Here is a 56,005-nt window from a genome sequence, read left to right as displayed (position 1 = left end):
TTGCGGGTCACGCGGAAGATGTGGTGTTCCAGGACCTCCATGCCGGCGAACAGCTGGTCCAGGTGCACGGCGATCACTTCTTCGAGCGCGATGAACCGTGCCACCCGTCCCGGGACGGAGCCGGCGCGGGCGCCGTCGATGGAGATCAGGCGCGGGAGCTGGTCAGGGACCTTGACACGGGCGAAGAGCTCCTTGTCGCTGACCGGGTTGCGGACCACTACGGCGAGGTTCAGGGACAGCCCGGAGATGTAGGGGAACGGGTGCGCCGGGTCCACGGCCAGCGGCGTCAGGATCGGGAAAACTTTTTCCGCGAACATGGCGCTGAGCTGGTCCTTGGCCTGCGAGTCGAGTTCCTCCCAGTGCATCAGGTGGATGTGCTCATAGGCCAGCGCCGGACGGATCTGTTCGGCGTAGACCCGGGCGTGGCGCTGCTGCAGCCGGTGGGCCTCCTCGCCGATCTGCTCCAGGACCTGCATGGGGCTCAGCCCGGCAGGGGAGGGGACGGCGAGCCCCGTGGCGATCCGCCGCTTCAGCCCGGCCACCCGGACCATGAAGAACTCGTCCAGGTTGGAGGCGAAGATGGACAGGAAGCTGACCCGCTCCAGCAGGTACAAGTTGGGGTCCTCGGCCAATTCCAGGACCCGCGCGTTGAACGCAAGCCAGCTCAGTTCCCGGTCCAGGAACCGGTCGGGGCGGATGTCGCCTTCCGGTTCCGGGTTCGGCGCGAACTCCGGAATATCGATCCGGTCCTGCGTGGCGCGCGAGGCCGGCACTTCGGAGGAGCCAAAGCGGGCACGTACCGGACGCGCCCCCTTTTCCGGCGTTGCTGGTTCAGACGTGGATGTCCGGGCGGTATCCCGTGGCATGGTGTCTCCTCAATGCTGGCGCGATGTAGCTTCAACCTTACAAGCAATCGTGGCCGGATGACCCCAGGTTTCGGCCCGGGCCGGGACGGTTATCCGCCGACTTGACTAACGCCGTCCGGCGCGGCAGCGGCGGCCTGTGCTGGCTGCTGCGGCAGCGGCGCGTACATCACATCGACATCCCAGCGGGTGAATCCGAGCCGGCGGTAGAGGGCGACGGCGGGGGTGTTGTCGGCATCGACGTAGAGCATGACGGCGCGGAGCCCCAGGCCCTGGAGATGCCTGATGCCGGCGACCGTGAGGGCCTTGCCGAGCCCGGACCCCTGGGCGTCGGGGGTCACGCCCACCACGTAGACCTCGCCCATTGCGGGGTGGTCGCCGTGCCGGGGGTGCACCTTGGTCCAATGGAATCCCAGGATCCGGTCCGCCGGGTCGACGGCCAGCAGGAAGCCCGCGGGATCAAACCACGGTTCGGCCATCCGGGCGTCCAGATCGGCCCGCGTCATGTTGCCTTGCTCCGGGTGGTGGGCGAAAGCGGCCTTGTTTGCGGCCAGCCAGCCGTCCTCGTCCCGTCCGGGCACGAAGGTGCGGAGCTGTACGCCGTCCGGGAGGTGCGCCTCCGGCAGGGCCGCTGCCGCCGTCATCAACCGCATCTTCCACAGCTCACGCACGGCGCCGTAGCCGTAGCGGGCTGCGAGGTCGGCCGCGGCCTCGTGGTTTCCGTGGGACCAGGCTTTCAGGCCGGCGAAGCCGCGGACGGTCTTCAGTTCGCCCAGCAGGCGGTCGCCCACGCCCTGGTTGCGGTAGCTGGGATGGACGGCGACCTCGAGGATGCCGGTGCCGTCGGGCTCCTCGATGACGACGGCGACGCCGGCCAGGTCCTGCGCCGTCGCGGGATCCAACTTGTCGTCAGGGGCATAGAGGGCCAGGGCAAGCACCGAGTGCTCGCCCGTATCGCCGGCGCGCAGCGTGACAAGGGTCTGTTCGGACAGCGGCGGATTGCCGTCGGACTCTTCCGCCGCGGCGACAAGGGCGGCGACGTCCCGCAGCAGCGCGGCGTCCATGGTTCCTTTTTCAGTGTGTACGGGCCAGTTTTCCGGGTGCGCAGGGCTCATGGTGCAAGGCTATCGGGTGCATGGGGGTCAGCGGCCGATTTTGTCGAACTGCGGACGGCCCCGTATAGTCGTTATCTCGTCCGGCGTTGAGCCAGATGCGAGGGGGATCCACCACTGGGGTGGCCTCGATACGTTCGACCCGTATGTCCTCCACTGAGAAGTACTGCTAGATACTGAGAAGTTTGTGCCGATGGTTTGGTGCACCATGAAGGCCCCGGACTCTGGATTCCAGAGTCCGGGGCCTTCTGCGTTCAGTGCTTGTGTACAGTTCCTGCGTACCGGCGCCGCCGCGTCGTGGCGGCCGTGGCGCTCAGGCCTCGGTCAGTTCGTCCTCGGGCTGGCGGACCAGGGTCAGGCGGTAGCCGACGTTGCGGACGGTGCTGATCAGGTTCTCGTGGTCGGCGCCCAGCTTGGCCCGCAGCCGCCGGACGTGGACATCCACGGTGCGCGTGCCGCCGTAGTAGTCGTAGCCCCAGACTTCGGTCAGCAGCTGCTGGCGGGTGAACACCCGGCCGGGGTGCTGGGCCAGGTATTTCAGCAGCTCAAATTCCTTGAAGGTCAGGTTGAGCGCGGCGCCGTTGACCCGTGCGGTGTAGCTGGCCTCGTCAATCACGACGCCGGCGGCCCGGATTTCGGTCGGCACGTCCTCCTTCTCCGGAACGGCGCGCGCGACGCCGAGCCGGATCCTGGCCTCGACTTCTGCCGGGCCCGCGGATTCCAGGAGGATGTCGTCCACGGCCCACGCCGAGGAGACCGCGGCCATGCCGCCCTCGGTGAGGATCAGCATCAACGGGGCGCTGAGGCCGGTGGCCTTGAGCAGCTGGGTGAGGGAACGTGCGCCGACCAGGTCCTTGCGGGCATCGAGCAGGACGATGTCGCAGGGGTCGGTCTCGAGCAGGGCAGTGGGCTCGGCCGGAAGGATATGCACCCGGTGGTTCAGCAGTTCCAGAGCAGGCAGGACGTCCACGGATGTTCCCGTGCTGTTCGTCAATAGCAGGATGTGCGACATTGTTCCTCCAAGGGGTGTCCGCGCATCGTTGGGCGTCTTGTTGCTGATGTTGAGTATACCTAAGGGCCCCATTCCGGCCATGGTCCCGTCACCTCCGGCGCCTCCTTTTGCGACACATACCGTTCACATAGGGCAGGATTGAACCGTCAGGGCCCGCGGCCCGTCGAAATTGAGCCGAGTCGAATTGGGGTCCGCAGTGAGCGAAGGTCTGGCCATGCTGGGTCTGCCGATGGCGAGCAGACAGTGAAGCCGTGGAGCGTCGGGATCATCGGCCTGGCCGGTCTCGCGGCGATTGTCGCCGGAGCCTATGCCTCGCCTGAGGTCCTCCTGGCCGTCGCGGCGCTCGCCGCCGCCGGCATCGGTATCGGCTGGCCCTACTTTCTCGGCATCCCCGCCAAGAAGACGCTCGCGGTCTTGATTGGCCTGCCCGGCGTCGGGTCGGCAGTGGCTGCGACCTATCTCCCGGCTCCGGGCTTCCTGGACTGGACGCCGTCGTTCTTGGCCGTCGGGGTCATGGCAATCTTCGTCATGCAGCTGATCCGGGGCACCGGTCAGGCCCAGCGCCTCGAATCCACCCTGGGCTCGTGCGCGGGTGTCCTGCTCTCCTGCCTCGGCGCCGGCTGGATTGCGAGTTCGCGCTTCAACGGGGTCCGCGAAATGATCCTCGTGGCGGCCATCAGTTCGGCGATCGCGCTGCTGGCGGGGCTGATCCGCTGGCCGGACCGGATCGTGGCGCCGCTGGGCATCGTGAGCGCCGGCCTTGCCGGGCCGCTCGCCGGCCTGGTGTTCTCCGACATTGCCGTGCTGCCGGCGGCCCTCGTCGGCGTCGTCGTGGGGGCGGTGCTGGTGAGTTTCCGCCGCCTCGTCATCCTCAACGGTGAGGGCCTAAATGTTTTGGCGGCCGTGGGCATGGGGCTCGGGCCGGTTTCTGCTGTCGGTTCACTGGCCTACTTCATAGACAAACTACTCATCTACTAAGCGTTAGGATGGCATCATGTCCGTACTTGCATATGAGATCTTTTTCCTTGTCCTGCTTGGCGTGGCCAGCCTGTCCATGGCGTGGTTTGCCGGCTTTGTCGTGTACCGCCTCTTCAAAGGCCAGAAGTAAGACGTTCCAGACCCCGTAGCTTCCAGAGGTAGATGCTGTGCCGATTGAAATCCCTACTGATCTGACCCCCGAAATCGTTCCGCTGTCCTGGCTCATTGGTGAGTGGGAGGGCAGCGGCCGGCTGGGGGCTGGAGACGAGGACTCCGAGCACTTCCTGCAACACGTCTCGTTTACGCACAACGGCCTGCCGTACCTGCAGTACCGTGCCGAGAGTTGGCTGACCGACGACGAGGGCACCAAACTGCGTCCCCTCACCGTCGAGACCGGCTTCTGGGCGCTGGAGCGTAAGCAGCGCGAGGAGGACGGCGGCCCCGGCCTGATCCCGGCGGACATCGTCCCGGTGCTCAAGAGCGCCGACGAGGTGGAGGCCCTGCGCAACAGCGACGGCGGCTTCGACATCTCGGTCTCCATCGCCCACCCCGGCGGGATCTCGGAGCTGTACTACGGCCAGATCAAGGGCCCCCAGATCCAGCTCAGCACCGACATGGTGATGCGCGGCAGCCACTCCAAGGAGTACACGGCGGCCACCCGGATCTTCGGGCTGGTGGAAGGAAACCTGCTGTGGCGCTGGGACGTGGCCACCGGCAAGAATTCGACGGCGGGCGGCGGCCTGGAGGCCCACGCATCGGCCATCCTCGCCAAAGTAGGCTAATTACGCGGTCTCACTGATTTTTCCGTTGTCACCATCGACCCAGGAGAAATGCCGTGAACGACACAGTCACCAGCTCAGCCGGCAGCACAGCACCCGGCAGCGCCAGCTACGCCGACCTCAAGGCCGTGTTCTTCAACGGCACGCTCAAGAAGTCCCCGGACGTGTCCAACACCCAGGGCCTGATCGAGGTCAGCCGCCGGATCATGGAGAAGCAGGGCGTCACCACCCGCGTGATCCGCACGGTGGACCACGACATCGCCAGCGGGGTCTACCCGGACATGCGCGAACACGGCTGGGCCACCGATGAGTGGCCGGAACTCTACCCGGCCGTCCAGGAAGCGGACATCGTCGTCGTCGCGGGGCCCATCTGGCTGGGGGACAACTCCTCGCAGACCAAGAAGCTCATCGAGCGCCTCTACGCCCACTCCGGGCAGCTGAACGCGAAGGGCCAGTGGGCCTACTATCCGAAGGTGGGCGGCTGCCTCATCACCGGCAATGAGGACGGCATCAAGCATTGCGCCATGAACGTCCTGTACAGCCTCCAGCACATCGGCTTCACCATCCCGCCGCAGGCCGACGCCGGCTGGATCGGTCCCGTCGGGCCGGGACCGAGCTACCTTGACCAGGGGTCCGGGGGGCCGGAGAGCGATTTCACCAACCGCAACACCACCTTCATGACCTGGAACATGCTGCACCTGGCGCGCATGCTCAAGGATGCGGGCGGCATTCCCGCCTACGGAAACCTGCCAGATGCCTGGAAAGCGGGCACCCGTTTCGACTTTGAAAATCCGGAATACCGCTAGGACCGGCCTGCCCCACAGTCCGGCGGAGCCAGATTGTCCCTGCCGGGGCCGGAACCTGCCGGGCCCGGAATACGCACAGAGCTAAGGACGTTCCTTTCAATATGACTATCAAAAGCCCCCTGTTGTCGCGCCCGGCCGCGGTTGAGGCCGGCGGCGCCGATGCCGGCGTCGCCGCCCACTACGGCGAGCCTCTCCGGGAGCAGCGGGCGCTGGCCGTCGGCACCGCCGTCGTCGATCTCTCACACCGCGGTGTGGTGACGGTCAGCGGGCCGGACCGCCTGAGCTGGCTCAACACGCTGTCCTCCCAGCAGCTCACTTCGCTGGCCCCTGGCCAGTCCACCGAACTGCTGTTGCTGAGCGTGCAGGGCCGGATCGAATTCGACGCCAGGGTGGTGGACGACGGCGCCACGACCTGGCTGATCGTCGAGGCAGCCGAGGCGGCCCCGCTCGCCGAATGGCTCAACAAGATGAAGTTCATGCTCCGGGTCGAAATCGCGGACGTCTCCGCCGACTGGGCCGTACTCGGCTCCACACACCGCATCCCGGAATGGGAGGCGCTGCAGGCCTGGCAAGACCCGTGGCCGCACGTCGGCGCCGGCGGCTACTCCTACGCTGTGGTGGGCGAGGACGCCCATCCAGGACTGGAACGGCCCTGGTTTGAGTACCTGGTCCCCGCGGACGAGCTGGTCGCGACCGTGGGCGACCGTGCCCTCGCCGGCACCATGGCGTCCGAAGCGCTGCGGATTGCGGCGTGGCGGCCCCGCTGGGGCGCGGAAACGGACGACAAGACCATCCCGCATGAGCTCGACCTCCTCCGCACTGCCGTGCACCTGGCCAAGGGCTGCTACAAGGGCCAGGAGACGATCGCGCGAGTCCACAACCTGGGCCACCCGCCGCGCCGTCTCGTGTTCCTCCAGCTCGACGGTTCCCAGCACACCCTGCCCGCGGCCGGGAGCGAGGTGCGTGCGGGCGAACGGAAGGTGGGCACCGTGACCTCCGTGGCGCAGCACTACGAAATGGGCCCCGTCGCCCTGGCCGTCATCAAACGCTCCGTCGCCCCGGACGAGGTCCTGACCGTCGTGGACGGGGACGAGCCGTACTCCGCGGCCCAGGAAGTCATTGTGGCCCCCGACGCCGGCCAGGTGGTAGGCCGCCAGACCGGCTTCCTGCGGGGCACCCGATGAGCGGCGAGTCCAAAGTGAACGAGCCGGGCGCCGCGCCCGACGACGAGACACTCGCGCTGGCGCACGCGCTCTTCGACGCCGCCCGCGAGGGCAACTCCGCTCTGCTGGGCAGCTACCTGGCCGCCGGCGCCCCGGCCACGCTGACCACCTCCTCCGGCGACTCGCTGGTGATGCTGGCGGCGTACCACGGCCACGCCGGCACTGTCCGGCTGATCCTGGACCACGGCGGCGACGCCAACACGCCGAACGACCGCGGCCAGACCCCGCTGGCCGGTGCTGTCTTCAAGGGCTACACGGACGTGGCCCGGGAACTGCTGGACGCCGGGGCCGACCCGGACGCCGGCACCCCCAGCGCGCGGGCCGCCGCGCAGATGTTCGCCCGGACGGACATCCTGGCCCTCCTCGGCTGACCAATCGCGCCTCGGGCCGGGGCGCGGCCGGCCCGGGTTGGGGAGGATTCCCCCCAAATACTCCACGTGGAATAATCATTAGTGGAGTAACTGCCGTTTAGGCCGAAGAGAACACTGCTAAACCGAGAAGGACTGCACCATGGCCCGGGCAACAGCATTGACACCCCTAGGTGTCGCCGCACTTTCCCTGCTCGTGGAAGAGCCGATGCATCCCTACGAGATGTACCAGCTCCTGATCGCACGGCACGAGGACCGGCTGGTCAAGGTGCGGCCAGGAACGCTTTATCACGCCGTCGGGCGGCTCGAGGATCGGGGGCTGGTCACAGCCACGGGAACGGACCGGGGAGGCAACCGTCCGGAGCGCACCACCTACACGATCTCGGCTGCCGGCCGCGAAGCGTTCACGACGTGGCTGCAGGACATGCTCGCCGCCCCGGTCAACGAATACCCGGCCTTCCCGCTGGCCATCTCCGAGGCCTACAACCTGCCCGCCGCCGTCGTCGTGGAACTCCTCGACCGGCGTCTTCAGGCGTTGGAGGAACAGCTCGGCTTCCTGGTCTCCGGCGAGGAACTGCTCGCGAAGAAGGGCGTGGAGCGCAAGTACTGGATCGATGTCCAGTTCCAGCTGAGCACGCTGCGCGCCGAAATCGCCTGGATCCGCAGCCTTCAGGACCAGCTCCGCTCCGGCGAACTGCCGTGGTGAACTCCGCGCAGGACCGCGGCCGGGACCCGGCCGCCCCCACACACAGCCCATCCACCGTTTCACACCAGCCCCTAAGGAACCGCATGGAAAACGTAGCCCGGCCATGGCCGGCACTCTGGTCCCTGGTGATCGGCTTCTTCATGATCCTGATCGACACCACCATCGTCTCGGTGGCCAACCCCAGCATTATGGAGGGCCTCAACACTGACATTAACTCGGTGATCTGGGTCACCAGCGCCTACCTGCTCGCCTATGCCGTGCCGCTGCTGATCACGGGCCGGCTCGGGGACCGTTTCGGTCCGAAGAAGCTCTACCTCTCCGGACTCGTCGTCTTCACTGTGGCATCGCTGTGGTGCGGCCTCTCCGGCAGCGTCGAGATCCTCATCGCGGCCCGTGTGGTCCAGGGACTCGGCGCGGCCATGATGACGCCGCAGACCATGGCCGTCATTACCCGGATCTTCCCCCCGGACCGCCGCGGAGCGGCCATGGGCATCTGGGGTGCCACGGCCGGCGTCGCCACGCTGGTTGGCCCGATCCTCGGCGGCGTGCTGGTGGACGGCCTCGGCTGGGAATGGATCTTCTTCATCAACGTTCCCGTCGGGATTGTCGGCTTCATCCTCGCCCAGCGTTTCGTGCCCTCGCTGACAACCCACCCGCACAAGTTCGATATTCCCGGCGTGCTGCTCAGCGCCCTCGGCCTGTTCCTCCTGGTCTTCGGCATCCAAGAGGGCGCGACGTACGACTGGGGCACCATCGCCGGCCCCATCACCGTCTGGGGCCTGATCATCAGCGGCATCGCCGTGCTGGTGGTCTTCGTCCTGTGGCAGAAGTTCAACACGGGTGAACCGCTGCTGCCCCTGTCCCTTTTCAAGGACCGGAACTTCTCGCTCGCCAACATTGCGATCACCACGGTGGGCTTCACCGTCACCGCGTTCAGCCTGCCGCTGATCTTCTACTACCAGATCGTCCGCGGACTGACCCCGACCCAGTCGGCGCTCATGATGGTGCCGATGGCGCTGATCTCGGGCGGCCTCGCCCCCGTCGTCGGCCGGATCATCGACAAGGTCAACCCGAAATTCATCACCGCGACCGGCCTGGTCCTGATGTCCGTGGCGCTGTTCTGGAATGCCCTGCTCATGCACCCGGACACCCCCATCTGGCTGTTCCTCCTGCCGAGCGCAGTGCTGGGCTTCGCCAATGCAGGCATCTGGGCGCCGTTGAGTTCCACCGTCACACGCAACCTGCCGCCGCGGCAGGCGGGAGCCGGCTCAGGCGTCTACAACACGACCCGCCAGATCGGCGCCGTACTCGGCAGCGCCGCCATCGCCGTCCTGATCCAGTCGCGGCTTGTGGCCGAGCTCCCCGCCCGGCCCGGAGCAGGCGCAGACGCCAGCCCGATGGGCTTCGGCGGGGCCTTGCCGGCGGAACTTCATGAGGGGTTCTCGACGGCGATGGGCCAATCCATCCTGCTGCCGGCGGCGGTCATTCTGCTCGGTGCTGCCGTGGCGCTGTTCTTCGCCAAGCCCAAGCCGGTCCAGGGCTGGGGCGAACCAGATGCTGCCGCAGCCACAGCCGCAGCAGCCGCCGCGGACCAAGCGGACGCGGACGAAGCCGACGCGGACAGGGCCGCAGCGGAGCGCGGCTAGCCTGGCGGCATCCGGATCAGCCCAGCAGCACGCTGGTCTGGATGCCGCCCGCAGAAAATCCCAGGCTCCGGGCCAGCGCCAGCGACCCCTTGTTGCTAACTTCTGAACGCCACTGCAGCGTCAGCCCCGCGGCGAGGGCCTCGTGGGCGGCTACCGAGGCGGCCAGCTTGCCCAGGCCGTGGCGCCGCCATTCGGGCGAGACCAGCACGCCCATATGGGCCAGCAGCCCTTCCCATTCCGCATACGCCCCGCAGGCCACCGGCGTCCGCCGCCCGTCTTCCAGATGCAGGACGGTGAAGCGGTGTTCCAGGTCGGCGAGGCCCACCTCGTTGACGTCGTCGGGCGGGCAGAACGTCTCCAGTTCGATCGCTTCCGGGTTCCCGTGCGAGACCGTCAACTCCCCGGCAGGCTGCTGCAGGGGGAGGTCGTCGGCGAAGAAGAGTGCCGCGGCGCCGAGCCCGTGGCCGCCGTGCCCGCGGGTGATGGTCAGCAGCGTCACGTGCTGGGCCAGTTCCTCGTCCGAGAGACCCTCGGCGGCGTCCAGCGCCCACTGCGGGCCCACCAGGGCGGAATTGCCGAACAGGCGGACGAACTGCAGGGACCGGGCTGTCTCATCCGCCCGGGTGAGCCTCACGCCGGCGGCAGCCGCGAAGGCGCCGTCGTCGAACCCCAGGCGGCGCGCCCATGCGAGCTGGACAATTTCTGCGGAACCGGGCTCAAGAGTCATGAATCAACCCTACCCACCGCGGCCGGGCGTCCGGTTGCCCCCTGCCTGGCTGCGGCGCTGCCCGCCCGGCTCTTCCCAGCGGGCCGCGCCGAGCCGGACCCCGCCGGTGTTGTCCCGCTTAGCCGAAGAGGACTGCGGCCTCGTCGTAGCGGCTCTGCGGTACGGACTTGAGGTTGCCGAGTGCGGCGTCGAAACCGACATGCACAATATCCGTGCCGTGCAGCGACACCATGGTGCCCCAGCGCTTTTCCACTACCGAATCGATGGCGGCCATGCCCAGGCGGGTGGCCAGGACCCGGTCGAACGCCGTCGGGACGCCACCGCGCTGGATGTGGCCAAGGACCGTCGCACGGGTCTCGATGCCGGTGCGGGCCTCCAGTTCGGGGGCAAGCATTTCGGCGATGCCGCCGAGGCGGGGCCGGCCAAAGGTGTCGAGGCCGCGCTCCGAATGCGGGGACTCCTGGCCTTCGGGCACAAACCCCTCGGCGACGACGAGCAGCGGGGCGCGGCCACGGTCGTGGGCGGAGACGACCCACTCGGCGATCTGTTCCATGGAGGCCTTCTGTTCCGGGATCAGGATGGCGTGGGCGCCCGAGGCCATTCCGGCGTGCAAGGCGATCCAGCCCACATGCCGTCCCATGACTTCGGCAATCATGCAGCGGTGGTGGGACTCTCCGGTGGTGCGCAGCCGGTCGATTGCCTCGGTGGCGATTTCCACGGCCGTGTCGAAGCCGAAGGTGTAGTCCGTGGCGTCCAGGTCGTTGTCGACCGTCTTGGGCACGCCCACGATTTTGAGGCCGGCGTCGGTGAGCCGCTTTGCGGCGGCCAGGGTGCCTTCGCCGCCGATGGCGATGATGGCGTCGATCCCGAGCCGGTCCATGTTGGCTTTGATGACCTCGGGACCGCCGCCGTTCTCAAACGGGTTGGTTCGGGACGTGCCCAGGATGGTGCCGCCCTGCTTGGCGATGCCGCGGACCATGGTGCGGGGAATTTCCACGATGTCGCCCTCGACAACGCCGCGCCAGCCATCCTTGAATCCTACGAACTGCTGGCCGTGGACCGCGATTCCTTTGAGGACGGCGCCACGGATGACGGCGTTCAGGCCGGGGCAGTCTCCGCCGCTGGTGAGGATTCCAATTTTCATGTCTTGGCTCAAATCCTGGTTTGAAGGGGTACAGGCAGAGCGCCACGCTGAGCTCACCCTAGAGTCTAGTGGCGGGTGTGGGGCAGGACACAAACGGTTACAAAAGGTGCCCCCGCCATGATGGCGGGGGCACCTTTTCGTGGTGCGGGGCAGCTACCGGGGAAGGTTGCCGCCGGGCCGGCCCGGCCTGTGAGTGGCCGGCCTGTGATTGGACGGCCGGTGACGGATGTCAGGGCCGGGAGGAACGCTTCGAGAGGAAGCTTTGGAGGACGATTGCGTTGCGCTGGTCCGGGAGGAGGAGCCAGGCCGCGACGTAGACCACGAACGCCGGGCCAGGGAGCAGGCTCAGGAGCAGGTAGGCGATCCGGACATAGGCCACATCAACGTTCAGTTTGGCGGCAACCCCGCCGCAAACGCCGCCAACCCAGCGCTGCGGACCACGTTTCAGGCCGAGGCCCCGGATGGTGTCGAAGAATTTATCCATGGCTCAAGACTTCCCTGTAGTTGACTTATTGTCACGCCTGCGCGCCGAGACCAGGCCGCCCACGACCAGGGCGCCCCCTGCCCCGATCATCAGGCCGATCAGCACATAGGTGCCGTTGAGGGCCACGAGGCCGAGCCGGGAAATGATGATCAGTGCGGCCAATGCCACCACTGTCAGTCCCCAGACCACTGTGCCCACCCGGGCGGGCGAACCCGCTTCGGGGTCGTGCCCGGCGTCGGCCAGCGGCGAGTCGTCATAGCTGCTCATGTCAGTTGCCTTCCTTGATGGTCACGTTGCTGACGGTGCCGGAGATCTCCAGGACCAGCCGGGCGCCCGGTTTTGCGGTGTTGTAGTCGCTTTGCTGCGTCGTCATGCCGCCGCGGTCCTGGTTGCCGTCGTGGAGGTTGCCCATGGTCATGTCCGCCTGGACGTGCACCGGAACGGTGGCGGGGATGACGACTGTGAGGTTGCTGGCCGTCGCGTCGATCGGAACTACGACATCGGAGCCCAGGGGCGGATTCAGCGCCAGCTTGGTCAGGTCCACGGTTCCGGCGCCGCCGGTGATCTCGAAGCCGCCTTGGGCCTGCTGAATGCTCGCCGGAGCCCAGTCGGCGTTCTGGAAGCGGAACCGGTCCCCGTGGGGGACCACGCTGAAAATGGCGCCGATCAGCAGGGCCACGACTGAGAAGAAGCCCAGGATCCCGGAGGTCCGGCCCCGCAGCCCTGCAAACAGGATCCCGAGGCCCAGGATGGCCGCGCCGAAGGCCCAGACCAGCGCGTTGCCGGCATCGCCGAGATCGATCACGTTGGCTGCGTCGAGGGCCTTGATGCTCCCGCCCACCAGGAGGGCGGAGCCGACGGTGATGGCGACCGCCGGAGCGCCCGGGCCAAGGTTGCGCGCGGCCGGTGCGGGCGGTGTGGCGCCGGACCCCGGTCCGTAGCCGTCTGGGGGAACAGGGCCGGGCGGTACGGGGCCGGACGCAATGGGTCCCGACGGCGGGGGCGGACCCCAGTCCGGGCCGGTGCCGGTGACTCGAGAGCTGTCAGCCGGGTCGCCATATGTCCGGCCGCTGCCCTGCGGGAAGCTGCCTGCCGATGGCGGCCCGGCGGCGGTGCGGGGGCTAGCCGCAAAAGCCGCGGCGCCGGTCGGGCTGCCGGAGTCGTAATGCGACGGCATGGCAGTGGCCCCGTCCCGGATCTTGTTGCGTTGGGTCAGGTAGTAGACGAGGTAGATGGCCCCGCCCACCCAGAAGACGGTCCAGACGAAGGCGCCAAAGCCGAAGCGGTCCCAGCCCCAGACCCCGGTGCCCAGGCTGGGGAAACCGATGACCGAGGTGATGAGCGCGCCGGTCATGCCGGCCGTCCACCGCCCTGCGGCGGCCTCCTGGACGTGAATGCGGCCGTCGGGTTCGGGCAGCAAGGCCCAGGCCAGGCCGTAGGCGAGAACGCCAATTCCGGCGAAGACGGTCAGGACGATCAGGACGCCGCGGATAATCAGCGGGTCGACGCCGAGCCGGTGGGCTATGCCGCTGGCCACGCCGCCGATCCAGCGGTCGCGTCCGCGGTAAATGCCCTGGCTGCGGATCCAGTCGAAGAAATTCTGGGTTTGCCGGCCGGGCAACGGCCCATTCGGATCGCCGGGCGGGTAAAGCCGCGGCGGCTCCGGCGGCGCGCCGCCCGGCCCGGAGAAGGCCGGAGCGGGCTGGCCCGTGCCTGGAAGTTCGGGGACGGAACGTTCCGTGTGCGGAAGGTCTGCGGCGGGGCGTTCGGGTTCGGTACGTTCCGGTTCTGGAAGGTCCGATTCTGGAAGTTCGGGGCGGGATAGATCCGTGGCCGGCCGGTCTGCGGAGGCCGGGCCTTCATCGGGGTGCGGAGTGTGCGGGTTCATACTTCGATCCTTCCCGTTCCCGATGCCGGCCTCTACTGGGGAACACCCTGAACGGTCCCTGAGTGGCCCCCGGTTGGGCCCTCAAACGCGTCCGGGAAACCCCGATCCGTGCTTGGATTGAGGCATGACAACCGCGCCCGCCCGCCCGCCGCTGGTCCGCAGCAGCGACCGCGTGATTGCCGGCGTGTGCGCGGGCCTCGCCAACCACCTGGGCTGGCCGGTGCGCATGGTCAGGATCGGCATGGCAGTGGCCGCGCTCGCCGGCGGGGCCGGGGTGGCCTTCTACGCCTGGCTTTGGATCATGGTCCCCACGGCGGATGAAAACGCCCGGCGCACCGCCCGCCGCCCGGCGTCGCCCATCGCTCCGGCAGTGAGCTTCCCGGACACCCCGGGCGTCGCAGACCTGTCCGACGCCCCCGGCATGCCGGGAGCTCCCGGAACCAGTGGAACGCCAACGAAGGCGGCGCCGGGGTCCTGGCGGTCCAAAGTCTCCGGCATGCCCTTCGGCAAGGAGATCCTGCTGGGCGCGGGCCTGTTGCTGGCCGCCGGGATCCTGATCGCCCGGCTCGTTGGGGTTGACGTGCCGCTGGGAACCCTGATCCCGGTCGCTGCGATCCTGGGCGGTGCCGCGATCGCCTGGATGCAACTGGACGAGACCCGCCGGGCGGGGCTCGTGGACAAGACCAAAGCGGACCAGGCCGGCGGCTGGGCCCGCCTCGCGGCCGGGCTCGCCCTCGTCGTGGCCGGGGTGCTGGTCATGGTGTCCGGCTCGGGGTCCTGGGAACAGACCTGGCTCGCCCTCCTGGCCTCGGTGGCCGTGCTCGGCGGCGTGGCCCTGGTGCTCCTGCCATGGGGGCTGAAGTTCTGGCGCGACCTGGAAACCGAGCGCGCGGGGCGGGTCCGCGCCACCGAGCGTGCCGAGATCGCCGCCCACCTCCATGACTCCGTGCTGCAGACCCTCGCCCTGATCCAACGCCGGGCCGCCAACGAGCACGATGTCATCAGGCTGGCCCGCGCGCAGGAGCGCGAGCTGCGTGGCTGGCTGTACCGGGACTCCGACAAGGAATCCGGCCAGCTGTCCGACGGCATCAAGGCCGCCGCAGCCGAGGTCGAGGACGCCCTGGGAAACGCCGTCGAGGTGGTCAGCGTGGGGGACTGCGCCATGACCCAACGCCACGAGGCCCTCGTCCAGGCATCCCGAGAGGCCATGCTGAACGCCGCCCGGCACGGCGGCGGCGCCGTGTCCGTGTACCTGGAAGTCACCGACGCCGCCGCGGAAGTTTTCGTCAAGGACCGGGGCCCGGGCTTCGATCCGGATTCCGTTCCCCCGGACCGGCTCGGCGTCAGGGAATCGATCATCGGCCGGATGAACCGCCACGGCGGCACCGCCGCGATCACCAGCAGCCCGGACGGCACCGAAGTGCGGCTCCGGCTGCCCATCGCCGCCGCCTCTGCCGGAACTGCCGCGGCCGCCGCCAACAACGCCAACGGAGAGGCCAAACCGTGACCAGCCCAACGTCAGGAAACCCTGTGCAACGAAACCCTGTGCAAGGAAGCCCCGCCCCGATTCGAGTGGTGATCGTGGACGACCACGCCATCTTCCGCTCCGGGTTGAAGGCGGACCTGGACCCGGACATCGTCGTCGCGGGGGAGGCCGGAACGGTGGAGGAGGCAATCGCCGTCATCGCAGTCCAGCGCCCCGACGTCGTGCTCCTTGACGTCCATCTTCCCGGCGGCCGGGGTGGCGGCGGACGCGAGGTCCTGGCCGGCTCGGCGCCCCTGCTGGGCACCACGCGGTTCCTGGCGCTGAGCGTCTCCGACGCGGCAGAAGATGTGGTGTCCGTGATCCGGGCCGGCGCGCGCGGCTATGTCACCAAGACCATCTCCGGCGCGGAGATCAGCGGCGCCGTCCGCCGCGTGGCCGGCGGCGACGCCGTCTTCTCACCCCGGCTGGCGGGCTTCGTCCTGGACGCGTTCGGCACGGCCCCCGCGGACATCGCCGACGACGAGCTCGACAAGCTCTCGGCGCGGGAACTCGAAGTGATGCGCCTTATCGCCCGCGGCTACAGCTACAAGGAGGTGGCCAAAGGACTGTTCATCTCGATCAAGACCGTTGAAACCCACGTCTCGGCCGTGCTGCGCAAACTCCAGCTCTCCAGCCGCCACGAGCTGACCCGCTGGGCCGCCGAGCGCCGCCTCCTTTAACGACAAACGCTCCCGCAAGTCCGGCGCCTAAAACCCGGACGCTCCCGCACGTCCGGCGCCTAAAACCAGGGCGCTCCCGCACTTCAGGCGCTTTTAGGCCCGACGCTTCCGCAGGTGGTGCGGTAATGCGGCGGGCGCTCGTCCGTTCTGCGGGAGCGTCGGGAATGTATGCTGCAGGACCTGCGGGAGCGTCAGTAGGAATGGTGCAGGACCTGCGGGAGCGTTTGGTAGGTTACTACTTCGCCTTGCCGAGGAAGTCCTGCAGGCGGGCGACGCCCGTGGCCAGGTCGTCGTCGCCGAGTGCGTAGGACAGGCGCAGGTAGCCGGACGGGCCGAACGCCTCGCCGGGAACCACAGCCACCTCGACCTCGTCCAGGATCAGCGCCGCGAGTTCGGCGGAGGTGGCCGGCCGCACCGGGCCGTTCGCAGACGGGAACTCCTTGCCCAGCAGCGCGCGGACGTCCGCGTACACGTAGAACGCGCCCTTCGGCGTCGGGCAGTCAACGCCGTCAATCGCGTTCAGACCTGCGACGATCGCCTTGCGGCGGCGGTCGAATGCCACCTTCATCTCATCGACGGCGGTCAGCGGCCCGGACACAGCAGCGAGGGCGGCGACCTGGGGGATGTTGGAGACGTTCGACGTCGCGTGCGACTGCAGGTTGGTGGCGGCCTTGATGACGTCCGCGGGCCCGATCATCCAGCCCACGCGCCAGCCGGTCATGGCATAGGTCTTGGCGACGCCGTTGAGGATGACCACCTTGTCGCCGAGCTCGGGCACCGCGGTGGCGATTGAGGTGAACGGCACGCCGTCGTAGGTCAGGTGTTCGTAGATCTCGTCGGTGACAACCCACAGGCCCTTGGACGCTGCCCACTGGCCGATCTCCTTGACCTGCTCCGGCGAGTACACGGCGCCGGTGGGGTTGGAAGGGGAGACGAAGAGCAGGATCTTGGTGCGCTCGGTAAGGGACGCTTCCAGCTGGTCCACGGTGACCAGGTAGCCCTGCTCCGGGCCAGCGAAGACCTCCACCGGCACGCCGCCGGCCAGCCGGATGGCCTCCGGGTACGTGGTCCAAAACGGGGTCGGAACAATGACCTCGTCGCCCGGATCCAGCAGGGTGGCGAAGGTGTTGTAGACGGCCTGCTTGCCGCCGTTGGTCACCAGCACCTGGGACGCCGCCGCCTGGTAGCCCGAATCCCGGAAGGTCTTGTCCGCGATGGCCTGCTTCAGTTCGGGGAGCCCGCCGGCGGGGGAGTAGCGGTGGTATTTCGGTTGGCTGGCGGCCTCGATGGCGGCCTGCACAATGTAGCCGGGGGTCGGGAAGTCGGGTTCCCCGGCACCGAAGCCAATGACCGGACGGCCGGCTGCCTTCAGCGCCTTCGCCTTGGCATCGACGGCCAGAGTGGCGGATTCGGCTATGGCGGAAATGCGCTGGGAAATGCGGGCAGCAGACATGGGCGGGTCCGTTCTTCGCTTGCAGCTGGAAGGCTGGATATGGGATTCGACGAAATCTACTCTATGCTGTTCAGCGGATCCCCCGGGGTGCCTGAACCCGAATGTGACTGACGGCTGTCAGTTGGTTTTCGCAGGCACGCAGGGGTCCGGAAGAGGGCCGGTTCGACGTAGGCGCAGTTGTTGCGTAGACTGGTTCTCCGGTGTTGAAAACACGATGATGGCCTGCGCCTCAGGGAAGCCTGTGGGACGCATCGGCCGGAGCGGTTTTTCTCCCCGAAGGGTAGTGGCGCAATTGGTAGCGCAGCGGTCTCCAAAACCGCAGGTTGCAGGTTCGAGTCCTGTCTGCCCTGCGCATGCTGTTCCGGATTATCCGGAACCAGCGCAGCAACCATGGTTCAGTTCAGAGCCGGGTATCCGATCATTGCGAGGATGAGTGAGGACCAGGTGACCGAAACAGCTGCCAGCAGCTCCAAAGGCCGCCCCGCCAAGAATGCCGCCAAGCCCGGCTTCTTCGCTCGTATCGCGATCTTCATCCGCCAGGTCATTGGCGAACTGAAGAAGGTCGTCGCACCGACCCGTAAAGAACTGATCAACTACACGCTCGTGGTACTGGTGTTCGTGACCATCATGATGGTGATCGTCACCTTGCTGGACCTGGCCTTTGGGACCGCGGTCAGCTGGGTCTTCGGCGGCAGCGCCCCCACGGACAGCTAAGGCGACCGGTCCGCAGACTGCGTGGATGCCCCGGGAAACCGGAGATTCCGCGGGGTGTGCGGAATTGAGTCATTTAAATAGGCATGTTAGGCAATGAGGAAGCAGGAGACCAAGTGTCTGAGCAGGAGCTCGAGGTAACTGAGACTGAGCTGGATAAGAGCCAGGACGCCGCGGTGGAAGCCGCGGAAGAGTCCGAGGCTGTGTCTGCTGCGCCCGAATCCGACGTCACTGACGAGGCCGTAGCCACGGAAGAAGAAGCGGCAGACGACGCCGACGCTGATGCAGCCGACGCTGATGAGGCTGACACCGACACTGATGAGGCTGACGCCGACGCGCTGGCAGCGGCGGCCGCCAAGGCCGACGTCGACCCCGCGGACGAGTTCAAAGCCAAGCTGCGCCGCCAGGAGGGTGACTGGTACGTCATTCACTCCTACGCAGGCTACGAGAACCGCGTCAAGGCCAACCTTGAGACCCGCATCCAGACCCTGGACATGGAAGATTACATCTTCGAAATCCAGGTTCCGATGGAGGAAGTCGTTGAGATCAAGAACGCCCAGCGCAAGGTCATCAACCGTGTCCGCATCCCCGGTTATGTCCTGGTCCGCATGGACCTGACCGACGCTTCCTGGGGCGCCGTCCGCCACACCCCCGGTGTCACCGGCTTCGTGGGCAACGCCCACAACCCGGTCCCGCTCCGCCTCGATGAGGTCTTCTCCATGCTCGCGCCGGTCTTCGAAGAAGAGCAGGCCGAGAAGGGAAAGCCGGTCAAGCACGCCGCCGCACAGGTCGACGTCGACTTCGAGGTTGGCGAGTCGGTCATCGTCAAGGAAGGCCCGTTCGAGACCCTCCCCGCCACGATCTCCGAGATCAAGATCGATTCCCAGACCCTCGTGGTGCTGGTGTCCATCTTCGAGCGCGAGACTCCGGTCACCCTGGCGTTCAACCAGGTCAGCAAGATCTAGCTGTTCCCTAAGAATTCGCCCCGGGCTGCCCGCTTAGCAGCCACGGAGCGGCCGGCCGCCTTGCCATGGCGGCCACCAACCTGAGGCACGCTCCTGTGCCCCAGGACGTATTTGAGAGAAGGACCTACATTGGCTCCCAAGAAGAAGGTCACCGGCCTCATCAAGCTGCAGATCCAGGCAGGTGCCGCTAACCCGGCCCCGCCGATCGGTCCTGCGCTCGGCCAGCACGGTGTCAACATCATGGAATTCTGCAAGGCGTACAACGCTGCGACGGAAGCCCAGCGCGGCAACGTTATCCCCGTGGAAATCACGGTCTACGAGGACCGTTCCTTCACGTTCATCACCAAGACCCCGCCGGCTGCAGAGCTCATCAAAAAGGCTGCAGGCGTCGCCAAGGGTTCGGCTACCCCGCACACCGTCAAGGTTGCCAAGCTGACCCAGGCCCAGGTCAACGAGATCGCCACCACCAAGATGGAAGACCTCAACGCCACCAGCCTCGAAGGCGCAGCGAAGATCATCGCCGGCACCGCCCGCTCCATGGGTATCACCGTCGAGGGTTAATTCCCCACCGCTGATGCGCCGGGATCGGGAAACCGGTCACGACGCCGTCAGCACCGCCGGCCAGCCGGCACCACCTAAACAATGAACAGCGGAATTCCGGAACGGATACACCAGCCGGAATGCCGCCTGTGGCAGGGCCCAGCGCGGTCCGCAGACCACAACTGCACAAGGAGAAATAAGCAGCATGGCAAAGCGCAGCAAAGCATATGAGGCAGCCGCGGCCAAGATCGACGCGGAGAAGTTCTACGCGCCGTTCGAGGCAGTGACGCTCGCCAAGGACACCAACCCGTCCAAGTTCGACGCCACCGTTGAGGTCGCTTTCCGCCTCGGCGTTGACCCGCGTAAGGCCGACCAGATGGTCCGCGGCACCGTCAACCTGCCGCACGGCACCGGTAAGGTCGCCCGCGTCCTCGTCTTCGCAACGGGCGACAAGGCTGAGGCTGCAATCGCGGCCGGCGCCGACTTCGTTGGTTCCGATGACCTGATCGAAAAGATCGCCGCCGGCTGGACCGACTTCGATGCCGCCGTCGCCACCCCTGACCTCATGGGCAAGGTTGGCCGCCTCGGTAAGGTCCTGGGTCCGCGTAACCTGATGCCGAACCCGAAGACCGGCACCGTGACCGCTGACGTCGCCAAGGCCGTCAACGACATCAAGGGCGGCAAGATCGACTTCCGCGTCGACAAGCACTCAAACCTGCACTTCATCATCGGCAAGGTTTCGTTCGACGCCATCAAGCTGGCCGAGAACTACGCAGCCGCACTGGAAGAGGTCCTCCGCCTCAAGCCGTCCGCTTCCAAGGGCCGCTACATCCAGAAGGCCACCGTGGCGACCACGTTCGGCCCGGGCATCTCGGTTGACCCCAACGTCACCAAGGTCCTGACCGAGGTCTAGTCCTCACCGGATCCACGGAACTGCGGCGTCGCTGACGTCGCCGGTTCCAGCCAAAGGCCGTCCCGCAACTGCGGGGCGGCCTTTTGCCGTCCTGCGCCGGGACCCGTGGCGTGCGCAAAGCTTGGCATCCGGGACCCTTGGTGCCGCCGGACTTGCCGGTTAGGCTGTCCCGGTGACTACGCCGTCGTACCTCATCGAGGAACTCTCCCTGCCCGCCAGCCTTGATGCCGCTGACACCGATGCCGCTGACACGGCGGAGTTCCTCGAATTCATGGAACTCTGCGATGAGCTCATCCTGCAGACCTGGGGCAACCTGGACCGGGCATCGTCCGCGGCGGCCCGCCTGCAGTACTGGCGGGACACGGCGTACACCCGGCTGCGGCTCTTCTTCGTCCGCGTCGACGGGCGCATGGCGGCCAACTCCTGGGTCCGCTGTGAACTGCAGGAGAATCTGGGCAGTGCACTGCTGCACGTGGGCGTCCTGGATGCCTTCGCCGGGCGGGGGATCGGCCGGGCACTGCTGGTGCACGCCGAGGCGCTGGCCGCCGCCGACGGGCGGCCCATCCTGCAGACCTTCACGGAGCACCCGGCCGATTTCGACGTCGATGGCACCAACCTCATCAAGCCCGCCACGGGGACCGGAGCGCTGCCCGCCGGCGCGCCGGGTGTCCGTTTCGCCGGAAAAGCCGGCTACCGCCTGGAGCAGGTCGAACGGTTCAGTTCGCTCGACGTCCCGACCGCCGCGGACCTCGACGCCCTGGAACGGGACGCCCTGGCCCGCGCGGGGGACTATGAACTGCTGCACTGGACCGACTCCTGCCCGGAGGAACATGCCGCCCAGCTCGCGGTGCTCATGTCCCGCATGAGCACCGACGCCCCCTCCGGAGCGCTGAGCTACGAGGCGGAAATCTGGGACGTCGCCCGCGTCCGCCACGTCGAGGACACCTGGCGGCGCGCCGGCCAGTCCGCCCTCGTGGTGGCGGCACAGCACCGGGCCAGCGGCGAACTGGCCGCCTATACCGTCCTGCAGACAACAGCCGACAAGCCATGGCTGGCCAACCAGGACGACACCCTCGTCGCGGTGGGCCACCGCGGCCACCGGCTTGGCATGCTCATCAAGATCCGCAACCTGCGCCTGCTGCGGGAGTCGTACCCCGCGGTCCGGCGCGTCCTGACATACAACGCCGCCGAAAACGACCACATGCTCGGCATCAACATCGCGCTGGGCTTCAAGCCGGCGGGCTACGACGGCGAGTGGCAGCGGACCGCTGCCGCCGCGGGCGCAGCCACCGGCAGTGAGATCCGGAACTGACCGGGCGCCGGCTGGGGCAGAAGCTGCAGGGCGCCGGCTGGAGCGGAAACTGCCCGGCGTCACCAATGGAACAGCGGCCCAAACCAGCATATGCTGGCGGTTGAAAGCCCGGTTTGAGCCGGGCCGTACCGATGGTGGGTGGCACAACGGCTGGGAAGATGCCCTCTATGGCAAACGATGTACGGATTGAGCAGCTGTGGATCCCCGATTCCCTTGACGCGCCCGATGCCGCCGACTTTCTCGCCGCGATCGAGGTGGGGCGCAGGGTCCGGATGCAGACCTGGGGCACCGACGACCTCGCCTACGCGCCGCAGGAAAAGCTGCTTGAGATGGCGGACCCCTACGAACGTCAGGTGATCCTCGTCGCCAAGATCGACGGCGTGATTGTCGGGACGGCGGACATCGCCCTGCCGCTCGTGGACAACCTCGATCTCGCCGAATTCACGCTCGACATCCTGCCGGAATTCCGGCGCCAGGGCGTGGGGAGGCAGCTGCTGGCGGCCGCCGAACATTTCGCCCGGGACGAGGGCCGACACACGATCCTGATCGACACCAACCACCCGGGATCAACCCTGACGGACCCGGAGGCCGAACAGCTCGTGCCCGGCAGCGGCGTCGGGTTCGTCCCGTTGGGCAGCCGTGACGTGGAATTTGCCCGCCATACCGGCTACACCCTGCAGCACATAGAGCAGTTCAGCTCCTGTGCGTTGCCGCTGGACACCAAGCTCGTCGCCGACCTCGAGGCCGAGGCCGAGGAAGCCAATGCCGGCCGCTACCGTCTGCACCACTGGACGGACCGGTGTCCTGACCAGTGGCTCGAGGCCGTCGCCGCGCTGGAAAACCAGGCAGGCGAGGACGAAGTGCCGGGGCCGGATGCCCAGGAAATGGTGTTCGACGGCGGCATCCTCCGGGAAGCGGAGGAAGTCACCATAGCCCAGGGCCGCCGGACGGTGGTCACCGCCGTCGAGCACATCGCCAGCGGAACGCTCGTGGGCCTGACCACCATCAGTGTCCTGGCCCTGCGCCCGGACGTCGTCTTCCAGGACGACACGGTGGTGCTGCAGGAACACCGCGGCAACAAGCTCGGGCTGCTGATCAAGGTCGCCAATATGGAACGGCTCAGCGAACAGTTCCCGGACGCCCGGGTCCTGTACACGTGGAACGCTCCGGAGAACCGCTACCTGCTGAAGGTCAACCAGCAGCTCGGCTTCACGACGGCGGGAGTGACGGGTCTCTGGCAAAAAGAACTCCCCAACTTCGGACCGGCTGTCAGCTGAGGTCCCGGGCCGACGTCGGGCGCTAAAGTCTTTCGCTGAAGTCCTGCGCTGCCCCTGCCCGCCGGGCCCGATTTGGAACACGCGCGCCGTGTCCCGTAAGCTTGGAGGACCAAAGACCGTCGGTTGTTGGAAATCCACTCTCCCAAGCAAGGCTCACTTCTGCAGTCGCGCCGGGAGAGCGCAGTGGATTTCCGGACGAAGGACCCTGAACATAGGGCGGCCGGCGCAGGTGAACGAAGCAAAGCTCCGCGGTCATGGACCGCGTCGAGACAAGCCCCGTGCATCTGCGCGGGGCGTTTTTTAGTTTTAGCTCTTTTGAGCGGGGACCCGGACATACCGGCACTATCCCCGGAAGGAGGGTTATGGCAACGCCTAGCAAGGTTTCAGCAGTAGCTGAGATCACTAACGATTTCAAGGAATCGAACGCCGCTGTCCTGACCGAATACCGCGGGCTCACCGTTGCACAGCTCAAGCAGCTGCGTGTCTCTCTCGGCCAGGAAACCAAGTTCTCGGTCGTCAAGAACACCCTGACCGCCATTGCAGCCAAGGAAGCTGGTGTCGAAGCATTCGACGGTCAGCTCGCCGGCCCCACTGCAATCGCGTTCATCAAGGGTGACGCAGTTGCAGCTGCCAAGAGCCTGACGGATTTTGCCAAGGCCAACAAGCAGCTGGTCATCAAGACCGGTTACTTCGAGGGCAAGGCACTGAACGCCAGCGAAGTTGCTGCCCTGGCAGCACTCGAGTCCCGTGAGCTGCAGCTCGCCAAGGTTGCAGGGATCCTCAAGGCTCCTGCTGCCGCTGCTGTACGCATCATCGACGCACTGCGCCTCAAGCTTGAAGAAGAGAACGGTGCCCCGGCAGCAGCCGAAGCACCCGCCGCTGAAGAAGCTCCCGCAGCAGATGCAGCAGCCGAGGCCGAAGCACCGGCCGAAGCCGCAGCCCCCGAAGAGAACTAGTCCTCTTCTCCATAAGACTCCGGTGTCACAGCGAGCCTCAGGGCCGCCGCGCACCATTATAGGAAGGACGCCACACCATGGCGAAGCTCACCAACGAAGAGCTCATTGAAGCTTTCAAGGAACTGACCATCATCGAGCTCTCCGAGTTCGTCAAGCTCTTCGAAGAGACCTTCGAAGTTACTGCTGCTGCTGTTGCCGTTGCAGGCCCCGCCGCTGCTGCAGAAGAAGCTGAAGAGAAGACTGACTTCGACGTCATCCTCGAAGCTGCTGGCGACAAGAAGATCGCAGTGATCAAGGAAGTTCGCGCCATCACCTCCCTGGGCCTCAAGGAAGCCAAGGACCTGGTTGACAGCGCTCCCAAGGCTGTTCTCGAAGGCGCCACCAAGGAAGCTGCCGAGAAGGCAAAGGCTCAGCTCGAAGAAGCTGGCGCCCGCGTTACCCTCAAGTAATACCCGCCGTCCGGATCAATCGCGGTCCGCACTGCTCAAAGGAAACCCCGTCCACTCAGTGGGCGGGGTTTCCTGTGTTCCCGGACCGGAAACCCGAAACGCCCGGGCCGGAAGCCGGCGCCGGTGAACGATACCGAAGGATTCGGCAAAGTTTTTCTGATACCCCTGTCGCACTTGATGGCGCGACCCTAGACTTTGGATTTGTGCCCACCGGCCCCCAACGCTCAGGAGTTCACCCACAATGACGGACCCGAACACTTCCCCCTCCCGCCGCGCCATGCTCGCGGCAGCCCTCGTGGGCGGCGGCGCGGCCGCCGCCGCGCTGGCCGGAGCCCCGGCGGCGCGGGCCGTCCCCGGCGAAGCCAGTGGCAGGGCAACTGCCAAGAATCAGTTCACCCTGACGGTGCTCGGCACCACGGATCTGCACAACAACGTCTTCAACTGGGACTACTTCAAGAACGTCCCCTATGCCGACGCCGCCGGGAACAAGATCGGGATTGCCCAGGCCGCGACCCTGATCAACGCCATGCGTGCCGAGCGCGGTGCGGCCAGCACCCTGACCATCGACGCCGGCGACACCATCCAGGGCACGCCCCTGGCCTACTACTTCGCCAAGATCAACCCCATCTCGGCAGCCGTGAAACACCCCATGGCGCTGGCCATGAACGCGATCGGCTACGACGCCGTGGGGCTGGGCAACCACGAGTTCAACTACGGCATTGGACTTCTGCGCACCTGGGAGCGGCAGCTGGACTTCCCGCTGTTGGGCGCCAATGTGCACGACGCCGTGTCGGGCGGGCGAGCCTTCACCCCCTACGTCCTGAAGCGGATCAAGACGGACAGCGGCTGGCTGACGGTCGGCCTCGTCGGCCTGGTGACGCCGGGCTGCGCACTCTGGGACCGGGACAACGTCCAGGGCAAGCTCGATTTCAACGGCATCGTAGAAGAGGCCAGAACCGTCGTCCCGCAGGTGAAAGCGGCCGGGGCCGACGTCGTGATCGTCACGAGCCATTCGGGGGCGACTCCAGGGTCCTCCTACGGTGACGCCCTGCCCTTTCCCGAGAACGCGTCCACCCAGCTGGCAGAGGAAGTCCCGGGCATCGACGCCATCCTCGTCGGGCACGCCCACCTGGAGATCCCCGAGCGCTTCGTCACGAACAAGGCCACGGGCAAGCAGGTGCTGCTGACCGAGCCGCTCAAGTGGGGCATGCGCGTCTCCGTCATGGACCTCGAACTCGTCAAGGAAAAAGGGCAGTGGACCGTCACCGCGGCGCATTCGCTCCTTTTGGACGCCAGGACCGTCGACCCCGATCCCGCCGTCGTCCGGGCCGTTCAGGCCGGGCACGAGGCCACGGTGAACTACGTCAACGAGGTCATCGGAACTTCCACGGCGCCGCTCAGCACGGCCAACGCCTGCTGGGAGGACTCCGCCGCGATCGACGCCATTAATTACGTCCAGGCCAGCACAGTCAAGGCCGAGCTGGCCAACACTCCCGCGGCAGGGCTGCCCGTATTGTCCATTGCGGCGGCGTTCTCCCGTGCTGTGGACGTCAAGGCCGGGCCGCTGACCATCCGCGATGTCGCAGGACTGTACATCTTCGACAACACGCTGCTCGCCATCAAGGTCACCGGCGCGCAGGTCAAGGCATACCTGGAGTGGTCCGCCCAGTACTTCAAACCGGTGACCGCCACCACGGCCAGGGCCCAGGACGTCACCAACGCTGTGACGGCTACGGCCCCGAACGGCACGCCCGACTACAACTACGACGTCGTCTACGGACTGGACGCGCCGCTGAACTATGAGATCGACCTCGCCCGGCCGGCGGGGGACCGGATCGCCAAGCTCAGCTACGGCGGCCAGCCGCTGGCGCCCGAGCAGGAATTTGCTTTGGCCATCAACAACTACCGGCAGAGCGGCGGAGGCAACTTCCCGGCCGTGAAGAACGCGCCGGTGCTCTCGAACAGCCAGCAGGAGATCCGGCAGCGCATCATCGACTATGTCGTGGACCGCGGCACCCTGGACGTCGCCGTGTTCAGCCAGGCCAACTGGCGGCTCACCGTCAACGGGACGCCACTGACGGTCACCGCCTAACCCCAACTCCAACAACAACGCGGGGTCACTTTGCGCCCATCCCGGCGGTCGGGATGGACGGAAGTGACCCCGCGTTGCTGTTAACCCGGGCGGGCTAGTTGGGCTCAGTGATGTCGGCGACGACGGCGCCCAGCGCCGCCGTCAGGGCATCCGCGTCCACGAACGCGCTGTAGCCATGTTCGCCGGCGCCCATGGAGATCCGACGGCCCGTGATGGTCTGGTCGGCGTAGACGGGCCAGGGGCGGATGCTGCCGAGCGGCGTGATGGTCCCGCGCTCGTACCCGGTGGCCTCGAAAGCCGTATCCGCCGCCGGCAGCGAGAGCTTGTTGACGCCCAGCAGCGCCCGCAGCTTGGGCCAGGAAATCTGCCGGTCGCCGGGGACCAGTGCGAACAGGAAAGTGCCGTCCTTGTGCTTGACCACGAGCGACTTCACGATATCCGCGGGCCGGATCCCGAGGATACCGGCCGCCTCCTCAAGGCTGCGGGCGGCGAGGCGTTCGACGATCTCCACGTCCAGCCCCCGCGCCGCGGCGTCGGCGAGGAACCGTTCGCGGCCGCTGGTTGTTTTCTGCTCTGGCATCGCGTCAAACCTTCCTGACTCCTGTCGGCGGCGCCCGGTCCGCCCGGCCGCCCAGTGGTCCGGGCCCGCCCCGCCCGCCGGTTACCGGATTTAGTCGCGGTACAGCAGCAGCGCTTCGCCCTGGCCGCCGCCGCCGCACAGGGACACGGCCGCCTTACCGGCACCCCGGCGCTTGAGTTCGTGGGCCGCGTGCAGGGCCAGCCGGGCCCCCGAGGCCCCGATCGGGTGGCCCAGGGCGATGGCCCCGCCGTGGATGTTGCACTGCTCCAGCGGATAGTTGAGATCCTTCAGGGACTGCACCGCGACAGAACCGAAAGCCTCGTTGATTTCGATGAAGTCGAGGTCCGCGGCGGACCAGCCGGCTTTGTCCAGGGCGTTCTTGATGGCGTTCGACGGCTGGGAATGCAGCGAGTTGTCCGGCCCCGCGACCTGGCCCGGCTTGCCGACCACCGCCAGGTACTCGAGACCGTTGTCCTCGGCGAACTTCCGGCTGCTCAGCACCAGGGCGGCAGCGCCGTCGGACAGGGGAGAGGAGTTGCCGGCGGTGATGGTTCCGTCCGTGACGAACGCCGCGCGCAGACCGGCCAGCGATTCGACGGTCGTGTCGGGCCGGATGCCCTCGTCGGAGGTGACGGCGATCGGATCGCCCTTGCGCTGCTTGACGCTCATCGGGGCGATCTCGCCGTCGAAGACGCCGTCCTTCGCGGCCCGGGCGGCACGCTGGTGCGACTGGGCCGCCACCTCGTCCTGGGAGGCCCGGTCAATGCCGAGGGTCAGGTTCTTGCTCTCGGTCGACAGTCCCATGGACTGTCCGTCGAAGGCGTCGGTCAGGCCGTCGTGCGCGGCCACGTCCAGGGCCTGGACCGTGCCGTACGCCCAGCCCTGCCGGGAACCGGGCAGCACGTGAGGTGCGCGGGTCATGGACTCCTGGCCGCCGGCGACCACCACCGTGGCGTCCCCGCTGCGGATCATCCGGGCGGCGTCGATCACGGCGGTGAGGCCCGAGAGGCAGACCTTGTTGATGGTCACCGTCGGCACGTTCCAGCCGATGCCGGCGCCGATGGCGCTCTGGCGCGCAGGGTTCTGGCCCGCTCCGGCCTGCAGGACCTGGCCGATGATCACGCTGTCCACCTGGTCGGCCTTGACGCCGCTCGCGGCCAGGGCCGCGCGGATGGCGTGGGTGCCGAGCTCGACGGCGGTGAAGCTGGCCAGCTGCCCGTTCAGGCGCCCCTGGGGGGTGCGGGCTGCGGCGAGAATGACAACATCGTTGTTGTCTGCAGGATTGCTCATGGTGTTTTCTTCCGATCTACTTCGACTTATGTCTACGTTATCGTGAGCCCCGTCACCTATCCATTCGGCCCCCGATCCGGCCCGGTCCGGGCCACGGTCCCGGCCGCTGACCCGCTCACCCCGGGCGCTGCCCGGGGCAGCTTGCGAATGGCTCCGCCAGGAGTCAGGGAAAATTCCGCCAAACTTCGTGCTTGCAATCCCGCCGGAAGTGGGGTAGACAAGTAGGTTGCTTTGCCGTATCGTAGATATTTGCGTCTTCCCTGTTTACCTTCAGCCTTCATATAGCGGTGGGCTTAGCCTGACAGCTGTTCCATCAATGTGCCGTCTACCACGTGCACCAGCTATGGACAGCGCGGGTCCCGGGTCATATAGCGGAACCGGACTGGTAGCGCTGCGGAGTCATTCTGCAGAGTGCATAACGGGGGAGATCTGACAACGCCTGAAGGTCTGTGGAAGGATCCCTCTTGGTCGCCTCGAGCACCTCTAATGTAAACAACGCTACCGCTATCAATGCCGACAGCACCGACGGTGCAACCCGCCGGCTCTCATTCGCAAAGATTCACGAACCCCTTGATGTTCCGAATCTGCTCGCCCTGCAAACCGACAGCTTTGACTGGCTGGTCGGGAACGAACGCTGGCAGGCGCGCGTTGCGAAGGCCGTCGAAGAAGGCGACCTCAGCGTCGCCACCTCCTCGGGTCTGTCCGACATCTTCGAAGAGATCTCCCCGATCGAAGACTTCCAGGGCACCATGTCCCTGAGCTTCTCCGAGCCGGAGTTCGCTGACCCCAAATACACCATGGCTGAGTGCAAGGACCGGGACGCAACGTACTCGGCTCCGCTGTACGTCAAGGCCGAGTTCATGAACAACAACACGGGCGAAATCAAGCAGCAGACCGTGTTCATGGGTGACTTCCCGCTGATGACCGAGAAGGGCACCTTCGTCGTCAACGGCACCGAGCGTGTCGTCGTCTCCCAGCTGGTCCGCTCGCCGGGCGCCTACTTTGAGCGCACCGCCGACAAGACCAGCGACAAGGACATCTTCACCGCGAAGATCATCCCCTCCCGCGGCGCCTGGTTCGAGCTTGAAATCGACAAGCGCGACCAGGTCGGCGTCCGTCTTGACCGCAAGCGCAAGCAGTCCGTCACCGTGCTGCTGAAGGCCCTCGGCTGGACCGAAGGCCAGATCCTCGAGGAATTCGGCCAGTACGACTCCATGCGCGCCACGCTGGAGAAGGACGCCACCGAGACCCGCGAAGACGCGTTGCTGGACATCTACCGGAAGCTGCGACCGGGCGAGCCGCCCACGGTTGAGGCTGCCCAGTCCCTGCTGGACAACCTGTACTTCAACTCCAAGCGCTACGATCTGGCCAAGGTCGGCCGTTACAAGATCAACCGCAAGCTTGGCATCGACCGCTCCCTTGGCGACAAGGAAGCTTCGGTCCTGCACGTTGAAGACATCGTGGCCATGATCAAGTTCCTGGTTGCGCTGCACGCCGGTGAGAAGACCCTCATGGGCAAGCGCGACGGCCAGGACCACGAGCTCCGCGTCGAGATCGATGACATCGACCACTTCGGCAACCGCCGCATCCGCGCCGTCGGCGAGCTCATCGAGAACCAGGTCCGCACCGGCCTGTCCCGCATGGAGCGCGTCGTCCGCGAACGCATGACGACCCAGGACGTCGAGGCCATCACGCCGCAGACCCTGATCAACATCCGTCCCGTCGTGGCAGCCATCAAGGAGTTCTTCGGAACTTCCCAGCTGTCCCAGTTCATGGACCAGAACAACCCGCTCTCGGGTCTGACCCACAAGCGCCGCCTGTCCGCGCTTGGCCCGGGTGGTCTGTCCCGTGACCGTGCCGGCATGGAAGTTCGTGACGTGCACCCGTCCCACTACGGACGTATGTGCCCCATCGAAACTCCTGAAGGCCCGAACATTGGTCTGATCGGTTCGCTGGCTTCCTACGGACGCATCAACCCGTTCGGTTTCATCGAAACCCCGTACCGCCTTGTCGCCGAGGGTGTCGTCTCCGATGAGGTCAAGTACCTCACGGCCGACGACGAAGCCGAGGTCCTGATCGCACAGGCCAACGCACCGCTCGACGAGAACAAGCGTTTCGCGGAAGAGACCGTCCTGGTCCGTGCCCGCGGTGGTGGAGGCGAGCCTGTGCTGGTTCCCGCCGCCGACGTCGAGTTCATGGACGTTTCCCCGCGCCAGATGGTGTCCGTGGCTACCGCCCTGATCCCGTTCCTCGAGCATGACGATGCCAACCGTGCACTCATGGGTGCCAACATGCAGCGCCAGGCCGTGCCGCTGGTCCGTTCCGAGGCACCGTTCGTCGGTACCGGCATGGAGCGCGCCGCAGCCGTCGACGCCGGCGACGTTGTCATCGCCAAGAAGGCCGGTGTGGTTACCGAGGTCTCCGCTGAGCTGGTCATCATGCTCAACGACGACGGTACGGAAACCAACTACCGCATCAACAAGTTCGCCCGTTCCAACCAGGGCAACTGCTACAACCACCGTGTCCTGGTAAGCGAAGGCCAGCGCCTGGAGGTCGGCGGCATCATCGCTGACGGCCCGGCAACGGACCAGGGCGAGCTCGCCCTCGGTAAGAACCTGCTCGTGGCATTCATGTCATGGGAAGGCCACAACTTCGAGGATGCCATCATCCTGTCCCAGCGCATCGTGGCCGAGGATGTCCTGTCCTCGATCCACATCGAGGAGCACGAGATCGATGCCCGCGACACCAAGCTTGGTGCCGAGGAAATCACCCGTGACATCCCGAACGTGTCTGAGGAAGTCCTGGCAGGCCTGGACGAGCGCGGCATCATCCACATCGGTGCCGAGGTTGAGGCCGGCGACATCCTGGTTGGTAAGGTCACCCCCAAGGGCGAGACCGAGCTGACCCCGGAAGAGCGCCTGCTGCGCGCCATCTTCGGTGAGAAGTCCCGCGAAGTGCGCGACACCTCCCTGAAGGTGCCGCACGGCGAGTCCGGCACCGTGATCGGTGTCCGCGTCTTCGACCGCGACAACGACGACGAGCTGCCCCCGGGCGTCAACCAGCTGGTGCGCGTCTACGTCGCTGCCAAGCGCAAGATCACCGACGGCGACAAGCTCGCCGGCCGCCACGGCAACAAGGGTGTTATCTCCAAGATCCTTCCGATCGAGGACATGCCCTTCCTTGCCGACGGCACCCCCGTTGATATCGTCCTGAACCCGCTGGGTGTTCCGGGCCGCATGAACGTCGGCCAGGTGCTGGAAACGCACCTCGGCTGGGTTGCCAAGACCGGCTGGAAGATCGAGGGCGAGCCCGAGTGGGTCAAGCAGCTGCCGAACCTGCCGCGCGAGAGTGGCCAGACCACTGTGGCGACGCCGGTCTTCGACGGTGCGCGTGAAGAGGAAATCACGGGGCTGCTCGATTCCACCAACGTCACCCGCGACGGCGACCGCCTGATCAACTCCTCCGGCAAGACCCGTCTGTTCGACGGCCGCTCCGGCGAGCCGTTCCCGGATCCGATCTCGGTCGGCTACATGTACATCCTGAAGCTCCACCACCTGGTGGACGACAAGATCCACGCCCGCTCCACCGGCCCGTACTCCATGATCACGCAGCAGCCGCTGGGTGGTAAGGCACAGTTCGGTGGCCAGCGCTTCGGTGAAATGGAAGTGTGGGCGCTCGAGGCTTACGGCGCCGCGTACACGCTCCAGGAACTGCTGACGATCAAGTCGGATGATATCCACGGTCGTGTGAAGGTCTACGAAGCCATCGTCAAGGGCGAGAACATCCCCGAGCCGGGCGTTCCTGAGTCCTTCAAGGTCTTGATCAAGGAAATGCAGTCGCTGTGCCTGAACGTGGAAGTGCTTTCCACGGACGGAACCACAATTGAAATGCGTGACTCTGATGACGCAGTCTTCACGGCTGCGGAAGAACTGGGCATCGATCTGTCTCGTGCAGAGCCCAGTTCCGTAGAAGAGGTTTAGCAGGGGGTTTACGACGGCGGGTTCGCACTCGCCGTCGTAAGCCACCTCCCTCTTCCCGTAACCCAAGACTTCAGAATTTAGAGAACAAGAGAGAACAGGGACCATATGTCCAGCGAATCCTCCTTCGGCCTCATGCAGATCGGCCTCGCCACCGCGGAAGACATCCGTGGCTGGTCGTACGGCGAGGTTAAGAAGCCGGAAACCATCAACTACCGCACGCTCAAGCCCGAGAAGGACGGCCTCTTCTGCGAGAAGATCTTCGGCCCGTCCCGCGACTGGGAATGCTACTGCGGCAAGTACAAGCGCGTGCGCTTCAAGGGCATCATCTGCGAGCGGTGTGGCGTTGAGGTCACCCGCGCCAAGGTCCGCCGTGAGCGCATGGGCCACATCGAGCTCGCCGCCCCGGTCACGCACATCTGGTACTTCAAGGGCGTTCCCTCCCGCCTGGGCTACCTCCTTGACCTGGCACCGAAGGACCTCGAAAAGGTCATCTACTTCGCCGCCTACATGATCACGAGCGTCGACGCCGACAGCCGCCACGAAGAACTGCCCAACCTCCAGGTTGAGCACGACATCGAGAAGAAGCAGCTGATCGACAACCGCGACTCGGACATCGCCACGATCGCCCGCGACCTTGAGAACGAGCTTGCCCGTCTCGAAGGCGAAGGCGCGAAGGCTGCCGACAAGAAGAAGGCCCGCGACTCCGCTGACCGCCAGATGGCGAACGTCCGCAAGCGTGCCGACGCCGAAATCGAGCGCCTCGAGCAGGTCTGGGACCGCTTCAAGAACCTCAAGGTCGCAGACCTGGAAGGTGACGAAGGCCTGTACCGCGAACTGCGCGACCGCTACGGCATGTACTTCGAAGGCTCCATGGGTGCCGAGGCCATCAAGAAGCGCCTTGAGAACTTCGACATGCAGGCCGAGTCGGACATGCTGCGCGACATCATCGCCAACGGCAAGGGCCAGCGCAAGACCCGCGCCCTGAAGCGGCTCAAGGTGGTCAACGCGTTCCTGACGACCAACAACAGCCCGCTCGGCATGGTGCTGGACGCCGTCCCGGTGATCCCGCCGGAACTGCGCCCGATGGTCCAGCTGGACGGTGGCCGCTTCGCGACCTCCGACCTCAACGACCTCTACCGCCGCGTGATCAACCGCAACAACCGCCTCAAGCGCCTGCTTGACCTCGGTGCTCCGGAGATCATCGTCAACAACGAGAAGCGCATGCTTCAGGAAGCTGTTGACAGCCTCTTCGACAACGGCCGCCGCGGCCGTCCGGTCACCGGACCGGGCAACCGTCCGCTGAAGTCCCTGAGCGACATGCTCAAGGGCAAGCAGGGCCGTTTCCGCCAGAACCTCCTCGGCAAGCGCGTCGACTACTCCGGCCGTTCGGTCATCGTCGTCGGCCCGCAGCTGAAGCTGCACCAGTGTGGTCTGCCCAAGCAGATGGCCCTGGAGCTCTTCAAGCCGTTCGTGATGAAGCGCCTGGTGGACCTCAACCACGCCCAGAACATCAAGTCGGCCAAGCGCATGGTGGAGCGTTACCGTCCGCAGGTCTGGGACGTCCTCGAAGAGATCATCACCGAGCACCCCGTGCTGCTGAACCGTGCACCTACCCTGCACCGTCTCGGCATCCAGGCGTTCGAGCCGCAGCTTGTTGAAGGCAAGGCAATCCAGCTGCACCCGCTGGTTTGTGGCGCGTTCAACGCCGACTTCGACGGCGACCAGATGGCAGTCCACCTGCCGCTGAGCCCCGAAGCCCAGGCCGAGGCCCGCATCCTGATGCTCTCCTCGAACAACATCCTGAAGCCGTCTGACGGCCGCCCGGTGACCCTGCCGTCGCAGGATATGATCATCGGTCTCTACCACCTGACCACCAAGCGTGTCGGTTCAGCTGGCGAAGGCCGGATCTTCTCCTCGGTCGCGGAAGCCATCATGGCCTACGACCTTCACGAGCTGCACCTGAACTCCAAGGTCAAGATCCGGCTCGAGGGCTTCGTGCCCTACGCCGGCTGGGAAGCCCCGGAGGGCTGGGAGCCCGGTCAGACCACACTGGTCGAGACCTCCCTCGGCCAGGTCATCTTCAACCAGACGCTGCCCGCGGACTACCCGTGGGTTGAGAACGTTGCCGACAAGGGCGAGCTGTCCACGATCGTCAACGACCTCGCCGAGCGCTACCCGAAGGTGATCACGGCGGCAACGCTGGACAACCTGAAGGATGCCGGTTTCTACTGGGCCACCCGCTCCGGCGTGACCGTTGCCATCTCCGACATCGAGGTGCCCACGGACAAGCCGCGGATCCTCGCCGGTTACGAGACCATGGCCGCCAAGATCCAGGGCCAGTACGACAAGGGCCTGATCGACGACGACGAGCGTCGCCAGGAACTGATCGAGATCTGGAACAAGGCAACGAACGAGATCGCCCAGGCGATGCGTGACAGCCTGTCCCCGATGAACACGATCAACCGCATGGTGTCCTCGGGCGCACGTGGTAACTGGATGCAGGTCCGTCAGATCGCGGGTATCCGTGGCCTGGTGGCCAACCCTAAGGGTGAAATCATCCCGCGTCCGATCAAGTCCTCCTACCGCGAGGGCCTCTCGGTGCTGGAATACTTCATCGCCACGCACGGTGCCCGTAAGGGTCTGGCTGACACCGCCCTGCGTACCGCCAACTCGGGTTACCTGACCCGTCGTCTGGTGGACGTGTCGCAGGACGTCATCGTCCGCGAAGAGGACTGCGGTACCGAGCGCGGCCTGATGACGGCCATCGCGGTGGCCGACGCCAACGGCGTCCTCGTCCTGGACGAGAACGTCGAGAACAGCGCCTACGCCCGCACCCTGGCAGTCGACGTCGTCGACTCCAAGGGCAAGGTCCTGGCAGCTGCCGGCACCGACTGCGGCGACGTCGTCATTGCCGAACTGTTCGCAGCCGGCATCACCGAGGTCAAGGTCCGCTCCGTACTCACCTGTGAGTCCAGCGTCGGCACCTGCGCCCTGTGCTACGGCCGTTCGCTGGCCACTGGCAAGACCGTCGACATCGGTGAGGCCGTGGGCATTATTGCCGCGCAGTCCATCGGTGAGCCGGGTACCCAGCTGACCATGCGTACGTTCCACACCGGTGGTGCTGTTTCCGCCAGCGGTGGCGACGACATCACCCAGGGTCTGCCCCGTATCCAGGAGCTCTTCGAAGCCCGTACTCCGAAGGGTGTCGCACCGATTGCTGAAGCAGCCGGCCGCATCACCATCGAAGAGTCCGAGCGCCAGATGCGCCTGGTCATCACCCCGGATGACGGATCTGAAGAGATCGCTTACCCGGTGCTGCGCCGTTCACGTCTTCTCATCGAAGACGGCGATCACGTCAGCGTCGGCCAGAAGCTCATCAACGGCCCGGTCGACCCCAAGCAGGTGCTGCGCATCATGGGTCCCCGTGCCGCGCAGAAGTTCCTGGTGGACGAAGTCCAGGGCGTGTACCGCAGCCAGGGCATCGGTATCCACGACAAGCACGTCGAGGTTATCGTCCGCCAGATGCTGCGCCGCGTCACGGTCATCGAGTCCGGCGAATCGGATCTGCTGCCCGGCGAGCTCGCCGAACGCAGCCGTTTCGAAGAGGCCAACCGCCGCGTTGTGTCCGAGGGCAAGACGCCGGCATCCGGCCGTCCCGAGCTCATGGGCATCACCAAGGCGTCCCTGGCGACCGAGTCCTGGCTGTCCGCAGCTTCCTTCCAGGAGACCACCCGCGTCCTGACGCAGGCGGCCATGGAAGGCAAGAGCGATCCGCTGCTCGGCCTCAAGGAAAACGTCATCATCGGTAAGCTCATCCCGGCCGGCACGGGTCTCCCGCGCTACACCGAGGTCACCGTGGAACCCACTGAAGAAGCAAAGGCCAACCTGTTCACCGGCCCCAGCGCATTCAGTGACTTCTCCTACGACTCGCTGGGCGGCGACGGAGCTCCCGAGTTCCACGCCATCCCGCTGGATGACTACGATCTCGGCAGCGACTTCCGCTGAGCTGAGTGACTGACAGGCCCCGTTCCCACCTCGGTGGGGGCGGGGCCTTTCCAGTGGTAAGCCCCGCCGATTAAGGGCTGGGACCCGTCCGTGTTAGACTTGAGACTAATTGTTATTGTGGCAGTGGATGAGTGCGCCGGTTTGAGTCAGACAGCTTGCAGCTGAAAGATTCAACCAGGACGACGTTTCCGGTTTGCAGGGTTCTTGTGCAACGTATGCCACATTTTCGCATGCCTAGGGGCAGTTCGGGTCGAAAGTCCTTGGACCCCGGCGTGCGGTCCGACTATTAAGGCTTCGCCTCAGCTGCTCTGGAGAGAACTTCAAAGCTCGGGCGGCGAGGCGCAGCGACAAGAGAGCGGCCGCCAACGGCCGCTCCGGATAAAACGGAGAACACGAGAGTGCCTACGATTAACCAGCTGGTCCGCAAGGGCCGCACGCCTAAGGTCAAAAAGACCAAGGCTCCCGCGCTTAACGGCAGCCCGATGCGCCGCGGTGTTTGCACCCGCGTTTACACGACGACCCCGAAGAAGCCGAACTCGGCTCTGCGTAAGGTTGCTCGCGTGCGCCTCAACGGCGGCATTGAAGTCACCGCATACATCCCCGGTGTGGGCCACAACCTGCAGGAGCACTCCATTGTGCTCGTCCGCGGCGGCCGCGTGAAGGACCTTCCGGGTGTCCGCTACAAGATCGTCCGTGGCGCCCTCGATACCCAGGGTGTCAAGAACCGTAAGCAGGCTCGCAGCCGCTACGGCGCAAAGATGGAGAAGAAGTAATATGCCTCGCAAGGGTCCGGCCCCCAAGCGGCCGCTAGTTCTAGATCCCGTTTACGGCTCCCCGCTGGTCACCCAGCTCATCAACAAGGTGCTGGTTGACGGCAAGAAGTCCACCGCAGAGCGCATCGTTTACGGTGCCCTCGAGGGTGCTCGCGCCAAGTCCGGCGGCGACCCCGTTGCAGCCCTCAAGAAGGCCATGGAGAACGTCAAGCCTTCGCTTGAGGTCCGCTCCCGCCGTGTTGGTGGCGCCACCTACCAGGTTCCCGTTGAGGTCAAGCCGGGCCGTTCCACGGCCCTCGCCCTCCGCTGGCTGGTTGGCTACTCCAAGGCCCGCCGCGAAAAGACCATGACCGAGCGCCTCCAGAACGAAATCCTGGATGCCTCGAACGGTCTCGGTGCCGCTGTGAAGCGTCGCGAAGACACCCACAAGATGGCCGAGTCCAACAAGGCCTTCGCACACTACCGCTGGTAATACTTCCCGGACGCCGCCGGCTCGACTGAGCCGGCGGCGAACGTGCAGTCCATCCGAAAGGGAGACACCGTGGCACAGGACGTGCTTACCGACCTTAGCAAGGTCCGCAATATCGGCATCATGGCCCACATCGATGCCGGCAAGACCACTACTACCGAGCGCATCCTGTTCTACACGGGTGTGAACCACAAGATCGGCGAAACGCACGACGGCGCTTCGACGACTGACTGGATGGAACAGGAAAAGGAACGCGGCATCACCATCACGTCTGCCGCCGTGACCTGCTTCTGGGAAAACAACCAGATCAACATCATCGACACCCCCGGCCACGTTGACTTCACGGTCGAGGTTGAGCGCTCCCTGCGCGTCCTCGACGGCGCAGTCGCCGTGTTCGACGGCAAGGAAGGCGTGGAGCCGCAGTCCGAGACTGTTTGGCGCCAGGCTGACAAGTACAACGTTCCGCGCATCTGCTTCGTCAACAAGATGGACAAGCTCGGCGCTGACTTCTACTTCACCGTCGACACCATCATCAGCCGTCTCGGTGCCAAGCCGCTCGTCATGCAGCTGCCGATCGGCGCCGAGAACGACTTCATCGGCGTCGTCGACCTCCTCTACATGCGTTCGCTGGTCTGGCCCGGCGACGCCAAGGGTGACGTCACCATGGGTGCCAAGTACGAGATCCGCGAGATCCCTGCTGACCTCCAGGCGAAGGCCGAAGAGTACCGCGCAACGCTCATTGAGACCGTTGCCGAGTCCTCCGAGGAACTCATGGAGAAGTACCTTGAGGGCGAAGAGATCAGCATCGATGAGCTCAAGGCCGGCATCCGCAAGATGACGATCAACTCTGAGATCTACCCGGTCTTCTGTGGTTCTGCATTCAAGAACCGCGGCGTCCAGCCCATGCTCGACGCTGTGGTGGACTACCTGCCGAACCCGCTCGACGTCCCGCCGATGATCGGTCACGATCCCCGCGACGAAGAGAAGGAGCTTACCCGTAAGCCCTCCTCTGAAGAGCCCTTCTCCGCACTGGCGTTCAAGATCGCCGCGCACCCCTTCTTCGGCCAGCTGACCTTCGTCCGCGTGTACTCCGGTCACGTGGAAGCAGGCTCGCAGGTGGTCAACTCCACCAAGGGCAAGAAGGAGCGCATCGGCAAGCTGTTCCAGATGCATGCCAACAAGGAAATGCCCGTCGACGGCGCTACCGCCGGCCACATCTACGCAGCGATCGGCCTCAAGGACACCACCACGGGCGACACCCTGTGCGATCCGGCCAACCAGATTGTCCTCGAGTCCATGAGCTTCCCGGAGCCCGTGATCTCGGTTGCGATCGAGCCGAACACGAAGGGTGACCAGGAGAAGCTCTCCACGGCCATCCAGAAGCTCTCCGCTGAGGACCCGACCTTCCAGGTCTCCCTCAACGAGGACACCGGCCAGACCATCATCGCCGGCATGGGCGAGCTCCACCTGGACATCCTGGTGGACCGCATGCGCCGCGAATTCAAGGTCGAGGCAAACGTTGGCAAGCCGCAGGTTGCTTACCGCGAAACCATCAAGCGTGCTGTAGAGCGTCACGACTATACGCACAAGAAGCAGACCGGTGGTTCCGGCCAGTTCGCAAAGATCCAGATCGCGATCGAGCCGCTGGACACCTCAGGTGGCGAGCTGTACGAGTTCGAGAACAAGGTCACCGGTGGCCGCGTTCCGCGCGAGTACATCCCGTCGGTCGACGCCGGCATCCAGGACGCGCTTAACGACGGCGTCCTGGCCGGTTACCCGGTTGTCGGCATCAAGGCGACGCTGATTGACGGCGCTTACCACGATGTTGACTCCTCGGAAATGGCGTTCAAGATCGCCGGCCGTATGGCTTTCAAGGAAGCCGCACGCAAGGCGAACCCTGTCCTGCTCGAACCGCTGATGGATGTCGAGGTCCGCACCCCTGAGGAATACATGGGTGAAGTTATCGGTGACCTCAACTCCCGCCGTGGCCAGATGCAGTCCATGGAAGATGCCCAGGGCGTCAAGGTTATTCGCGCACACGTCCCGCTGTCCGGCATGTTCGGCTACATCGGTGACCTGCGCTCGAAGACCCAGGGCCGCGCTGTGTACTCCATGACGTTCAACAGCTACGCCGAGGTCCCGAAGGCAGTCGCCGACGAGATCATCCAGAAGAACCGCGGCGAGTAGTCCCCAGGACGCCTCGCAGCAACAAGAAACTCGGGTGCGTCTCCGCCAGCGGAGACACATCTGGTGCAAGCGGCCGGACTCCGGTCAGCTGTAGTCCGGCCAGGCCGGAGTTCGGCCGCCTGCACGAACAGGCTCTAGGCACTAGCATTAGTACCTGAATCTGCAATTTCATCAATCCAAAGCCCCCCAAGTAGACTTACTGGAGTTTCTGCCGCGACAAGCGCGGCCGAAGGGTAAGTCAATTTGAAAACGTTCTAGGAGGAACCTGTGGCAAAGGCAAAGTTCGAGCGGACTAAGCCGCACGTTAACATCGGTACCATTGGTCACGTTGACCACGGTAAGACGACGCTGACGGCCGCCATTTCCAAGGTGCTGTACGACAAGTACCCGACTCTCAACGAGAAGCGTGACTTCGCGTCGATTGACTCTGCTCCCGAAGAGCGTCAGCGCGGCATTACCATCAACATCTCCCACGTTGAGTACCAGACCGAGAAGCGCCACTACGCACACGTAGATGCTCCGGGTCACGCTGACTACATCAAGAACATGATCACCGGCGCTGCTCAGATGGACGGTGCAATCCTCGTGGTTGCCGCCACTGACGGCCCGATGGCTCAGACCCGCGAGCACGTTCTGCTCGCCCGCCAGGTTGGCGTTCCCTACCTGCTGGTCGCGCTGAACAAGGCTGACATGGTTGACGACGAAGAGCTCCTCGACCTCGTTGAAATGGAAGTTCGCGAGCTGCTCAGCTCGCAGGGCTTCGATGGCGACGAGGCTCCGGTTGTTCGCGTTTCCGGCCTGAAGGCCCTCGAAGGCGACCCCGTCTGGGTCAAGTCCGTTGAGGACCTCATGGCTGCTGTCGACGAGTCCGTTCCGGACCCCGTACGTGACCGTGACAAGCCCTTCCTGATGCCGATCGAAGATGTCTTCACGATCACCGGCCGTGGCACCGTTGTTACGGGCCGCGCCGAGCGTGGAACCCTCGCCATCAACTCCGAGGTCGAGATCGTCGGCATCCGCCCGGTCCAGAAGACCACGGTTACCGGTATCGAGATGTTCCACAAGCAGCTCGACGAAGCATGGGCCGGCGAGAACTGTGGCCTCCTGCTCCGCGGTCTGAAGCGCGACGATGTCGAGCGTGGCCAGGTTGTCGTCAAGCCGGGTTCCATCACCCCGCACACCGACTTCGAGGCTAACGTCTACATCCTCTCCAAGGACGAAGGCGGACGTCACAACCCGTTCTACTCCAACTACCGCCCGCAGTTCTACTTCCGCACCACGGACGTAACCGGCGTTATCACCCTGCCGGAAGGCACGGAAATGGTTATGCCCGGCGACAACACTGAGATGACCGTTGCGCTCATCCAGCCGATCGCAATGGAAGAGGGCCTCGGCTTCGCTATCCGCGAAGGCGGCCGCACCGTTGGTTCAGGACGCGTCACCAAGATCATCAAGTAATTACTTGCCGATCTGATGCTTTGCCCCTGATCAGCCAGCCGTCTGGCAGCTGACCAGAGGATCGGGAACAGCCCCGCTGCACTTGCAGCGGGGCTGTTCCTTTTAAGTTCCTGATACCTTTGCAGGAAGGGAAGGGAGTTCACCATGGGCTGGTTCATTTTTCTACTGATCGCCGCCGCGGTCGTCGTCGCGTTCTTTTGGGCGAAGAGGCACTTCCGCCAGGAGATCGAGCGCGCCAAGCGCATCAATAGGTCCAACCGCAACCAGTAGCGGGGCCGGGCGGGGCTCAGGCCCGGCGTGCCCGCGCGAGGGCCTGGTACCAGTAGTACGAGTCTTTCGGCGTGCGCTTGAGGCTCGTGAAATCGACGTGCACCAGGCCGAAGCGCTGCGAGTAGCCTGCCGCCCATTCGAAGTTGTCCATCAGCGTCCAGACGTAATAGCCGAGCAGTTCGACGTCGTGTGCCACGCCCCCGGGGGAGGTGGCCTCGACCGCGTGGCTGAGGTGTGCAGCGAGGTAGCTGATCCGGCCGGCATCGGGAATGGGGCCGGTAACGTGGTCGGGTTCGGGGAAGCTCGCCCCGCTCTCGGTGATGTAGAGCGGCGGCAGCGAAGACCCGTACCGGTCCTTCAGCTCCCGGAGCAGGATCCCCAGGTGGTCCGGAGCGACCGGCCAGCCGAATCCCGTGCGTTCGTACTCCGGGAACGCGGCCATATGGAACGGGACTTTCAGCATCGCCTCCGCGGTTGCCGAGGGGCTGTCGACGCCGCGTCCCGTGGCCACCTTCACGGGGTAGTAATAGTTCAGGCCGTAGAAATCCAGCGGCTGGTGGATCGTGGCCAGGTCCGCGTCGCTGATGCTCCGCATTGAACGGAACCACGGCCGGGCGATCAGCGGCAGCCGGGGAAAGCGGCCCAGGAGGATCGGGTCAGCGTAGAGCCGGTTCAGCACGAAGTCGAACACCCTGGCCAGCATCCTGTCTGTTGGCGAACCGGAAGCAGGCCGGACCGGGGAATGCAGGTTCGCGACCCCGACGGCGCCGGCGACGCCCTCCGCGCGCAGCGCCTGAACCGCCAGCCCGTGCCCCAGGAGCTGATGCCGCACCGACGGCAGGGCATCGAAGAGCAGGCCGCGGCCGGGCGCGTGCACGCCCAGGGCGTAGCCGTTCAGGGTAACCGAGGCGGGCTCGTTCAGCGTCACCCACTGCGCCACGCGGTCGCCGAACCGCTTGCCGGCGGCCGCGCTGTACTCGGCGAACCGTTCCGCCGTCGAACGGTTCATCCAGCCGCCCCGGTGTTCGAGGGGCAGCGGCGTATCCCAGTGGTAGAGAGTGGCCATGGGGGAGATGCCGGCGGCGAGGAGCCGGTCGATCAGGCGGTCGTAGAAGTCCAGGCCGGCCGCATTGAAGCGGCCGCTGCCCTCGGGCTGGACCCGCGGCCACGAGATCGAAAAGCGGTAGGAATCGATCCCGAGATCGCGCATCAGTTCGATGTCTTCCTCGGCGCGGTTGTAGTGGTCGCAGGCCACGGCGGGGGAGTGCCCATGCAGGATGTTGCCGGGCTTTTCGGCAAAGGCGTCCCAGCCGGAGGGCCCGCGGCCGCCGGCGGCAAGGCTGCCCTCGATCTGGAAGGCCGCGGAGGAAACACCCAGGGTGAATCCGGGGCTCAGGCGTGCGGCGAGGGCCTGAACTGCTACAGAGTCCTGCACAGTCATGCCCCTATCATCCATTCGACGGCGATTCAGGACAATGGCCCTCCGGCAGTGATTGCACTACTGCGACTGCAGTACGTTGCCTGTTCGGCTGCACGGCTGCGCTTGCACTACTGCGATTGCAGTACTGTGGCTGCACGGCCGCGCAAAGGGGCTGATTCGCTTCTGCCCGCAAATTCCGGCATACTAGATGAGTTGTTCAAGCGCTCTTTCGCGTCCCGATCCGGATAATGCCGGATGCCAGGGTCCAAGTGAGAGACCAAACATAACCCACTCCCCATGGAATTGCGGACGCGTACGTGTGAAAACATGCGACACGCCCGACCGCGGGGGTCGGTTGCGTCGGCAGGTTGAGGAACCCGGATCCTTCCGGATTCAGCTTGTGCGGCGGGTGGTAGTCACGACTTCAAATGCTTCGGCAGCCATACAACTAGTAAGTGAACAGGGCAGCCCTAATCAGGGGAAGCACAGACTGAAAGAGAGTCAGGCGACATGGCGGGACAAAAAATCCGCATCCGGCTGAAGTCATATGACCACGAGGTCATTGACGTTTCAGCACGGAAGATCGTTGAGACGGTCACGCGCGCAGGCGCAACTGTAGTTGGCCCCGTGCCGCTGCCGACGGAGAAGAACGTTTACTGCGTTATTCGCTCTCCGCACAAGTACAAGGACAGCCGCGAGCACTTCGAAATGCGCACGCACAAGCGTCTTATCGACATCATCGACCCCACGCCCAAGGCTGTTGATTCGCTCATGCGTCTCGACCTGCCGGCCGACGTGAACATCGAAATCAAGCTGTAGGGAGGTGCTGAGAGACTATGACCGCAACCCGTAACGTAAAGGGCCTGCTGGGCACGAAGCTCGGCATGACCCAGGTCTGGGACGAGAACAACAAGCTCATCCCCGTCACTGTGGTCCAGGCTGACTCGAACGTCATCACGCAGCTGCGCAACGCAGAAACTGATGGCTATGTCGCCGTTCAGATCGGCTACGGCCAGATCGATCCCCGCAAGGTCACCAAGCCGCTGGCTGGTCACTTTGAAAAGGCAGGCGTCACGCCTCGCCGCCACGTCGTAGAACTGCGCACTGCAGATGCTGACTCTTACGAGCTGGGCCAGGAGCTCTCCGTAGAGCTCTTCGAAGCCGGCCAGAAGATCGACGTCGTTGGCACCACCAAGGGTAAGGGCTTCGCCGGTGTTATGAAGCGTCACGGCTTCCACGGCGTTGGAGCTTCCCACGGTGCCCACAAGAACCACCGTAAGCCCGGTTCTATCGGTGGCGCATCCACCCCGAGCCGCGTCTTCAAGGGCATGAAAATGGCCGGCCGCATGGGCGCCGTTCGTCACACCACGCTGAACCTCACGGTCCACGCGGTTGACGTCGAGAAGTCGCTGCTCCTGATCAAGGGCGCCGTCCCCGGCGCCCGCGGCCAGGTCGTACTCGTACGCACCGCCGTGAAGGGAGCCTAGTTCAATGACTAGCACTGTCAAGGTTGACCTGCCTGCAGAGATCTTCGACGTACAGACCAACGTGCCGCTGCTGCACCAGGTCGTCGTTGCCCAGCTCGCTGCTGCTCGCCAGGGTACCCACAAGACCAAGACCCGCGCCGAGGTTTCCGGTGCAGGTCGCAAGCCGTTCAAGCAGAAGGGCACCGGCCGCGCCCGTCAGGGTTCCATCCGTGCTCCTCACATGACCGGTGGTGGCGTTGTCCACGGCCCCACGCCGCGTGACTACAGCCAGCGCACCCCCAAGAAGATGATTGCTGCTGCACTGCGCGGCGCACTCTCGGACCGCGCCCGCAACGGCCGCGTTCACGTCGTTGCTGACCTGGTTGCCGGCTCCACGCCGTCCTCCAAGGAAGCACTGGCAACCCTGCGCGGAGTTTCCGAGCGCAAGAACCTGCTCGTTGTCATTGAGCGCGCCAACGATGTTGCTGCACTGTCCGTGCGCAACCTCGAGGAAGTTCACGTTCTGTACGCAGACCAGCTGAACACCTACGACGTTCTCGTTTCCGACGACGTAGTCTTCACCAAGGCTGCCTACGAAGCATTCGTTGCTGACAAGGTTGCAAAGAACGAGGAGGATGCCAAGTGAGTGCAGCCACCATCAAAGACCCGCGCGACGTCGTGCTTGCACCCGTTGTCTCGGAAAAGAGCTACGGCCTGATCGACGAGGGCAAGTACACCTTCCTGGTGGACCCCCGCTCGAACAAGACCGAGATCAAGCTGGCCGTGGAGAAGATTTTCTCCGTCAAGGTCGAATCGATCAACACCATCAACCGTGCCGGTAAGCGCAAGCGCACCAAATTCGGCTGGGGTACCCGCAAGAACACCAAGCGTGCAATTGTGAGCCTCAAAGAAGGCACTATCGACATCTTCGGCGGTCCGCTTTCATAGCGGAGACCACTTTAACGAGGAAATAAATTATGGGAATCCGTAAATACAAGCCGACTACCCCGGGCCGTCGCGGCTCGAGCGTAGCGGACTTCACTGAAATCACGCGGTCGACGCCGGAAAAGTCGTTGGTACGTCCCCTCCCGAAAAAGGGTGGCCGTAACAACTCCGGTAAGATCACGACCCGTCACAAGGGTGGTGGACACAAGCGCCAGTACCGTCTGATCGACTTCCGTCGCCACGACAAGGACGGCGTCAACGCCCGCGTTGCCGAAATCGAGTACGACCCGAACCGCACGGCTCGGATCGCCCTCCTGCACTACGTTGATGGCACCAAGCGTTACATCATCGCCCCGAACAAGCTGTCCCAGGGCGACTTCGTAGAGGCCGGCGCCGACGCTGACATCAAGCCCGGCAACAACCTTCCGCTGCGCAACATCCCGGTCGGTACCGTAATCCACGCAGTCGAACTGCGTCCGGGTGGCGGCGCCAAGATGGGCCGCTCCGCCGGCGCATCGATCCAGCTCGTTGCAAAGGAAGGCCGTTTCGCCCAGCTGCGTCTGCCTTCCGGCGAAATCCGCAACGTTGACGTGCGCTGCCGCGCAACCGTCGGCGAGGTCGGCAACGCCGAGCAGTCGAACATCAACTGGGGCAAGGCCGGCCGTATGCGGTGGAAGGGCGTTCGCCCGACCGTCCGTGGTGTCGCCATGAACCCGGTTGACCACCCCCACGGTGGTGGCGAGGGTAAGACGTCCGGTGGACGTCACCCCGTCAACCCGAACGGTAAGCGCGAAGGCCGCACCCGCCGTCCCAACAAAGAGAGCGACAAGCTTATTGTTCGTCGCCGTCGTACTGGCAAGAACAAGCGATAGGAGCCTGGACACATGCCACGCAGCCTGAAAAAAGGTCCTTTCGTTGACCAGCACCTCTTTGTAAAGGTAGCCAGGGAAAACGAAAAGGGCACCAAGAACGTCATCAAGACCTGGTCCCGCCGTTCGATGATCGTCCCCGACATGCTCGGCCACACGATCGCCGTACACGACGGACGCAAGCACATCCCCGTGTTTGTCACTGAGTCGATGGTCGGGCACAAGCTCGGCGAATTCGCTCCCACGCGGACATTCCGCGGCCATGTCAAGGACGACCGTAAGGGCAAGCGCCGCTAGGCGCCTGCACTTACGTCAAAGACGAGAGAAGGAAAGCAATGGAAGCCAAGGCAATTGCGCGTCACATCCGCGTAACGCCTATGAAGGCCCGGCGCGTCGTCAACCTTGTTCGTGGTAAGCAAGCGAATGAGGCTCTGGCAATTCTGAAGTTTGCCCCCCAGGCAGCTTCGGAGCCGGTATTCAAGGTAGTTCAGTCGGCAATCTCCAACGCCCGGGTCCTCGCGGACCGCGACGGCGTGGCGTTTGACGAAGGTGACCTCATCATCAGCGAAGCGTTTGTTGATGAAGGCCCGACCATGAAGCGGTTCCAGCCGCGAGCCCAGGGTCGTGCATTTCAGATCAAGAAGCGCACGAGCCACATCACCGTGGTAGTCGCTACCCCGGAGAAAGAGGAGGCTCGCTAAGTGGGACAGAAAGTTAACCCGCACGGGTTCCGACTCGGCATCACCACCGATCACGTATCGCACTGGTTCGCCGACAGCACCAAGGCCGGCCAGCGGTACAAGGACTTCGTTCGCGAAGACATCCGTATCCGCCAGCTCATGTCCACGGGCATGGAGCGCGCCGGTATCGCCAAGGTCGAAATCGAGCGCACCCGCGACCGTGTCCGCGTGGATATCCACACGGCACGTCCGGGCATCGTCATCGGCCGCCGCGGCGCTGAAGCAGACCGCATCCGCGGCGAGCTTGAGAAGCTCACGGGCAAGCAGGTTCAGCTGAACATCCTCGAGGTCAAGAACCCCGAGATGGAAGCCCAGCTTGTTGCCCAGGGCGTTGCTGAGCAGCTGACTTCCCGCGTGGCTTTCCGCCGTGCGATGAAGAAGGCCATGCAGTCCGCACAGCGCGCCGGTGCCAAGGGCATCCGGATCGCTTGCTCGGGTCGACTGGGCGGCGCAGAAATGTCCCGCTCGGAGTTCTACCGCGAAGGCCGTGTGCCCCTGCACACCCTGCGTGCGAACATCGACTACGGCTTCTACGAGGCCAAGACCACCTTCGGCCGCATCGGCGTGAAGGTCTGGATCTACAAGGGCGACGTCACTGCCAAGGAACTGGCTCAGCAGGCAGCTGCTGCTCCGTCCCGTGGCCGTGCCGGCGACCGCCCGGGCCGCCCGGGTGGCGCCGACCGTGGTGACCGCCGCCGTCGTCCCGACCGCCCCGCAGCCGAGGCAGCACCTGCCGCCGAAGCTCCGGCTGTCGAAGCCGGTGCCGCAGGCACGGCACAGTCAGTAGAAGGAGGACAGGCTTAAATGCTTATCCCACGTCGAGTCAAGCACCGTAAGCAGCACCACCCGGGTCGTTCCGGCGCTGCTACGGGCGGCACCCAGGTCTCCTTCGGTGAGTGGGGCATCCAGGCGCTGAGCCCGGCCTACGTCACGAACCGTCAGATCGAATCTGCCCGTATCGCGATGACCCGCCACATCAAGCGTGGCGGAAAGGTCTGGATCAACATTTACCCGGACCGTCCGCTGACGAAGAAGCCGGCCGAAACCCGCATGGGTTCCGGTAAGGGTTCTCCGGAATGGTGGGTCTCAAACGTCAAGCCGGGCCGGGTTCTCTTCGAACTCTCCGGTGTCAGTGAAGAGGTAGCTCGCGAGGCCCTGCGCCTGGCAATCCACAAGCTGCCGTTGAAGGCACGCATTGTGCGTCGCGAAGGTGGTGAGTAGAAATGGCAGTAGGATCCAAGGAACTTGCATCCGCACAGCTGGACGGTTTCGACAACGAGCGTCTCGTTGAAGAACTCCGCAAGGCCAAGGAAGAGCTGTTCAACCTGCGTTTCCAGTCCGCCACCGGTCAGCTGGAGAACCACGGTCGTCTGCGCGCGGTAAAGAAGGACATCGCCCGCATCTACACCGTTCTCCGTGAGCGCGAGCTCGGCATTCGTGCCGAGGTTGCCGCACCGGTTGTGGAAGCCAAGGAAGAGAAGAAGTCCAAGAAGGCTGCAACCAAGAAGGCTGAGAAGGCTGAAACGGTTGAATCCGAGGAGGATGCCAAGTGAGTGAAAAGGACGAGAACGTGACGGAAACTGTTTCCGACGCAGCCAAGGCTGACGAGCGCGGTTACCGTAAGACGAAGCGCGGCTACGTCGTCTCGGACAAGATGGAAAAGACCATCACTGTCCAGGTCGAAGACCGCGTGAAGCACGCCCTCTACGGCAAGGTCATCCGCCGCAACGCCAAGATCAAGGCTCACGACGAAGAGAACAGCGCCGGCATCGGCGACCTCGTGCTCCTCGCCGAGACCCGCCCGCTGTCCGCTACCAAGCGGTGGCGTCTGGTCGAGATCCTCGAGAAGGCCAAGTAACACCTGCACCTGTTTGCCTGGTGATACAGCAGAAGCCCCCGTTCCCCTTTGGGGAGCGGGGGCTTCCGCGTTGCCGGCAGCCGCCGCAGCCGGCAGCCTGAGACCGGCGGCAGCCGTTTACCCTGCTCGTCAGGCAGAGCAGCCTTTGGGGGCTTACGACGCCGGCGGGCCGGGTTCCCGGGATACGCGGCGGCGGACGGGCCCACAGCCTGTCCGGCGGAACGGGGTAACGGCTTCGCGGCTACGGGGGAGGGGTGTGCAGGTTCCATGGCTGTGATATGGGGATACGCCCAAAACGTGCTAAGATTTTGAGTTTGTATGGCGCCTTTTGCGCGCCGTCATCAACCTCGTAAACAATCGTGCCACGGCATAGTGCCCCCTTGCGCCCCGACTCGTCGGGAACCGCCTGGGAAGCAAATGTTTTTGGCACGGGCGTTTAGGCCTGGTCTGGCAAAATCCAGGCAGGTCAAGAGACACCCCGATCAACCGTTCCGCAAGGCTCATTCCGTAGGAAGATTTTCGGTCTGAGAACCAGCGCGACGCAAGGAGTAAATAGTGATTCAGCAGGAGTCGCGACTCAAGGTCGCCGACAACACGGGTGCTAAGGAAATCCTTACCATTCGCGTTCTCGGTGGATCTGGCCGTCGCTACGCAGGCATTGGCGACGTAATCGTCGCTACCGTCAAGGACGCAATTCCGGGCGGCAACGTAAAGAAGGGCGACGTCGTCAAGGCTGTCATCGTCCGTACCAAGAAGGAACGCCGCCGTGCGGATGGTTCCTACATCAAGTTTGACGAGAACGCAGCCGTCATCCTGAAGAACGACGGTGACCCCCGCGGTACCCGTATCTTCGGACCGGTTGGTCGTGAACTTCGCGACAAGAAGTTCATGAAGATCGTTTCTCTGGCTCCGGAGGTGCTCTAGTCCATGGCTAAGATCAAAAAGGGTGACCTCGTTCAGGTCATCACTGGCGCCAAGGCTGAGCGCGGCGGCGACAAGGGTAAGCAGGGCAAGGTTCTGCGCGTATACCCGGAGACCAACCGCGTGTTGGTTGAAGGCATTAACCGCGTAACCAAGCACACCAAGGTCGGTCAGTCGCAGCGCGGCACCAAGACCGGTGGCATCGAGGTCGTCGAGGCTTCGATCCACATCTCCAACGTGGCTCTGGTTGACCCGTCCACCAAGAAGCCCACCCGCGTCGGTTTCCGCACCGAGACCGTTGAGCGCGATGGCGTGAAGCGTGAAGTGCGCGTCCGCGTGGCCAAGAGCTCAGGGAAGGACATCTAATGACTGAGACTCTCGAGACTCCGGCAAGCAAGATCGTTCCTCGTCTGAAGACCAAGTACGCCGATTCCATCAAGAACACGCTGACTGAGGAATTCAAGTACCAGAACGTCAACCAGGTTCCCCGCCTGGTGAAGGTCGTTGTGAACATGGGTGTTGGAGATGCCGCCAAGGACTCCAAGCTGATCGACGGCGCTGTCCGCGATCTGACCCTGATCACCGGCCAGAAGCCGCAGGTAACCAAGGCCCGCAAGTCGATCGCACAGTTCAAGCTGCGCGAAGGCATGCCGATCGGTGCACACGCAACTCTGCGTGGGGACCGCATGTGGGAATTCCTGGACCGTCTGGTCACGCTGGCCCTGCCGCGTATCCGCGACTTCCGTGGCCTCAGCGGCAAGCAGTTCGATGGCAACGGCAACTACACCTTCGGTCTGACCGAGCAGGTTATGTTCCACGAGATCGACCAGGATTCCATTGACCGCGTTCGCGGTATGGACATCACCGTCGTGACCACTGCCAAGACCGACGACGAAGGCCGCGCGCTGCTGAAGGCGCTTGGCTTCCCGTTCAAGACCGAAGACTAATCTAGCTACGTAAAAGGTCCGCCCGCGCTCCTTTCCGAATTCTGTTCGGGACAAACAGCACGGCGGAAACCGTTATGAGGAAGGGCAAGAGCCCACATGACAATGACAGATCCCGTCGCAGACATGCTTACGCGTCTGCGCAACGCTAACTCGGCATACCACGATTCCGTGACCATGCCGTACAGCAAGCTCAAGGCACGCGTTGCCGACATCCTGAAGGCTGAAGGTTACATCGCCTCCTGGAAAGAAGAAGACGCTGAGGTTGGCAAGAAGCTGACCCTCGAGCTCAAGTTCGGTCCGAACCGCGAGCGTTCAATCGCTGGCGTTCGTCGTATTTCCAAGCCGGGACTGCGCGTTTACGCAAAGTCCACCAACCTGCCGCACGTGCTCGGTGGCCTGGGTGTCGCAATCCTGTCCACCTCTTCCGGCCTCTTGACTGACAAGCAGGCCGGCAAGAAGGGCGTGGGCGGCGAAGTCCTCGCTTACGTCTGGTAACGGGAAAGGAAGAGAATAATGTCACGTATTGGACGTCTCCCCATCACCGTTCCTGCCGGCGTTGAGGTCAAGGTTGACGGCTCTGTCGTCAGCGTCAAGGGTTCCAAAGGCGAGCTGAGCCACACTGTGGCCAGCCCGATCGAGGTTTCCCTGGAAGATGGCACCCTGACTGTCGCCCGCCCGAACGACGAGCGCGCCTCACGTTCGCTGCACGGCCTGACCCGCACCCTGATCGCCAACATGATCCAGGGTGTCACCGCAGGCTACGAGAAGAAGCTTGAGATTGTCGGTACCGGTTACCGCGTCCAGGCCAAGGGTTCTGACCTGGAGTTCGCTCTGGGCTACAGCCACCCGGTCAACGTCTCGGCACCGAACGGCATCACCTTTGCAGTTGAGACCCCGACCAAGCTCTCTGTTTCAGGTATCTCCAAGCAGCAGGTCGGCGAGGTTGCTGCCAACATTCGCAAGCTGCGGAAGCCGGACCCCTACAAGGGCAAGGGCATCCGTTACGCAGGCGAAGTCATCCGCCGCAAGGTCGGAAAGGCTGGTAAGTAACCATGGCGATCGCAATTAACAAGAAGCGTACGAACAAGAGCAAGTCTGCCCAGCGCAGCCGCCGCCAGCTTCGTATCCGCAAGCGCATCTCCGGTACGGCTGTACGCCCGCGTCTGGTCGTCAACCGCTCCGCACGTCACGTATTCGTCCAGGTTGTCGATGACACCAAGGGCCTGACCGTGGCAAGCGCCTCCACACTGGAAGCCGACCTTCGTGCATTCGACGGTGACAAGACCGCCAAGGCCAAGCGCGTTGGCGAACTGGTCGCCGAGCGTGCCAAGGCTGCCGGTATCGAAGCAGTTGTCTTCGACCGCGGTGGTAACAAGTACCACGGCCGGATCGCCGCCGTCGCTGACGGCGCACGTGAAGGTGGGCTGGCACTGTGACCGAAAATAACGAAAAGGACATTCAGGTGACTGAAGCTGTAGCTGCTCCGGCAACTGAGACCGCTGCGCCTGCTACCACTGACGACCGCCGTGGTGGCGCTCGTCGTGGCGAGCGTGGCGACCGCGGCCAGGGCCGTGGCGACCGTGGCGGCCGTGGTGGCCGTGACGGCGGCCGCGAGGCCGAGAAGAGCCAGTTCGTAGAGCGCGTCGTAACCATCAACCGCGTTTCCAAGGTCGTCAAGGGTGGTCGTCGCTTCAGCTTCACCGCCCTCGTCGTCGTCGGTGACGGCAACGGCATGGTCGGCGTCGGCTACGGCAAGGCAAAGGAAGTTCCTGCCGCTATCGCGAAGGGCGTTGAAGAGGCCAAGAAGTCCTTCTTCCGCGTTCCCCGCATCGGCAGCACCATCCCGCACCGCGTTCAGGGTGAGGCCGCCGCAGGCGTCGTCATGCTGCGCCCGGCTTCCGCCGGTACCGGTGTTATCGCCGGTGGCCCGGTCCGTGCAGTACTGGAGTGCGTGGGCATCCACGACATCCTCTCCAAGTCGCTCGGTTCTTCCAACGCCATCAACATCGTTCACGCGACCGTTGACGCGCTGAAGCGCCTCGAAGAGCCGGCAGCAGTGGCAGCACGCCGCGGCCTCCCGCTCGACGAGATCGCCCCGCCGGCAATGGTCAAGGCTCTCCTGAACCAGAAGGCAGGTGTCTGAGTCATGGCTAAGAACGTGCTTGTCTCCGACGCAAAGTTGGAGATCACTCAGATCAAGTCCGCCATTGGCGGCAAGCAGAACCAGCGCGACACCCTGCGGTCCCTCGGCCTGAAGCGGATCGGACACACCGTTGTCCGCACCGCCGACGCCGTGACCGTCGGGATGCTCAACACGGTTCCGCACCTGGTAAAGGTAGAGGAGGCGAAGTAAATGGCAGAGAAGAACACCGCCGAAAAGGCACAGGGCGCCGCTGAGAAGCAGAACGCACTGAAGGTTCACCACCTGCGTCCCGCCCCGGGTGCCAAGACCGCCAAGACCCGTGTTGGTCGTGGTGAAGGTTCCAAGGGTAAGACCGCTGGTCGCGGTACCAAGGGTACGAAGGCCCGCTACCAGATCAAGGCTGGCTTTGCCGGCGGCCAGCTGCCGCTGCACATGCGCCTGCCGAAGCTGCGCGGCTTCAAGAACCCGTTCCGGGTTGAGTACCAGGTTGTAAACCTGGACAAGCTCAACGAGCTGTTCCCGGAAGGTGGCGCTGTCACCGTGGAGAACCTGGTCGAAAAGGGTGCCGTTCGCAAGAACCAGCCCGTCAAGGTGCTGGGCACCGGCGACATCACCGTCAAGGTTGACGTCACCGTCCACGCATTCTCGGCCAGCGCTGCTGACAAGATTGCTGCAGCAGGCGGAAGCACCACCGCCCTCTAACGAGGCGGCGGGGCAGTTGCCCGTTGTTGAAACTCCCGGTACCAGGGGCTCAGGCCCCCGGTGCCGGGAGTTTTTTTCATTTTCCGGGCCCCGCCGATTGTTCGCGGGGCGCATCCACCCGTTAGACTCGGTTGTTGGGTTTATTTGACCTGTCTCACACGACTTTACTTATTACTCAGGAGGACGCTTGCTTAGCGCATTTGGCCGGGCCTTTCGCACGCCTGATCTGCGACGCAAGTTGTTGTTCACGCTGGGAATCATCACAATCTTCCGCTTGGGTGCCTTCATCCCCTCGCCTGGTGTGAGCTACCAGAATGTCCAGCAATGCTTGCAGAACGGTCAGACCTCGGGCGGGATCTACCAGCTCGTCAACCTGTTCAGCGGCGGTGCATTGCTGCAGGTGTCCATCTTTGCCCTCGGCATCATGCCGTACATCACCGCCAGCATCATCGTCCAGCTGCTCCGGGTGGTCATTCCCCGCTTCCAGCAGCTGTACGAGGAGGGCGCGTCAGGGCAGTCGAAACTGACCCAGTACACCCGTTACCTCACGATCGCACTCGGCCTGCTCAATGCCACGACACTGGTGTCGCTGGCACGCTCCGGCCAGCTGCTGCCTAACTGCCAGCTGCCCATCATCCCGGACAGCTCGATCGTCACCACGGTCCTGATCATCATCACGCTCACGGCCGGCACCGGCCTGATCATGTGGATGGGCGAGCTCGTGACGGAAAAAGGCGTCGGCAACGGCATGTCCCTGCTGATCTTCACGTCCATCGCCGCAGGCTTCCCCGGCTCGCTCGGTGCGATCTGGAAGGCCCAGGGTCCCGGAACCTTCTTCCTGGTCCTGATCATCGGCCTGCTCACCGTGGCGCTTGTGGTCTTCGTGGAGCAGTCCCAGCGCCGGATCCCGGTGCAGTACGCCAAGCGGATGATCGGCCGCCGCACGGTCGGCGGAACCAGCACCTACATCCCCATCAAGGTGAACATGGCCGGCGTCGTGCCCGTCATCTTCGCCTCGTCCATGCTCTACCTGCCGGGGCTGATCTCACAGTTCAACCAGCCCAAGGCCGGCGAGCCGGTACAGCCCTGGGTTGAGTGGATCAACAACAACCTCACCAAGGGCGATCACCCGATCTATATGGCACTGTATTTCGCCATGATTGTGTTTTTCACCTACTTCTATGTTGCGATTACTTTCAACCCCGAAGAGGTCTCGGACAACATGAAGAAGTACGGCGGCTTCATTCCGGGCATCCGCGCCGGCAAGCCGACCGCGGACTATCTTCAGTACGTCCTATCCCGGATCACCCTGCCCGGCGCCTTCTACCTCGGCTTCGTGGCATTGATCCCGCTGGTTGCACTGGTCCTGATCAACGCGAACCAGAACTTCCCGTTCGGCGGCACCTCGATCCTGATCATGGTGGGCGTCGGTCTGGAGACCGTGAAGCAGATTGATGCGCAACTACAGCAACGTCACTACGAAGGGCTTTTGCGATGACGAGAATGTTGATTATCGGACCTCCCGGGTCCGGCAAGGGAACGCAGGCGGAACGCATTTCGGAACGCCTCGGCGTCGTTGCGATCTCCACCGGAGACATCTTCCGCGCCAACGTCAAGGGTGAGACTCCGCTCGGTGTCGAAGCCAAGAAGTACATGGACGCCGGCGACTTCGTCCCGGACAGCGTCACCAACAAGATGGTGCGCGACCGCCTCAATGAGGACGACGTCGAGGCAGGCTTCCTGCTCGACGGGTACCCGCGCACCACCGCGCAGGTGGACTACCTCGAGGACATCCTCGCCGGCGCTGACCAGAAGCTCGACGTCGTGCTCCAGCTCACCGCTGACGACGAGGAGCTGGTTACCCGCCTCCTGGGCCGTGCCAAGGAAACCGGCCGCAGCGACGACAACGAAGGCGTTATCCGTCACCGGCTGGACCTGTACCACGAGCAGACCGAACCTGTGGTGGCCAAGTATGCCGAACGCGGCATCCTGACCCAGGTGGACGGCATCGGTGCCATCGACGAAGTCACCGAGCGCGTCATGGAAGCGATCAAGTCGGCCCAGGCCGCCTGATCCTCACCGGCTGATCCACGCATGCTCAATGCGGCTGACGCAGAACAGAGACGCAGTGCAGAAGGGCGCGTTCCGTACCATCGGGTACGGGACGCGCCCTTCGGCGTTGGGTGGCCCCGCAGCGGGCCCGTTCCGAACCGTTGAACCGGTACGGGAGAATAGAGCTTGAAGACTTGGGTTGATGACCCATGGTGGAGGCCCGGGATCCAGCCCGCCCGGACCGCGAGAGAAGATTTTGAGGTAGCGATGGCATTCGGCCAGGCACGCATTGAATACAAGACCAACGCCCAGATGCGCACG

The 56,005-nt window shown here is 64.7% G+C and carries 60 protein-coding genes and 1 tRNA gene (2 of these 61 only partly in view); 49 read left to right on the top strand and 12 right to left on the bottom strand.

What is annotated here, in order from left to right:
* From ARTB_RS13875 to ARTB_RS13865, 3 genes are all read right to left on the bottom strand, one after another.
* A protein-coding gene (locus ARTB_RS13875; protein ID WP_028276525.1) for an RNA degradosome polyphosphate kinase crosses the window boundary here: on the bottom strand, positions 1-866 show its start. It extends 1,399 nt beyond the left edge of the window; only the first 866 of its 2,265 coding nucleotides appear in the window; it begins with the start codon at positions 864-866; its stop codon lies beyond the left edge, outside the window.
* 89 nt (positions 867-955) lie between these two features.
* Positions 956-1,978, bottom strand: a complete 1,023-nt coding sequence (mshD, locus tag ARTB_RS13870; RefSeq protein WP_243181102.1) for a mycothiol synthase — start codon at positions 1,976-1,978, stop codon at positions 956-958.
* Between the two features lie 310 nt (positions 1,979-2,288).
* Positions 2,289-2,987, bottom strand: coding sequence for a winged helix-turn-helix transcriptional regulator (locus ARTB_RS13865; RefSeq protein ID WP_028276526.1), 699 nt, complete (start codon positions 2,985-2,987; stop codon positions 2,289-2,291).
* Between the two features lie 243 nt (positions 2,988-3,230).
* Here ARTB_RS13865 and ARTB_RS13860 point away from each other — a divergent pair, with 243 nt between their 5' ends.
* From ARTB_RS13860 to ARTB_RS13830, 7 genes are all read left to right on the top strand, one after another.
* Entirely contained in the window at positions 3,231-3,965 is a 735-nt protein-coding gene (locus tag ARTB_RS13860) for a permease (protein ID WP_223913795.1), read from the top strand.
* Between the two features lie 167 nt (positions 3,966-4,132).
* Positions 4,133-4,747, top strand: a complete 615-nt coding sequence (locus ARTB_RS13855) for an FABP family protein (RefSeq protein WP_079550149.1) — start codon at positions 4,133-4,135, stop codon at positions 4,745-4,747.
* A gap of 53 nt (positions 4,748-4,800) precedes the next feature.
* Positions 4,801-5,550: a flavodoxin family protein gene (locus ARTB_RS13850; protein WP_243181101.1), complete on the top strand. Its 750-nt coding sequence runs from the start codon at positions 4,801-4,803 to the stop codon at positions 5,548-5,550.
* 101 nt (positions 5,551-5,651) lie between these two features.
* Complete coding sequence (gene ygfZ, locus ARTB_RS13845; RefSeq protein ID WP_243181100.1) at positions 5,652-6,734, top strand: CAF17-like 4Fe-4S cluster assembly/insertion protein YgfZ; 1,083 nt, start codon at positions 5,652-5,654, stop codon at positions 6,732-6,734.
* The gene (locus ARTB_RS13840; protein ID WP_243181099.1) at positions 6,731-7,144 is read left to right on the top strand and encodes an ankyrin repeat domain-containing protein; all 414 of its coding nucleotides are present in this window, start codon (positions 6,731-6,733) and stop codon (positions 7,142-7,144) included. The genes ygfZ and ARTB_RS13840 overlap by 4 nt, the downstream gene beginning before the upstream one ends.
* A gap of 139 nt (positions 7,145-7,283) precedes the next feature.
* The gene (locus ARTB_RS13835) at positions 7,284-7,847 is read left to right on the top strand and encodes a PadR family transcriptional regulator (RefSeq protein ID WP_243181098.1); all 564 of its coding nucleotides are present in this window, start codon (positions 7,284-7,286) and stop codon (positions 7,845-7,847) included.
* A gap of 83 nt (positions 7,848-7,930) precedes the next feature.
* Positions 7,931-9,493: an MFS transporter gene (locus tag ARTB_RS13830; RefSeq protein ID WP_243181097.1), complete on the top strand. Its 1,563-nt coding sequence runs from the start codon at positions 7,931-7,933 to the stop codon at positions 9,491-9,493.
* A 16-nt stretch (positions 9,494-9,509) separates the two neighbouring features.
* Here ARTB_RS13830 and ARTB_RS13825 read toward each other — a convergent pair whose 3' ends face one another.
* The 5 genes from ARTB_RS13825 to ARTB_RS13805 all read right to left on the bottom strand — a co-directional run bounded on the left by ARTB_RS13825 (position 9,510) and on the right by ARTB_RS13805 (position 13,736).
* A complete protein-coding gene (locus ARTB_RS13825) occupies positions 9,510-10,220 on the bottom strand; it encodes a GNAT family N-acetyltransferase (RefSeq protein ID WP_028276531.1) in 711 nt (236 codons plus the stop codon).
* Positions 10,221-10,338: 118 nt separating this feature from the next.
* On the bottom strand, positions 10,339-11,364 hold the full coding sequence (locus tag ARTB_RS13820; RefSeq protein WP_018773638.1) for a 6-phosphofructokinase: 1,026 nt from the start codon (positions 11,362-11,364) through the stop codon (positions 10,339-10,341).
* A 229-nt stretch (positions 11,365-11,593) separates the two neighbouring features.
* The gene (locus ARTB_RS13815) at positions 11,594-11,848 is read right to left on the bottom strand and encodes a PspC domain-containing protein (RefSeq protein WP_243181096.1); all 255 of its coding nucleotides are present in this window, start codon (positions 11,846-11,848) and stop codon (positions 11,594-11,596) included.
* Between the two features lie 3 nt (positions 11,849-11,851).
* Entirely contained in the window at positions 11,852-12,115 is a 264-nt protein-coding gene (locus ARTB_RS13810; protein WP_028276533.1) for a hypothetical protein, read from the bottom strand.
* Between the two features lies 1 nt (position 12,116).
* Positions 12,117-13,736 carry a PspC domain-containing protein gene (locus ARTB_RS13805; protein WP_243181095.1) on the bottom strand — a complete coding sequence of 540 codons (1,620 nt, stop codon included), beginning with the start codon at positions 13,734-13,736 and terminating at the stop codon, positions 12,117-12,119.
* Between the two features lie 124 nt (positions 13,737-13,860).
* Here ARTB_RS13805 and ARTB_RS13800 point away from each other — a divergent pair, with 124 nt between their 5' ends.
* On the top strand, positions 13,861-15,243 hold the full coding sequence (locus ARTB_RS13800; protein WP_243181094.1) for an ATP-binding protein: 1,383 nt from the start codon (positions 13,861-13,863) through the stop codon (positions 15,241-15,243).
* A gap of 65 nt (positions 15,244-15,308) precedes the next feature.
* The gene (locus ARTB_RS13795) at positions 15,309-15,941 is read left to right on the top strand and encodes a LuxR C-terminal-related transcriptional regulator (RefSeq protein ID WP_243181155.1); all 633 of its coding nucleotides are present in this window, start codon (positions 15,309-15,311) and stop codon (positions 15,939-15,941) included.
* A gap of 235 nt (positions 15,942-16,176) precedes the next feature.
* On the opposite strand, the gene ARTB_RS13790 is transcribed toward ARTB_RS13795, so the two are convergent.
* Positions 16,177-17,394, bottom strand: a complete 1,218-nt coding sequence (locus tag ARTB_RS13790; RefSeq protein WP_243181093.1) for a pyridoxal phosphate-dependent aminotransferase — start codon at positions 17,392-17,394, stop codon at positions 16,177-16,179.
* A gap of 277 nt (positions 17,395-17,671) precedes the next feature.
* On the opposite strand from ARTB_RS13790, the gene ARTB_RS13785 reads away from it, so the two are divergent.
* The 10 genes from ARTB_RS13785 to ARTB_RS13740 all read left to right on the top strand — a co-directional run bounded on the left by ARTB_RS13785 (position 17,672) and on the right by ARTB_RS13740 (position 26,609).
* A tRNA-Trp gene (locus tag ARTB_RS13785) sits at positions 17,672-17,744 on the top strand.
* 79 nt (positions 17,745-17,823) lie between these two features.
* Entirely contained in the window at positions 17,824-18,108 is a 285-nt protein-coding gene (gene secE / locus ARTB_RS13780) for a preprotein translocase subunit SecE (protein ID WP_026266472.1), read from the top strand.
* Between the two features lie 113 nt (positions 18,109-18,221).
* Positions 18,222-19,070, top strand: coding sequence for a transcription termination/antitermination protein NusG (nusG, locus tag ARTB_RS13775; protein WP_243181092.1), 849 nt, complete (start codon positions 18,222-18,224; stop codon positions 19,068-19,070).
* Positions 19,071-19,199: 129 nt separating this feature from the next.
* Positions 19,200-19,631 (top strand): 50S ribosomal protein L11, encoded by a 432-nt coding sequence (gene rplK / locus ARTB_RS13770; protein WP_018773647.1) that lies wholly within the window; start codon positions 19,200-19,202, stop codon positions 19,629-19,631.
* A 184-nt stretch (positions 19,632-19,815) separates the two neighbouring features.
* On the top strand, positions 19,816-20,523 hold the full coding sequence (gene rplA / locus ARTB_RS13765; protein ID WP_091251962.1) for a 50S ribosomal protein L1: 708 nt from the start codon (positions 19,816-19,818) through the stop codon (positions 20,521-20,523).
* A 172-nt stretch (positions 20,524-20,695) separates the two neighbouring features.
* Positions 20,696-21,835 carry a GNAT family N-acetyltransferase gene (locus ARTB_RS13760; RefSeq protein ID WP_243181091.1) on the top strand — a complete coding sequence of 380 codons (1,140 nt, stop codon included), beginning with the start codon at positions 20,696-20,698 and terminating at the stop codon, positions 21,833-21,835.
* Between the two features lie 167 nt (positions 21,836-22,002).
* Positions 22,003-23,112 carry a GNAT family N-acetyltransferase gene (locus ARTB_RS13755; protein WP_028276541.1) on the top strand — a complete coding sequence of 370 codons (1,110 nt, stop codon included), beginning with the start codon at positions 22,003-22,005 and terminating at the stop codon, positions 23,110-23,112.
* A gap of 362 nt (positions 23,113-23,474) precedes the next feature.
* Positions 23,475-24,068 carry a 50S ribosomal protein L10 gene (gene rplJ / locus ARTB_RS13750; protein WP_028276542.1) on the top strand — a complete coding sequence of 198 codons (594 nt, stop codon included), beginning with the start codon at positions 23,475-23,477 and terminating at the stop codon, positions 24,066-24,068.
* Between the two features lie 77 nt (positions 24,069-24,145).
* Complete coding sequence (rplL, locus tag ARTB_RS13745) at positions 24,146-24,517, top strand: 50S ribosomal protein L7/L12 (RefSeq protein WP_028276543.1); 372 nt, start codon at positions 24,146-24,148, stop codon at positions 24,515-24,517.
* Between the two features lie 241 nt (positions 24,518-24,758).
* Entirely contained in the window at positions 24,759-26,609 is a 1,851-nt protein-coding gene (locus tag ARTB_RS13740) for a bifunctional metallophosphatase/5'-nucleotidase (RefSeq protein WP_243181090.1), read from the top strand.
* Positions 26,610-26,703: 94 nt separating this feature from the next.
* Here ARTB_RS13740 and ARTB_RS13735 read toward each other — a convergent pair whose 3' ends face one another.
* Together ARTB_RS13735 and ARTB_RS13730 are read right to left on the bottom strand one after the other, a co-directional pair.
* Positions 26,704-27,189 carry an aminoacyl-tRNA deacylase gene (locus ARTB_RS13735; protein WP_243181089.1) on the bottom strand — a complete coding sequence of 162 codons (486 nt, stop codon included), beginning with the start codon at positions 27,187-27,189 and terminating at the stop codon, positions 26,704-26,706.
* A gap of 90 nt (positions 27,190-27,279) precedes the next feature.
* The gene (locus ARTB_RS13730; RefSeq protein WP_243181088.1) at positions 27,280-28,479 is read right to left on the bottom strand and encodes an acetyl-CoA C-acetyltransferase; all 1,200 of its coding nucleotides are present in this window, start codon (positions 28,477-28,479) and stop codon (positions 27,280-27,282) included.
* Positions 28,480-28,943: 464 nt separating this feature from the next.
* On the opposite strand from ARTB_RS13730, the gene rpoB reads away from it, so the two are divergent.
* The 7 genes from rpoB to ARTB_RS21620 all read left to right on the top strand — a co-directional run bounded on the left by rpoB (position 28,944) and on the right by ARTB_RS21620 (position 41,621).
* Positions 28,944-32,459 carry a DNA-directed RNA polymerase subunit beta gene (rpoB, locus tag ARTB_RS13725; protein WP_028275121.1) on the top strand — a complete coding sequence of 1,172 codons (3,516 nt, stop codon included), beginning with the start codon at positions 28,944-28,946 and terminating at the stop codon, positions 32,457-32,459.
* Between the two features lie 105 nt (positions 32,460-32,564).
* Positions 32,565-36,464, top strand: coding sequence for a DNA-directed RNA polymerase subunit beta' (locus tag ARTB_RS13720; protein WP_028275120.1), 3,900 nt, complete (start codon positions 32,565-32,567; stop codon positions 36,462-36,464).
* Positions 36,465-36,862: 398 nt separating this feature from the next.
* Complete coding sequence (gene rpsL, locus ARTB_RS13715) at positions 36,863-37,237, top strand: 30S ribosomal protein S12 (RefSeq protein WP_018773658.1); 375 nt, start codon at positions 36,863-36,865, stop codon at positions 37,235-37,237.
* A gap of 1 nt (position 37,238) precedes the next feature.
* Positions 37,239-37,709, top strand: a complete 471-nt coding sequence (gene rpsG, locus ARTB_RS13710) for a 30S ribosomal protein S7 (RefSeq protein WP_011692813.1) — start codon at positions 37,239-37,241, stop codon at positions 37,707-37,709.
* Positions 37,710-37,778: 69 nt separating this feature from the next.
* Positions 37,779-39,893 (top strand): elongation factor G, encoded by a 2,115-nt coding sequence (fusA, locus tag ARTB_RS13705; protein WP_028275119.1) that lies wholly within the window; start codon positions 37,779-37,781, stop codon positions 39,891-39,893.
* A gap of 267 nt (positions 39,894-40,160) precedes the next feature.
* A complete protein-coding gene (tuf, locus tag ARTB_RS13700) occupies positions 40,161-41,351 on the top strand; it encodes an elongation factor Tu (protein WP_018773660.1) in 1,191 nt (396 codons plus the stop codon).
* Positions 41,352-41,495: 144 nt separating this feature from the next.
* The gene (locus tag ARTB_RS21620; protein WP_256860042.1) at positions 41,496-41,621 is read left to right on the top strand and encodes a hypothetical protein; all 126 of its coding nucleotides are present in this window, start codon (positions 41,496-41,498) and stop codon (positions 41,619-41,621) included.
* A gap of 16 nt (positions 41,622-41,637) precedes the next feature.
* On the opposite strand, the gene ARTB_RS13695 is transcribed toward ARTB_RS21620, so the two are convergent.
* On the bottom strand, positions 41,638-43,062 hold the full coding sequence (locus ARTB_RS13695; protein WP_243181087.1) for a GH1 family beta-glucosidase: 1,425 nt from the start codon (positions 43,060-43,062) through the stop codon (positions 41,638-41,640).
* Between the two features lie 489 nt (positions 43,063-43,551).
* Here ARTB_RS13695 and rpsJ point away from each other — a divergent pair, with 489 nt between their 5' ends.
* The 23 genes from rpsJ to map form a co-directional block, all read left to right on the top strand.
* Positions 43,552-43,860, top strand: a complete 309-nt coding sequence (gene rpsJ, locus ARTB_RS13690) for a 30S ribosomal protein S10 (protein ID WP_003803825.1) — start codon at positions 43,552-43,554, stop codon at positions 43,858-43,860.
* Between the two features lie 17 nt (positions 43,861-43,877).
* Complete coding sequence (gene rplC / locus ARTB_RS13685; protein ID WP_003803812.1) at positions 43,878-44,528, top strand: 50S ribosomal protein L3; 651 nt, start codon at positions 43,878-43,880, stop codon at positions 44,526-44,528.
* A 4-nt stretch (positions 44,529-44,532) separates the two neighbouring features.
* Positions 44,533-45,153 carry a 50S ribosomal protein L4 gene (rplD, locus tag ARTB_RS13680; protein WP_028275117.1) on the top strand — a complete coding sequence of 207 codons (621 nt, stop codon included), beginning with the start codon at positions 44,533-44,535 and terminating at the stop codon, positions 45,151-45,153.
* Positions 45,150-45,455: a 50S ribosomal protein L23 gene (gene rplW / locus ARTB_RS13675; protein WP_018773664.1), complete on the top strand. Its 306-nt coding sequence runs from the start codon at positions 45,150-45,152 to the stop codon at positions 45,453-45,455. The genes rplD and rplW overlap by 4 nt, the downstream gene beginning before the upstream one ends.
* 29 nt (positions 45,456-45,484) lie before the next feature.
* Positions 45,485-46,324: a 50S ribosomal protein L2 gene (gene rplB, locus ARTB_RS13670; protein ID WP_026266473.1), complete on the top strand. Its 840-nt coding sequence runs from the start codon at positions 45,485-45,487 to the stop codon at positions 46,322-46,324.
* A 12-nt stretch (positions 46,325-46,336) separates the two neighbouring features.
* Positions 46,337-46,618: a 30S ribosomal protein S19 gene (gene rpsS / locus ARTB_RS13665; RefSeq protein WP_018773666.1), complete on the top strand. Its 282-nt coding sequence runs from the start codon at positions 46,337-46,339 to the stop codon at positions 46,616-46,618.
* Between the two features lie 38 nt (positions 46,619-46,656).
* Complete coding sequence (gene rplV / locus ARTB_RS13660) at positions 46,657-47,022, top strand: 50S ribosomal protein L22 (protein WP_003803798.1); 366 nt, start codon at positions 46,657-46,659, stop codon at positions 47,020-47,022.
* Positions 47,023-47,865, top strand: coding sequence for a 30S ribosomal protein S3 (gene rpsC, locus ARTB_RS13655; RefSeq protein WP_028275116.1), 843 nt, complete (start codon positions 47,023-47,025; stop codon positions 47,863-47,865).
* Positions 47,866-48,282 carry a 50S ribosomal protein L16 gene (gene rplP / locus ARTB_RS13650; protein ID WP_018773668.1) on the top strand — a complete coding sequence of 139 codons (417 nt, stop codon included), beginning with the start codon at positions 47,866-47,868 and terminating at the stop codon, positions 48,280-48,282. It begins immediately after the preceding gene.
* A 2-nt stretch (positions 48,283-48,284) separates the two neighbouring features.
* On the top strand, positions 48,285-48,614 hold the full coding sequence (rpmC, locus tag ARTB_RS21615) for a 50S ribosomal protein L29 (protein ID WP_018773669.1): 330 nt from the start codon (positions 48,285-48,287) through the stop codon (positions 48,612-48,614).
* On the top strand, positions 48,611-48,919 hold the full coding sequence (gene rpsQ / locus ARTB_RS13640) for a 30S ribosomal protein S17 (RefSeq protein WP_018773670.1): 309 nt from the start codon (positions 48,611-48,613) through the stop codon (positions 48,917-48,919). Before rpmC ends, rpsQ begins: the two co-directional genes overlap by 4 nt.
* A gap of 555 nt (positions 48,920-49,474) precedes the next feature.
* The gene (gene rplN / locus ARTB_RS13635; RefSeq protein WP_003803789.1) at positions 49,475-49,843 is read left to right on the top strand and encodes a 50S ribosomal protein L14; all 369 of its coding nucleotides are present in this window, start codon (positions 49,475-49,477) and stop codon (positions 49,841-49,843) included.
* A gap of 3 nt (positions 49,844-49,846) precedes the next feature.
* On the top strand, positions 49,847-50,206 hold the full coding sequence (gene rplX / locus ARTB_RS13630) for a 50S ribosomal protein L24 (RefSeq protein WP_018773671.1): 360 nt from the start codon (positions 49,847-49,849) through the stop codon (positions 50,204-50,206).
* Positions 50,206-50,787 carry a 50S ribosomal protein L5 gene (gene rplE, locus ARTB_RS13625; RefSeq protein WP_018773672.1) on the top strand — a complete coding sequence of 194 codons (582 nt, stop codon included), beginning with the start codon at positions 50,206-50,208 and terminating at the stop codon, positions 50,785-50,787. The genes rplX and rplE overlap by 1 nt, the downstream gene beginning before the upstream one ends.
* 96 nt (positions 50,788-50,883) lie before the next feature.
* Positions 50,884-51,282, top strand: a complete 399-nt coding sequence (rpsH, locus tag ARTB_RS13620; protein ID WP_018773673.1) for a 30S ribosomal protein S8 — start codon at positions 50,884-50,886, stop codon at positions 51,280-51,282.
* Positions 51,283-51,300: 18 nt separating this feature from the next.
* Positions 51,301-51,837: a 50S ribosomal protein L6 gene (gene rplF / locus ARTB_RS13615; RefSeq protein WP_011692797.1), complete on the top strand. Its 537-nt coding sequence runs from the start codon at positions 51,301-51,303 to the stop codon at positions 51,835-51,837.
* A gap of 2 nt (positions 51,838-51,839) precedes the next feature.
* Positions 51,840-52,223 (top strand): 50S ribosomal protein L18, encoded by a 384-nt coding sequence (rplR, locus tag ARTB_RS13610; RefSeq protein WP_018773674.1) that lies wholly within the window; start codon positions 51,840-51,842, stop codon positions 52,221-52,223.
* A 26-nt stretch (positions 52,224-52,249) separates the two neighbouring features.
* Entirely contained in the window at positions 52,250-52,930 is a 681-nt protein-coding gene (gene rpsE, locus ARTB_RS13605) for a 30S ribosomal protein S5 (RefSeq protein ID WP_173403037.1), read from the top strand.
* 3 nt (positions 52,931-52,933) lie between these two features.
* Complete coding sequence (gene rpmD, locus ARTB_RS13600) at positions 52,934-53,140, top strand: 50S ribosomal protein L30 (RefSeq protein WP_018773676.1); 207 nt, start codon at positions 52,934-52,936, stop codon at positions 53,138-53,140.
* On the top strand, positions 53,141-53,632 hold the full coding sequence (gene rplO, locus ARTB_RS13595; protein WP_018773677.1) for a 50S ribosomal protein L15: 492 nt from the start codon (positions 53,141-53,143) through the stop codon (positions 53,630-53,632).
* 187 nt (positions 53,633-53,819) lie between these two features.
* Positions 53,820-55,130: a preprotein translocase subunit SecY gene (gene secY, locus ARTB_RS13590; protein ID WP_026266474.1), complete on the top strand. Its 1,311-nt coding sequence runs from the start codon at positions 53,820-53,822 to the stop codon at positions 55,128-55,130.
* Between the two features lie 5 nt (positions 55,131-55,135).
* The gene (locus ARTB_RS13585; RefSeq protein WP_173403039.1) at positions 55,136-55,705 is read left to right on the top strand and encodes an adenylate kinase; all 570 of its coding nucleotides are present in this window, start codon (positions 55,136-55,138) and stop codon (positions 55,703-55,705) included.
* A 246-nt stretch (positions 55,706-55,951) separates the two neighbouring features.
* Positions 55,952-56,005, top strand: the start of a protein-coding gene (gene map, locus ARTB_RS13580) for a type I methionyl aminopeptidase (protein ID WP_243181086.1). It continues 774 nt past the right edge of the window; only the first 54 of its 828 coding nucleotides appear in the window; its start codon is at positions 55,952-55,954; the stop codon falls past the right edge of the window.

Origin of the sequence: Arthrobacter humicola (genome assembly GCF_022803015.1) — a bacterium.
GTDB classification, from domain to species: domain Bacteria; phylum Actinomycetota; class Actinomycetes; order Actinomycetales; family Micrococcaceae; genus Arthrobacter; species Arthrobacter humicola_A.
Note: the sequence above shows the minus strand (reverse complement) of the source record. Positions and strands in the feature narration are given on the sequence as shown.

Bases quoted from the DNA above. Each gene is read 5' to 3' on its own strand.
- rplE (WP_018773672.1), top strand. From the start codon at position 50,206: ATGACTGAGACTCTCGAGACTCCGGCAAGCAAGATCGTTCCTCGTCTG.
- ARTB_RS13820 (WP_018773638.1), bottom strand. From the start codon at position 11,364: ATGAAAATTGGAATCCTCACCAGCGGCGGAGACTGCCCCGGCCTGAAC.
- rplO (WP_018773677.1), top strand. From the start codon at position 53,141: ATGGCAGAGAAGAACACCGCCGAAAAGGCACAGGGCGCCGCTGAGAAG.
- rplA (WP_091251962.1), top strand. From the start codon at position 19,816: ATGGCAAAGCGCAGCAAAGCATATGAGGCAGCCGCGGCCAAGATCGAC.
- rplD (WP_028275117.1), top strand. From the start codon at position 44,533: ATGACTAGCACTGTCAAGGTTGACCTGCCTGCAGAGATCTTCGACGTA.
- ARTB_RS13720 (WP_028275120.1), top strand. From the start codon at position 32,565: ATGTCCAGCGAATCCTCCTTCGGCCTCATGCAGATCGGCCTCGCCACC.
- ARTB_RS13830 (WP_243181097.1), top strand. From the start codon at position 7,931: ATGGAAAACGTAGCCCGGCCATGGCCGGCACTCTGGTCCCTGGTGATC.
- rplB (WP_026266473.1), top strand. From the start codon at position 45,485: ATGGGAATCCGTAAATACAAGCCGACTACCCCGGGCCGTCGCGGCTCG.
- rpsG (WP_011692813.1), top strand. From the start codon at position 37,239: ATGCCTCGCAAGGGTCCGGCCCCCAAGCGGCCGCTAGTTCTAGATCCC.
- ARTB_RS13840 (WP_243181099.1), top strand. From the start codon at position 6,731: ATGAGCGGCGAGTCCAAAGTGAACGAGCCGGGCGCCGCGCCCGACGAC.
- ARTB_RS21620 (WP_256860042.1), top strand. From the start codon at position 41,496: ATGGGCTGGTTCATTTTTCTACTGATCGCCGCCGCGGTCGTCGTCGCG.
- ARTB_RS13815 (WP_243181096.1), bottom strand. From the start codon at position 11,848: ATGGATAAATTCTTCGACACCATCCGGGGCCTCGGCCTGAAACGTGGT.
- rplR (WP_018773674.1), top strand. From the start codon at position 51,840: ATGGCGATCGCAATTAACAAGAAGCGTACGAACAAGAGCAAGTCTGCC.
- rpsH (WP_018773673.1), top strand. From the start codon at position 50,884: ATGACAATGACAGATCCCGTCGCAGACATGCTTACGCGTCTGCGCAAC.
- ARTB_RS13695 (WP_243181087.1), bottom strand. From the start codon at position 43,062: ATGACTGTGCAGGACTCTGTAGCAGTTCAGGCCCTCGCCGCACGCCTG.
- ARTB_RS13585 (WP_173403039.1), top strand. From the start codon at position 55,136: ATGTTGATTATCGGACCTCCCGGGTCCGGCAAGGGAACGCAGGCGGAA.
- rplF (WP_011692797.1), top strand. From the start codon at position 51,301: ATGTCACGTATTGGACGTCTCCCCATCACCGTTCCTGCCGGCGTTGAG.
- rplC (WP_003803812.1), top strand. From the start codon at position 43,878: ATGACCGCAACCCGTAACGTAAAGGGCCTGCTGGGCACGAAGCTCGGC.
- rpsS (WP_018773666.1), top strand. From the start codon at position 46,337: ATGCCACGCAGCCTGAAAAAAGGTCCTTTCGTTGACCAGCACCTCTTT.
- rplJ (WP_028276542.1), top strand. From the start codon at position 23,475: ATGGCAACGCCTAGCAAGGTTTCAGCAGTAGCTGAGATCACTAACGAT.
- ygfZ (WP_243181100.1), top strand. From the start codon at position 5,652: ATGACTATCAAAAGCCCCCTGTTGTCGCGCCCGGCCGCGGTTGAGGCC.
- ARTB_RS13825 (WP_028276531.1), bottom strand. From the start codon at position 10,220: ATGACTCTTGAGCCCGGTTCCGCAGAAATTGTCCAGCTCGCATGGGCG.
- rpsJ (WP_003803825.1), top strand. From the start codon at position 43,552: ATGGCGGGACAAAAAATCCGCATCCGGCTGAAGTCATATGACCACGAG.
- ARTB_RS13805 (WP_243181095.1), bottom strand. From the start codon at position 13,736: ATGAACCCGCACACTCCGCACCCCGATGAAGGCCCGGCCTCCGCAGAC.
- ARTB_RS13730 (WP_243181088.1), bottom strand. From the start codon at position 28,479: ATGAGCAATCCTGCAGACAACAACGATGTTGTCATTCTCGCCGCAGCC.
- rplX (WP_018773671.1), top strand. From the start codon at position 49,847: ATGGCTAAGATCAAAAAGGGTGACCTCGTTCAGGTCATCACTGGCGCC.
- ARTB_RS13835 (WP_243181098.1), top strand. From the start codon at position 7,284: ATGGCCCGGGCAACAGCATTGACACCCCTAGGTGTCGCCGCACTTTCC.
- ARTB_RS13865 (WP_028276526.1), bottom strand. From the start codon at position 2,987: ATGTCGCACATCCTGCTATTGACGAACAGCACGGGAACATCCGTGGAC.
- mshD (WP_243181102.1), bottom strand. From the start codon at position 1,978: ATGAGCCCTGCGCACCCGGAAAACTGGCCCGTACACACTGAAAAAGGA.
- ARTB_RS13755 (WP_028276541.1), top strand. From the start codon at position 22,003: ATGGCAAACGATGTACGGATTGAGCAGCTGTGGATCCCCGATTCCCTT.
- ARTB_RS13790 (WP_243181093.1), bottom strand. From the start codon at position 17,394: ATGTCTGCTGCCCGCATTTCCCAGCGCATTTCCGCCATAGCCGAATCC.
- rplL (WP_028276543.1), top strand. From the start codon at position 24,146: ATGGCGAAGCTCACCAACGAAGAGCTCATTGAAGCTTTCAAGGAACTG.
- rpmC (WP_018773669.1), top strand. From the start codon at position 48,285: ATGGCAGTAGGATCCAAGGAACTTGCATCCGCACAGCTGGACGGTTTC.
- rpmD (WP_018773676.1), top strand. From the start codon at position 52,934: ATGGCTAAGAACGTGCTTGTCTCCGACGCAAAGTTGGAGATCACTCAG.
- ARTB_RS13810 (WP_028276533.1), bottom strand. From the start codon at position 12,115: ATGAGCAGCTATGACGACTCGCCGCTGGCCGACGCCGGGCACGACCCC.
- ARTB_RS13735 (WP_243181089.1), bottom strand. From the start codon at position 27,189: ATGCCAGAGCAGAAAACAACCAGCGGCCGCGAACGGTTCCTCGCCGAC.
- secE (WP_026266472.1), top strand. From the start codon at position 17,824: ATGAGTGAGGACCAGGTGACCGAAACAGCTGCCAGCAGCTCCAAAGGC.
- rplV (WP_003803798.1), top strand. From the start codon at position 46,657: ATGGAAGCCAAGGCAATTGCGCGTCACATCCGCGTAACGCCTATGAAG.
- rplP (WP_018773668.1), top strand. From the start codon at position 47,866: ATGCTTATCCCACGTCGAGTCAAGCACCGTAAGCAGCACCACCCGGGT.
- ARTB_RS13800 (WP_243181094.1), top strand. From the start codon at position 13,861: ATGACAACCGCGCCCGCCCGCCCGCCGCTGGTCCGCAGCAGCGACCGC.
- ARTB_RS13740 (WP_243181090.1), top strand. From the start codon at position 24,759: ATGACGGACCCGAACACTTCCCCCTCCCGCCGCGCCATGCTCGCGGCA.